Source organism: Terrabacter sp. NPDC000476, from assembly GCF_040300125.1.
In the GTDB taxonomy this organism is placed as follows: Bacteria; Actinomycetota; Actinomycetes; order Actinomycetales; family Dermatophilaceae; genus Terrabacter.
On sequence record NZ_JBEPDF010000001.1, the window covers coordinates 661292 to 718239 of the forward strand.

Below are 56948 nucleotides of genomic sequence, written 5' to 3' on the forward strand. Positions count from 1 at the left end.
GACGAACTCCGCGAGAACTGGGAGGGTCGGGCGCCCGGGTCAGGGCATGGCGCAAGTTTAGGAAGTGCCGCCCCGCGTCGCGCCGCCTTGAGGCAGGGTGCTTGATACTGGCCCCCATGAGTAGGAGGCGGCCTTACGTCGGACCGACCTTGGTGAGCAGGTCGGCCGCGAGCCACTGCTGCGCCAGCACGCCCTCGCTCTCGAGGTAGTAGCTGACGAGGGCGTACCAGGCGCCGCCGCGCTTATCCCACGCGAGCAAGATGCCGGGGTGCGGCCCGGGAGCTTCGCGGGGACCGCGGACCCAGACGTGTCGGCGGCTCGGAGGCACGGGCGGGATCGGGTGCGCGTGCCCTCGACCTGATCCGCCTGCCATTGCTTAAGTATCGAACATTAGTTCCAATGGCGCGGCAACTCCCCTGAAGGGAGTCCCGGCTCATCGAGCCGGATCAGCAACGTTGGTCCACGTCCGCGACGGGTCGCGTCGAGGGGCATTCGGCGTCAAGCCACGGACATCCTCAACGCCGGCGTGGTCCACGTGTGGTCCACGCCGGACAAAATTGAAGGACCCCTGACCGGCGTTTCCGCTGGTCAGGGGTCCTTTTTCAATGGTGGGCGATACTGGGTTTGAACCAGTGACCTCTTCCGTGTCAAGGAAGCGCGCTACCGCTGCGCCAATCGCCCGTGGGTCCTGCTGTCGTGCTGGGTCATGCCGTGGTGCTGATGGTGCTACCGAGGTGGAGACGGGATTTGAACCCGTGTACGCGGCTTTGCAGGCCGCTGCCTCGCCTCTCGGCCACTCCACCGTGGAAGGCAAGTGGATCTTTTGCCTCCGAGCGGACGACCGGGCTCGAACCGGCGACCTCAACCTTGGCAAGGTTGCGCTCTACCAACTGAGCTACGTCCGCGGAACACCAGCGGTGTAACTTCCCCGCTGCGTGCTTGGTAGACATTAGCCGATCGATCCACGAGATACAAAACCGGCTCCCGCGGCCTCCTCAGCCCTTCCTGGCGGCCCCTCGCGAGGCCTCCCGGGAGGCCTCCGCAGCCCCCTTCGCGCCCTCCTCGACCCCGCGCCGGACGGCCGCGGCGATGGGTCCCTGCTCGACGTGCTCGTACTGCTGGTCGCGCGCCTGGGCCGCGATTCCCGCCGCCGGCTCCGCGTCGTCGACCGTCCGCGGCGCGGTCGAGGCATCGGCGCGGGACGGGTCGTTCCGGCTCAACAGCCCGCCGGCGCCCTCCATGGCCCAGTTGACGAGGCGCACGTCCGCACCGGGGTGCAGCGGGGCGGGCCAGAGGGTGCGGACGGCCGCGTTGAGCCCCGCGCCGATGAGGATGGCGACCGCCAGGGCGTAGAGCCAGACGAGCAGCACGATGGGCGTGCTGAGCGGCCCGTAGATCGAGGAGCCGCCCATCGACGCCTCGAGCGAGATGCGCACGACGTAGGAGGCCCCCACCCAGATCGCCATGGCGAGCACCGCGCCCGGGATGTTGCGCCGCCACGGGCTGCGCTGCGGCGTGGACACGTGGTACATGGCGGCGAGCAGCACGACGCTGAAGACCACGAGCGTCGGCCAGTAGAGGGCCTTGGTCACCGTGGCCGCGCCGTCGGGCAGCCACGAGGCCAGGATGCCGGGCCCCAGGAGCATGAGCGGCAGCACGACGATGGCCGCCAGGATGCCGACGGTGTAGAGCAGCAGGCTGAAGGCCCGCATGTGCACGATGCCGCGGGCATCCTTCTGGCCGTACATGATCGAGACGGTGTCGATGAAGACGTTGAGCGCACGCGAGCCCGACCACAGCGACAGCAGGAAGCCGACCGAGATGATGTCGGCACGCCCACCGCGCAGGACGTCCGTGATCGTCGGCAGCAGCAGCTCGTTGATGCTCGACTCGGTGAGGAAGCGCGAGGCGTACACCTGGATCGTCGAGACGATGCGCGCAACCGTGTCCTCACCGATCCAGCCCCCGACGAAGCCGAGCCCACCGAAGAGCCCGAGCACGAGCGGCGGCAGGCTGAGCAGCATGAAGAACGCCCCCTCGGCCGCGAGCCCGGTCACCCGGTAGCGCAGGCACACCCGGATCGTCTCCAGCGTCAGTCGCGCCAGCGGCACGCCCCACGGCACCCGCTCCAGCCCAGCTCGCACCCGCTCACGCACGTTCATCGCTCCCGAGGCTAGTCGCTCGCGCTCCCCCGCCTACCCTCGAGCCGTGAGCACCCACGACGTGACGAACCAGGTGCCGCCCTTCGTCGGCGGCGACCTCCTCGCGGACGACCCTGCGCTCCTCGAGGGCGTGCGCCGCTGGGCCGGCCCCGCCGCCGTCGAGGACCTCGCTCCCCTGGCCCGTCTCGCGGGCTCCGAGGAGGCGCAGGAGCACGGCCGGCTCGCCGACACCCACCGCCCGGTCCTGCGCACCCACGACGCGCGCGGCAACCGCGTCGACGAGGTGGAGTTCCACCCCTCGTGGCACTGGCTCCTGACGCAGGCGACCGGGGCAGGCCTCACCGCCGAGCCGTGGACCCGCCCGCCCCGCAGTGGCGCCCACGTGCGCCGCGCCGCCGGCTTCGTGCTGTGGTCACGTGTCGAGGCGGGCCACGGCTGCCCCGTGTCGATGACGTACGCCGCCGGCTCGGCCCTGCGCCACGACGTGACCCTGGGCGACCGCTGGCTCCCCGCCCTGGCCAGCCGCTCCTACGACCCCGCGCTCCGTCCCGTCACGACCAAGACGAATGCCCTCGCGGGCATGGGCATGACCGAGAAGCAGGGCGGCTCCGACGTGCGCGCCAACACCACCCGCGCCGTGCCGTCGCCCGGTGGTCCACTGCCCGGTGACACCTACCGGCTGACGGGTCACAAGTGGTTCTGCTCCGCCCCGATGAGCGACGTCTTCCTCGTGCTGGCCCAGGCGCCAGGCGGGCTCACCTGCTTCGTCGTGCCGCGCGTGCTCGCCGACGGCACCCGCAACGCCTTCGCCCTCCAGCGGCTCAAGGACAAGCTCGGCAACCACTCCAACGCCTCGAGCGAGGTCGAGCTCGACGGCACGTGGGGCAGCCGGCTCGGCGACGAGGGCCGGGGCGTGCGCACCATCCTCGACATGGTCGCGGCCACGCGCCTCGACTGCGTGCTCGGGTCGACCTCGACGATGCGCGACGCCGTGTCGCGGGCCGTGCACCACGCCCGGCACCGCCGGGCGTTCGGGGCGCTGCTCGTCGACCAGCCGCTCATGCGCAACGTGCTGGCCGACCTCGCGCTCGAGGCCGAGGCGGCCACGGTGCTCGGCCTGCGCCTGGCGCACGCCGTCGACGCGGGCGAGACCGAGCTCGCGCGGCTCGGCGTGGCGCTCGGCAAGTTCTGGGTGTGCAAGCGCACCGCACCGATGGTGGCCGAGGCGCTCGAGTGCCTCGGCGGCAACGGCTACGTCGAGGAGAACGGCCTCGCCCGCCTCTACCGCGAGGCGCCGCTCAACTCGATCTGGGAGGGCTCCGGCAACGTCAACGCCCTCGACGTGGTGCGCGCCCTGACCCGCGAACCCGCGACGCTGCAGGCGCTGACGAAGGAGCTGCACACGGTGCGCGGCCAGAGCAGCGAGCTCGACGCATACGTGGACTCGGCTGTCGCGCAAGCGGACTCGCTCGACGCCGACACGGCTGCGGCAGCCTTCGGCGCCCGCGCGGTCGTCGAGCGGCTGGCTGTCGCGCTCCAGGCCGCGCTCGTGCTCCAGCACTCCCCCGGCCCGGTCGCCGACGCCTTCGTCGCGAGCCGGGTCGGCGGACGCCGCGGGCACACCTTCGGGTCGCTCGACGTCGACCTCGCCGGGGCGACCGACGCCGTGCTGGCCCGGGTCAGCTGAGCTCGAGCCGCTTCTTCTCGGCCTCGACGTCGAAGTCGGCGGGCGGCCACTGGAGGTTCATGCCTCGCAGCGCGTCGAGCAGCAGCTGCTGGACGGCGAGACGGGCGTACCACTTGCGGTCCGCCGGCACGACGTGCCACGGCGCACCCACGGTGGACGTCTTGTCGAGCACGGCCTGGTAGGCCTCCATGTACTCACCCCAGTGACCCCGCTCGTCGACGTCACCGGGGTTGTACTTGTAGTACTTGTCGGGACGGTCGAGGCGCTCGCCGAGCCGCTCCTTCTGCTCGTTCTTGGAGATGTGGGTCATCACCTTGATCACCGTCGTGCCGGACGCCGCGAGCTTGCGCTCGAAGGCGTTGATCTGCGCGTAGCGCTTCGACCACACCTCGCGCGGCACGAGGTCGTGCACGCGCACGACGAGGACGTCCTCGTAGTGCGACCGGTCGAACGCCCCCAGCTGGCCGGGCTCCGGCAGCGCCCGCTCGATGCGCCAGAGGAAGTCGTGCGCGCGTTCCTCCTCGGTGGGCGCCTTGAACGCCGTCGCGTGCACGCCCTCCGGGTTGACCGAGATGACGTGCCGCATGATCCCGCCCTTGCCGGAGGTGTCCATGCCCTGCACGACGAGCAGCACCGACCGCGTCGACCCGCTCCGCGACTCGGCCCAGAGCCGCTCGAGCAGGTCGGAGAGCTCCGCCTCGCACGCCCTGAGCGCCGCCTTCCCGGCGAGCTTGTCGCCGGTGAACCCCGGGGTGGCCCGGGTGTCGACCTCGGCGAGCACGAAGCCCTTGCCGACGCGCAGCTCGTTGGTCAGGTCGGTGATCTGCTCGACCGACTCGGCCTCGTGCGCAGCCACGGCCTCGTCGAGCTCGGCCTGCTCCTTCAGCGCCCGCTCGGCGGCCGCACTGACGGGCGACCCGCCCTTGCCGCCCTTGTTGCCCTCGTTGCCCTTGCCGTGCTTGCTCTTCGCGCCCTTGGCTCCCTTGCCCATGGCGCCATCCTGCCCGACCGGAGCGGGCTCTGCCGGAGTTGTCACCGGGTGACCCGTGCGCAACCCGACCGATGCCTGTCCGATACTGCTCGCATGCGCCTGCTCCTGCCCGGCTCCAGCGGTCTGCCCGCCCTCACCGCCCTCGACGACGCCGGTCTCTTCGCGGCGTACGCCCCTCCGGCCCGGGCCTGGCTGCGCTGCAACATGGTCAGCTCCCTGGACGGCGCCGCGACCGGCGCCGACGGCCGCTCGGGCTCGATCAACAACGAGGCCGACCACGCCGTCTTCGAGGTGCTGCGGGCCCTGTGCGACGCCGTCGTCGTCGGGGCCGGCACGATCCGCGCCGAGGGCTACCCGCCGCTGTCGGTCGCCGAGCCGCTGCGGGCCCTGCGGCGCGAGCACGGGCTCGCCGACGCGCTGCCCCTCGTCGCCGTGAGCAACCGCGGCATCGTGCCCGAGACGCTCCGCGGCTGCCGTGACGGCCGCGCCCTGCTCGCCGCCCCCGCCGGCGCCGAGCACCTCGACGAGGCGCGGCAGGCCCTCGGCGACGAGCACGTGCTCGTCTGCGGTGACGAGACGGTCGATCTCCCGGAGCTCGTCACGGCGCTGGGGGCGCGCGGCTGGCGGCACCTGCTCACCGAGGGTGGCCCCGGTCTGCTCGGCTCGTTCCTCGCCGCCGGGCTCGTCGACGAGCTGTGCTTCACCATCGCACCCCAGGTCGTCGGCGGCGAGCACCCACGGCCCGTCTCGGCCGACGGAACCCCCAGCGACCTCGACCTCGAGACGCTCGTCGAGCAGGACGGCACCCTCATGGGCCGCTGGTTCGTCCGCCGTCCCACGGCGGGGTCGGACGGGTGAGATCTCCTCAGGCTCAGCGACTCTCGACGAACTCGCGGAGCGAGCGCTCCCAGCGCTCGCTGTCGTAGTTCCACTCGCGGCAGTGCCGCGCCGTCTGCCACCGGTCGAAGCGCACGAGGTCGGGCCGTCTCCCGGCCAGCGCCACGGCGGGACCGATCGGCACGAAGTCGTCGCCGTCCGAGTGGATGACGAGCATCGGGTGGCGCAGCTCGTCGGCCCGCCCGACCCAGTCGGTGCGGGCCACGTCGATGGGCTCGTGCACGCCGACGAGCCGGCGGCTGCGTGACGATCCCATCAGGTCGGTCGCCATCCGCACGAGCGGGCCCGGCACCTGGTGGAGGCGGCCGTGGTGGCGCAGCACGACCCCCCAGTCGAGCACGGCGGAGTCGAGCACGACGCCGACGACGAGGTCCGAGAGCGGGGAACGGTCGAGGGTCTGCAGGACGATGGCGCCGCCCATCGACCAGCCGAGCAGGAGGATGCGGCGCGCTCCCTGCGACACGGCATACGCCATCGCCGCCTCGACGTCGCTCCACTCGGAGAGGCCGAGGTTGTAGCGCCCGTCGGGGCCACCGGGTGAGTCACGGTCGTTGCGGTAGGCGGCGACGAGGCTCGTCCACCCGGCCGCGCGCAGCACGGGGACGGCGCGCAGCGTCTCCTCCTTGCGCGCGCCGCGCCCGTGCACGAGCACGGCCCAGTCGCCGGGCCTGCCGTCCCGCCCCGGCTCCGGGCGCACCACCCAGCCGGGCAACGGGCCGACGTCGGAGTCGATCGCGACGTCCTCGTCGGGCAGACCGAGGCTGACGGAGGGGCGGTCCCAGTAGTAGTACTGGTTCCAGCGCGCCGGGCCGTCGGCGAGCGTGCCGCGGTCGACGGCCAGCAGCCTCCGCGTCACGCTCGTGGCGTCCTGCCCGACGATGTCGCCCACGCGGGCGTGACCGGCTCCACCCTCGAGCCACACGCCGTAGCGTCCCGGCACGAGCGGGTCGGGCCCGGCCGCGAAGGTCACGGTGTCGGCGTCGTGGCGCAGGATCGTCACGTCGTCGGGCTGCAGCTCGTCGGGGGTGACGACGCGGCGGGCGAACCAGGCGGCCGCGGCCACCGAGCCGGCGGCGGCCCCGACGACGGAACCGGTGCCGGCCGCAGCAGCGACGAGCACCGGGCGCGAGACGAGCTGACGCACCTGCACGTCGTCATCCTCGCAAACACGGCACTCCGGGCGCCGCGCGCCCCGCCGTCGGCGCGGAGCCGGGCACAAACCACGCCGTCGTGGCGTTGGTCAGGACATGAGCGACCAGAGCACCTCCCAGCAGCCGTATGCCGTCCAGCGCACCGAGGACGAGTGGCGCGCCGCCCTCTCGCCCGCCGAGTACAAGGTGCTGCGCCAGGCCGGCACCGAGCCGGCCTTCCGCGGGGAGTACACCGACACCAAGACCCAGGGCGTCTACTCGTGCCGCGCGTGCGGCGCCGAGCTCTTCCGCAGCGACACGAAGTTCGAGTCGCACTGCGGGTGGCCGTCCTTCTACTCACCCCTCGCCGGTGACTCGGTGCAGTACATCGAGGACCGCACCTTCGGGATGAAGCGCGTCGAGGTGCGGTGCGCCACGTGTGGTTCGCACCTCGGTCACGTCTTCGAGGGCGAGGGCTACGACACCCCGACCGACCAGCGCTACTGCATCAACTCCATCTCGCTGCGCCTCCAGCCCGACGAGACCTCCGAGCCGGGCAGCGCGCCGGCCTGAGCGTCGGGCCCGCCTCGGTCGTGAGCGACCGGGCGAACGGGCGACCGTGCGGCCGCCTCGCGGGGACACCCCTGCTGGGCGGCCGCACCCGGATCGCCTAGGGTTTTCTCCCATGGCTGACGACGGGGACCTGCGCATCGGCACGCGCGAGCGCGAGGAGGCGCTCGCCGCCCTCGCGCAGCACCACGACGCCGGCCGGCTCGACGCCGACGACTACGAGGACCGGCGCGGCCGGGCCGGCGACGCCGTGACCCGGCGCGAGCTCGCCGAGCTCTTCGACGACCTCCCCGAGCCCCGGCCGCGCCTCGACCCACCCACCGACGTCGCCCACCCCGCGACCGGCGCGCCGGCGGCGCAGACCCGGCCCAGGGGACCCGTGAGCGGCCCGGTCCGGGCCGCGCGGCTGCTCACCGCGCTGTCGCCCTTCATCGCCGTCGGGCTCTTCATCGCCACGGGCAGGTGGTGGTGGTTCCTGCTCATCCCCGCGCTCGCCGTCATCGCGCGCAACCTCGAGGAGTGAGCGGCCTCAGCGCAGGTTGGCGACCAGCTGGGCCGGCTCGACCTTGGGGCCGGTGAAGAACGGGATCTCCTCCCGCACGTGCATGCGGGCCCGGGAGGCACGCAGCTCGCGCATGAGGTCGACGATCCGGTGCAGCTCGTCGGCCTCGAAGGCGAGCAGCCACTCGTAGTCGCCGAGGGCGAACGAGGCGATGGTGTTGGCCCGCACGTCGGGGTAGTCGCGCGCCATCTGGCCGTGCTCGCGCAGGAGGTCGCGCCGCTCGCCGTCGTCGAGGAGGTACCACTCGTACGACCGCACGAAGGGGTAGACGCAGACGTACTTGCGCGACACCTCGTCGGCCATGAAGGCCGGGATGTGGCTCTTGTTGAACTCCGCCGGCCGGTGCAGCGCTGCTGCGCTCCACACCGGCTCGAGGTGCGAGCCGAGCTCGGTGCGCAGCAGGCGGTGGTAGGCCGACTGGAGGGCCTCGATCGTCTCGGCGTGCCACCACACCATGAAGTCGGCGTCACCGCGCAGACCGGCCACGTCGTAGAGGCCGCGCACGACCACACCCTCGCCCGCCACCTCCTCGAGGAAGGCCTCGAGCTCGGCGACGTGCTTGTCGCGGTCGTCACCGAGCGGGGTGACCGCGCTGAAGACCGACCACATGCAGTAGCGGATCGTGTCGTTGATCTCCCGCATCCGGGCTGGTGTCAGGCGCTCGCTCATGGGGCCATCATCCCAAGGCGTCGGAGCGCTCGTCCCAGTGGGTCTGCACGACGCGGGCGGCCGCCCGGCCCGACGCGACGCAGGCCGGGATGCCGACGCCGTCGTAGGCCGCCCCGCACCGGGCCAGCCCCGGCGGCAGGTCGCGCGTGGGCGCCAGCCGCGACCGGTGCCCCACGGCATACTGCGGCAGGCCGCCGCCCCACCGCTGCACGTGCGTCGCGACCGGCGCGGGCAGGTCGCCGCCCAGAACCGTGTGCAGGTCGGTGAGCGCTGCGGCCACGAGCTCGTCGTCGGAGCGCTGGAGGGCGGCCTCCTCGCCGTGCCGACCGACCGACGCGCGCAGGTAGGTGCGGCCCGGGTGCGCGCGGGCGAGCCACGGCCACTTGACGGTGCTGAAGGTGGACGCCTTGATCGTCAGGGGCTCGGCGGGCGGCACGAGGAAGCCGCTGCTGCCCTCGAGCGCCTCGGGCGGAGGCCCGTCGAGCGCGAGCGTGACGATCGCCATCGAGGCGTACTCGACCCCGGCGAGCGCCGCCGCGGCCACGGGCGCCACCTCGCGCAGCAACCGGGCCGTCGGCGCCGCCGGCGTCGCGAGCACCACGGCGTCGAAGCGCTCCTCGAGCACCTGGGTCGTCGGCCCCGAGGAGACGACCCAGCCGGCGCCGTCGCGCCGCAGGCCGCGCACGACGGTGCCGGTGCGCACGCGCACGCCGGCCTCCGCGAGCCGCGCCCCGAGCACCTCGGGCAGCCTCCCTAGCCCGCCGACGAGGGAGGCGAAGACCGGGGTCCCGGCGAGTGGACCGTCCGCCGCGGCGGCCGCAGCGGCCCGCGCGACGTCGAGCAGCGGGCGACCCTCGTGGGCCGCGGCGGCCAGCACCGGCACGGCCTGGTCGACGGATATCTGGCGCGCGTGGCCGGCGTAGACGCCGGCGAGCAGGGGCTCGACGAGGCGGTCGGTCACCGCCGGGCCGAGCCGCGCGTCGACGAGGTCCCCCACGGACAGGTCGCCCGGCACCGGTCCCGTCGCCCGCTCGTGCGCGAGGCGGTCGACCTCGGCGTCGGTGAGCAGACCCCGCACCGACTCCGGGTCGGAGGGCACCCCCATGACCGTGCCACGCGGCATCGGCCAGCGCACGCCCCGCGAGACGATGGCGGCCCCGGCCGGGCCGGGGTGCGTCACCTCACCGGTGAGACCGAGCTCGTCGAGCAGACCCACCGCCTCGGGCCGGCGGGCGAGCACCGACTCGGCCCCGACGTCGATGCGCGCGCCGCCGACGTCCTCGAGCCGGAGCTTGCCGCCGAGGCGGTCGGTGGCCTCGAGGAGCACCACCGAGGTGTCCGCCCCGGCACGACTCAGCTCCCACGCCGCCGCGAGCCCGCTGATGCCCCCACCGATGACCGCGACCGACCTGCCCATGCCGCCACTCTCCCACCCGGCGCCGACGGCCCGAGCAGCGGTTCGGTCGAGGGTTCGGTCGAGTCGTTCGGTCGAGTCGTTCGGTAGAGGCGTTTGGTCGAGGCGTTTGGTCGAGGCGGTGTCCATGAGGGACCGTTGACCCATGGGTACCCTCGCGCTGCTCGCCGCCGCGCCCGCCATGACCCCCGTCCACGCCGGCGTCGCCCCGGCCCTGCAGCCCTCGGCCGACCTCTCCGGCCTGGTGGGCGTCGCCTACCGCGTCATCGCCGCCCTCGGCGAGTGGGGCGTCGGCGCCCTCACCTTCCTCGAGACGGTGCTGCCGCCGATCCCGAGCGAGGTCGTGCTGCCGCTCGCCGGGTTCATCGCCCGCCAGGGCCAGCTCGGCCTCGTGCTGCTGCTCGTGACGAGCACCGTGGGCTCCTACCTCGGCGCGCTCGTGCTCTACCTGCTCGCCGCGCGGCTCGGCCAGGAACGCGCCATCCGGGTCATGGCGCGTCTCCCCCTCGTCGACCGCCACGACTTCGAGCGCGCGACCGCCTGGTTCGCCGACCACGGGCGCCGCTCGGTCTTCCTCGGCCGTCTCGTGCCGGGCGTCCGCAGCCTCGTGTCGCTGCCCGCCGGCGCCGTCCGGATGCCGTGGACGAGCTTCACGGTCTTGACGATCGCCGGGAGCGCCGTCTGGAACGGGCTGCTCATCGGGCTGGGCTACGTGCTCGGCTCCCGCTACGAGCTCGTCGACCGCTACTCCGGCGTGCTCGACAAGGTCGTCATCGGCGTCGTCGTCGTGCTGCTCGTCGCGCTCGTCGTGCGCCGGGTCCGCCGGGGGCGGGCCGTCCGCTCCACCCCGTCGGCCCCGGAGGTGGGTCCCGGCGCCGGCACCAGCGAGGAGGAGACCGCGACCCCGCGTCGCTGACGGCGGCGCTCGGCCCGGCAACGATCGGGCTGCGCCGCGTGTCCTAGGGGCAGGACGTCGCCACGCAGGCCGCGGCACGACGCGGTGGGCGACCTGTCGAAAGGCACGCCATGACCGCCTCACCCCACCTGCGTCCCCTCCGCCGAGGGCCGGTCGTGCCGGCCTCGCGGCGCCGACCGGTCGTCGCGCTCGCCGTGGTGGCGCTGCTCCTGCTCTCGGTCCCCCTGGGCCTGGGCGCGCTCCGATCCGGCTCGGCCCCGTCCATGTCGACGGGGAGCGCGGACCCGGTCGGGCGCGAGGCGAGCGGGGGCACGTCGCCCGGGGCCGCCTTCGACGGCAGCTCGGCGGCCAAGGCGCCTGCGACGGACAGCAGCCCCTCCTCGGCCGGGGGCGCGGCGGCCGCGGTCGTCGGGGCGAAGATCGCGCGCACCGCGTGGCTCGGCCTCCAGGTGGGCGACCTCGCGGCCTCGGCGGCCAGGGTGCGCCTCCTCGCCTCGGGGGCGGGCGGGTCCGTGACGTCCGAGAACGTCGTGACCGCGGCCGGTCCGGCGGACGGCCAGGTCGACGGCCAGGTCGGCGATCAGGTCGGCCGTCAGGGCGGGGACCAGACGGTGGGAACCGGGTCGGCGCCGTCCGTGCCGGGCGTCGGGGTCGACGAGGCCCGGCTCACCCTCAGCGTGCCCGCGGCGGCCCTCGACGACGTGCTCACCCAGCTCTCGAAGCTGGGGTCGGTCTCGTACCGGTCGTCGACGTCGGAGGACGTGACCGACGGCTACGTCGACACCAAGGCGCGGATCGGCCCGATGCAGGACGGAATCGACCGCGTGCGGGCCCTGCTCGCCAAGGCCACCGGCCTGCCGCAGGTCATCACCCTCGAGAGCGAGCTGACCCGGCGGCAGGCCGACCTCGACTCGCTGCGGCAACGGCTGGCCGAGCTCGACCGCATCACCGCCACGAGCACGGTGACGGTCGCCCTCTGGACCGGCTCCACCCCGGCGTCGACGACCGACGACGGCGGCTTCGTCGCCACCGTGCGCGCGGCGTGGGAGGCCCTGCTCGGCTCGCTCACCGTGATCCTCACCGGCCTGGCCGTGCTGCTGCCCTGGCTCGTCGTCGGCATCCCGATCGTCGTCGTGCTCGGGCGGCTCTGGCGCCGGCGTGCGACGACGCCGGCTCCCAGCTCGACGACCACCTCCCCGAGCGCCGCAAGCACCCCGGGCGCCCCGGCGTCGGTCCCGTCGCCGACCGGCAGCCCGGGCGCCGACCCGTCGGCATAGCCGTCAGCGGCCGAGCTTGCCCCGGACGAGCCCCGCGACCTGGCGCATCTCGCGCACCCCGAAGGCGTGGGCGAGACCGACGTAGACGACCCCGAGGACGAGCCCGACGAGCCCGATCTCCACGGCGCTGGCGAACATCCGGCGCAGGGCCGAGCCACCCTCGGCGATGGCCGCCCCCGTGATGGGGTCGAGCACCGTCGTGGCGCCCCAGGCGACGAGTCCGGCCAGCGCCGCGGCGGCGCCGACCCGCGACGCGGTGACGAGACCGCTCGTCAGGCCGAGCGGGCCGATGCGACGGCGGAGCAGGTGCAGGCCGACGGCCGAGCTCACGACGTTGCCGACGGTCTGCCCCACCGCCATGACGCCGATCGCCCACACCGGGTTGATGAAGAGCGTCACGACGCCGGCAACGGCACTGATGCCGGTGAGCAGCACCTGCATCACCACCGTCGGCCGGCCGTCCTCGAGGGCGAAGAACATCCGGTAGCAGAGCAGGTCGAGGCCGAACGGCACGAGACCGAGGATCATGATGACGAGCACGCTCGACGCCACCTCGACCGAGCGCTGGTCGATACCGGGGTTGAGCAGGGCCACGACCGGCTGGGCGAGGACGATGACCGCCACCATGATCGGCACGTTGACCACGAGCGGCATCGTGAGGCCCGTGCGGAAGTCGCGCCGCAGCGTCGCCCGGTCGTCGGCCGCCGCGGCCTTCGAGAAGCGGGGGAAGAGCGCGGTCATGATCGAGACGGTGACGAAGGCGTGCGGCAGCATGAAGAGCGTGAAGGCAATGCCGTACGCGGCAGGACCACGCGCGTCGAGCGAGAGCCCGAGGGTCTTCGCCGACGCCGTCGCGTTGTTGAGCGCGCCCTGGCTGATGAAGAAGCCGACCTGCGAGACGGCCAGACCCACGAAGGCCCACACGGCGAGCCGCCTGACCCCGCCGAGCCCGACCCCGCGCAGGCCCCAGCGCGGCCGGTAGCGGAAGCCGGTGCGCCGCAGGGCGGGCACCAGCGAGAGCGCCTGCACGACCACCGACAGGGTGGCCGACCCGGCGAAGAGCCAGATCATCGGCCCGGTCCACTGCGCGGGGTCGCCCGGCTGCGGCTGGCCCTCGACCGGTTGCCCGAGGGGGCGCCCGAAGGCCACCAGGAAGACGAGCAGCCCGGCCACGGCGACGACGTTGGCGAAGAACGGCGCCCACGCGAACGCCCCGAACTGGCCGCGGGCGTTGAGGATCTGCCCGAGCAGGGCGAAGAGGCCGTAGAAGAAGATCTGCGGCAGGCAGATGAGCGAGAAGGCGAGCGCGAGGCTCTTGAAGTCGTCGGAGTTGTTGCTCGCGAGCAGCCACACGAACCCGGCGGCGCCCGCCATGACGGCGGCCGTGATGACGGCCATGCCGGCCAGCGCGACGGTGATGACGCGGTCGGTGAACTCCTGCCCGCCGTCCGCGAGCTTCATGGCCCGCGCGAGCGACGGGATGAGCACGGCGTTGAGGATGCCGCCGGCCGCGAGCACGTAGAGGACGTTGGGCAGCGTGTTGGCGAGCGAGAAGGCGTCACCGGCCAGCTTCGCGCCGATGATGAAGGTGATGAGGCCGTTGCGCACGACGCCGAGCACGCGCGATGCCACCGACCCGCCGAGCATCGTCAGGCTCGAGCGGGCGACGGAGGGAGCCGCGGTCGCGGTGGTCGTCGTCATGGGCGGCTCGAGCACTCGTGGACGAGGGCGGTGACGCGCGTCAGGACGTCCGGGTCGACGGCCGGCAGCACCCCGTGGCCGAGGTTGAAGATGTGCCCCGGCGCCCGGCGCCCCTCCTCGACGATCTCGCGGACCCGTCGCTCGAGGGCCTCCCACGGCGCGAAGAGCAGCGCCGGGTCGAGGTTGCCCTGGACGGCGTACGTCGGCCCGAGGCGCTCGACGGCGTCGGTCAGCGAGACGCGGTAGTCGACGCCGACGACCTCGGCGCCCGCCTCGCCCATGAGCGCGAGCAGCTCGCCGGTGCCGACGCCGAAGTGGATGCGGGGCACGTCGAGGTCGGCGACCATCCCGAGGGCGACCGCGGAGTGCGGCATCGCGCGGGCGGCGTAGTCGGCCCTGGACAGGGCACCGGCCCACGAGTCGAAGAGCTGCACCACGCTCGCCCCGGCCTCGGCCTGCACGCGCAGGAACTCCCCGGAGATCTGGGCGAGCTTGGCGCACAAGGCGTCCCACAGCTGCGGGTCGCCGTGCATGAGGGCCTTGGTCTTCTCGTGGTTCTTCGACGGACCACCCTCGACGAGGTAGCTGGCGAGGGTGAACGGCGCGCCGGCGAAGCCGATGAGCGGGGTCTCGCCGAGCTCGGCCACGAGCTGGTGCACGGCCTCGGTGATGAAGGGCACGTGCTCGGGCGTCAGCGGCACGAGCTGGTCGAGGTCTGCCGCGGTGCGGATCGGCCGGGCCACGACGGGGCCGACGCCGGGCACGATGTCGAGGTCGACGCCGATGGCCTTGAGCGGCACGACGATGTCGCTGAAGAAGATGGCGGCGTCGACGCCGTGGCGGCGCACCGGCTGGAGGGTGATCTCCGTGACGAGCTCGGGGCGCATGCACGACTCGAGCATCGGCACGCCCTCGCGGATCGCGCGGTACTCCGGCAGCGAGCGACCGGCCTGGCGCATGAACCACACCGGCGTCCGGGTGGTCGACTCGCGGCGCGCAGCGCGGACGATGTCGCTCTGGCGGGTGTCTGGCGGGGCTGTGGTCGGCACCGGTCAATCCTGCCACGGTGCGCCGAGCGCCTCGCGCCACGCGCACGGCGCGCCCTGAGGACAGAACGCCCGGACCCGGCATACGCTCGGGTGGTGCACACGAGAACGCTGCCGGGCAGCAGCGGCGCCGTCTTCGCGAGGACGCTGAGCGACCTCCGGGACGTCCGTCTGCGCTCCGAGGTGCGCCTGACGGAGGTTCCGGCACCGACGCGCATCGCGCCCTTCGCGGCCGCGCTGACCGCCGACGTCATCGACGTCAGCGACCCCGAGGAGGACCTCGCGACGGGCCGCTTCGTCGTGCTCCACGACCCGGCCGCCCCCGACACGTGGAACGGCCAGTGGCGCATCGTCACGTTCGCGCGCGCCGAGCTCGAGCCCGAGCTCTCGGGCGACCCGATGCTCGGTGCCGTCGGCTGGTCGTGGCTCACCGACTCCCTCGCCGAGCGCGGGCTCACGTGGACGGCCGAGGCCGGCACCGTGACGCGCGTCGTCAGCGAGAGCTTCGCCGGACTCGCCGAGCGCGAGGCGAGCGTCGAGATGGAGCTCCGCGCGTCGTGGACCCCCGTCGCCGGCGACGTGACCGACCACCTGCGGGCCTGGGCCGACATGCTGTGCACGGTCGCCGGCATCCCACCCCTGCCCGACGGCGTCGTTCCCCTGCCGGGACAGCGCCGGTGACGGCTGAGCCGCACGACCCCGCGCCCGACGTGACGGCGCCGGAGGTCCTCGAGTCCCAGGCCGTCGAGCCCCAGGCGGTCGAACCCCAGGCCCCGGAGCCGGAGGCGCGCGTCCTCGTCCCGTTGACGCACCCGCGCGACGGCGTGCCGGACGTCGTCACCGACGAGCGCACGCTGATGCGCGCGGCCGAGGCCATCGCGAACGGCACCGGCCCGGTGGGCGTGGACGCCGAGCGGGCGTCGGGCTACCGCTACGGCCAGCGCGCCTACCTCGTGCAGCTGCGCCGCGAGGGCTCGGGCAGCTGGCTCATCGACCCCATCGCCTGCCCCGACCTCTCCCCCGTCGGCGAGGCCATCGGCGACGCCGAGTGGATCCTGCACGCCGCCACGCAGGACCTCCCGTGCCTGGCCGAGGTCGGCATGCGGCCCACCGCGCTCTTCGACACCGAGCTGGGCGGGCGGCTCGCCGGCCTGCCGCGCGTCGGGCTCGGCGCCATGGTCGAGCACTACCTCGGGCTCCAGCTGGCCAAGGAGCACTCGGCCGTCGACTGGTCCGACCGCCCCCTTCCCGAGCCGTGGCTGCGGTATGCCGCCCTCGACGTCGAGGTGCTCGGTGACCTCCGCGACGCGGTGGCCGCCGAGCTCACCGCACAGGGCAAGGCGGGCTGGGCCGCCGAGGAGTTCACCCACCTGCTCGGCTTCACCGGTCCCGAGCCCCGCACCGACCCGTGGCGGCGCACGTCCGGCATGCACAAGGTGCGCGGGCGCCGCGGCCTCGCCATCGTGCGCGAGCTGTGGCTCTGGCGCGACGGCGTGGCCCAGGAACGCGACACCTCGCCCGGCCGGGTGCTGCCCGACGCCGCGATCAGCGAGATCGCCATCGCCAACCAGCGGGCCGCGCGCCCGCCGCGCACCGTCACCGTCAGCGAGCCCCGCCTCGCCCGGTCGGTGCGCCGGCACCAGAGCGCCATCCTCGAGGTCGTCGCGCACGCGCTCGACCTGCCCGAGAGCGACCTGCCCGTGCTGGCCCTGCCGCCGAGCGGCCCGCCGCCGCCCAAGGCCTGGGCCGACCGCGACCCCGTCGCCGCGGCCCGCCTCGCCCGCGCCCGTGAGCTGCTCGGCGCGGTCTCCGACGAGCTGGCCGTGCCGGTCGAGAACCTGCTGACGCCCGACCTGCTGCGCCGCTACCTCTGGGAGGGGCCGGCCGCACCGACCACCGCCGAGGTGGCCGAGGGCCTGTCGGCCATGGGCGCACGCCGGTGGCAGACGACGATCACCGCCCCCCTCGTCTCGCTCGCCTGCAGCGAGAACCCACCCGCCTGACGCGCGGTCGCGCGCGGTCGCACGCGGTCGACGTGCCGTCGACGTCCGAGTGCGCCGACGGCCCTCGGCCGTGAGGATGGTCACCCGCAGGGTTCGTCGCCGCGGAAGTTACCGAGAAGTAGGATCAAGGAGGCCGCGCTCCTCGCGACCCGTTGCCGGCCGCGTCCGGCACTCCGATTCTCGATCCACTGGGAGGCACCCGTGCCCCGCGCACTTTCCGAGGTCGTCTTCGTCGACGGCGTCCGCACGCCGTTCGGCAAGGCCGGCGAGAAGGGCATGTACGCCCAGACCCGGGCGGACGACCTCGTCGTCCGGTGCATCCGCGAGCTGCTGCACCGCAACCCGACCCTGCCCAAGGACAAGGTCGAGGAGGTCGCCATCGCCGCGACCACCCAGATCGGCGACCAGGGCCTGACGCTCGGCCGCACGGCCGCGCTGCTCTCCGGACTGCCGAACACGACCCCCGGCTACTCGGTCGACCGCATGTGCGCCGGCGCCATGACGGCCGTCACGAACACGGCGAGCTCGATCGCCTTCGGCGCCTACGACATCGCCATCGCCGGCGGCGTCGAGCACATGGGGCGCCACCCGATGGGCGAGGGCGTCGACCCCAACCCGCGGATCGTCAGCGAGAAGATCGTCGACCCCGACGCGCTCGTCATGGGCAAGACCGCCGAGAACCTGCACGACCGCTTCCCGGCCCTCACCAAGGCCCGCTCCGACGCCTTCGCCGTCGGCAGCCAGGACAAGCTCGCGCAGGCGTATGCCGACGGCAAGATCCAGCGCGACCTCGTCACCGTCGCCACCCGCCACGCCGAGCTCGGCTGGGGCCTCGCGACCGCCGACGAGCCCCCGCGGCCCGGCACGACCGTCGAGGACCTCGGCCAGCTCAAGACCCCGTTCCGCGCGCACGGCAACGTCACCGCCGGCAACGCGGCGGGACTCAACGACGGCGCGACCGCGTGCCTGCTCGCCTCCGAGCAGGCGGCGACCGACCTCGGCCTGCCCATCCGCATGCGCCTCGTCTCCTACTCCTTCGTCGGCGTCGAGCCCGAGGTCATGGGCGTCGGGCCGGTGCCCGCCACCGAGAAGGCCCTCGCCAAGGCGGGCCTGTCGATCGAGGACATCGGCCTCTTCGAGCTCAACGAGGCGTTCGCCGTGCAGGTGCTCGCCTTCCTCGACCACTTCGGCATCGCCGACGACGACCCGCGCGTCAACGAGTACGGCGGCGCCATCGCCACCGGCCACCCGCTCGCGAGCTCGGGCGTGCGCCTCATGACGCAGCTCGCGCGCCAGTTCGAGGAGCACCCGGAGGTCCGCTACGGCCTCACCGCGATGTGCATCGGCATCGGCATGGGCGGCGCCGTCGTCTGGGAGAACCCGCACCACGAGGACTACGTCGCCTCGATCGAGAAGGAGGACGTCGCGTGACCGCCACGACCGAGAAGCCCACGGCTGCAGCAGACTTCGCGACCGAGGTCGTGACGCGCACGCCCGTGCGGGACGTCGCGCTGCCCGGTGGCGCCGGCACCCTCGCGCTCATCACCCTCGACAACGGCTTCGACCACACCAAGCCGAACACCTTCGGCCCGCAGTCGATCGCCGGCCTCGCCGCCACGGTCGCCGAGCTGCGCGTCCGCGCCGAGGCGGGCGAGGTCGCGGCCGTCGCCGTGACGGGAAAGCCGTTCGTCTTCGCCGTCGGCGCCGACCTCACCGGTGTGCCGTTCCTCGGCTCCCGCGACCAAGCGCTCGAGATCGCGCGTTCCGGCCACGCCGCCTACGCGGCCTTCGCCGACCTGCCGGTGCCGACGTTCGCCTTCGTCAACGGCGCCGCGATGGGCGGCGGCGTGGAGCTGGCGCTGTCGGCGACCTACCGCACCATGAGCGCCGGCGTCCCGGCCGTCGCGCTGCCCGAGGTCTTCCTCGGCCTCGTGCCCGGCTGGGGCGGCTGCTGGATGCTGCCCAACCTCGTCGGCATCGAGAGGGCGATCACCGTCGTCGTCGAGAACCCGCTGAGCCAGAACCGCATGCTCAAGGGTCCGCAGGCCCACGCGCTCGGCATGTCCGACGTGCTGCTCGAGCCCGCCGACTTCCTCGAGGAGTCGGTGGCGTGGGCCGCCCGCGTGCTCACCGGCGAGGTCACCGTCGAGCGACCCGAGGTGGACCGCGACGCGATGGCGTGGGACGCGGCGATCGCCAAGGCCCGCAAGCTCGCCGACGTCAAGACGGGCCGCCAGGCCAGGAGCCCGTACGCCGCCCTCGACCTGCTCGCCGCCGCGCGCACCGCGACCCGCGAGGAGGGCTTCGCGGCCGAGGACGAGGTGCTCGCCGACCTGCTCATGAGCGACGAGCTGCGCGCCGGGCTCTACGCGTTCGAGCTCGTGCAGAAGCGCGCCAAGCGCCCGGCGGGAGCGCCCGACCAGGCGCTCGCGCGGAAGGTGACCAAGGTCGGCATCGTCGGCGCCGGCCTCATGGCGAGCCAGCTCGCGCTGCTGTTCATCCAGCGCCTTCAGGTGCCCGTCGTGCTCACCGACATCGACGACGAGCGCGTCGCCAAGGGCGTCGGCTACGTGCACGCCGAGCTCGACAAGCTGGCCGGCAAGGGGCGGCTGAACCCCGACCGGCTCAACCGCTACAAGGCGCTCGTCACGGGGTCGACGAGCAAGGACGGCTTCGCCGACGCCGACTTCGTCATCGAGGCCGTCTTCGAGGAGATGTCGGTCAAGCAGCAGGTCTTCGCCGAGGTCGAGGCCGTCGTGTCGCCCGAGTGCGTGCTCGCGACGAACACCTCGAGCCTGTCGATCGCCGAGATGGCGTCGCAGCTCGAGCACCCCGAGCGCGTCGTGGGCTTCCACTTCTTCAACCCCGTGGCCGTCATGCCGCTGCTCGAGATCATCCCCGGTGAGCGCACCGACGACCCCACGCTCGCAACGGCCTTCGCGGTCGGCAAGGCCCTGCGGAAGACGTGCATCCGCGCGGCCGACCGCCCCTCCTTCATCGTCAACCGCCTCCTCGGCCGGTTCATGGGCGAGGCCGCGAAGATCCTCGACGAGGGCACGCCGATCGAGGTCGTCGACCGCGCCTTCGCGGGGCTCGCGCCGATGCCGCCCTTCGTGCTCATCGGGCTCGTCGGTCCGGCCATCGCCCTGCACAACGGCGAGACGCTGGTCCGCGCCTTCCCGGACCGCTTCTACGCGTCGCCGACGCTCCAGCGCCTCGTCGCGGCCGGCAAGCGCGGCTTCTACGACATGAGCACGGGGCGCCCGGTCCTCGACCCCGAGGTCGCCGAGCTCGTCGAGAAGCCGGCCGAGCCCGTCGTGCTCGACCTCGCTCAGGTGCGCCAGCGCGTGCTGACCGTGCTCGCCGACGAGGCCCGCCGGATGCTCGACGAGGGCGTCGCGCAGGCCCCGATGGACATCGACCTCGCGATGATCACGGGCGCGGGCTTCCAGTTCTGGAACGGCGGCATCACGCCGCTGCTCGACCGCACCGGCGTCGCCGAGGCGGTCACCGGCGCCCGGTTCCTGCCCGCGGGCGTCGCGAACGCGCGCGCCTGACCGGGCCCACCACACGGCATACGGCCGCCGGCCCACGACGGGGCCGCTCCGGGACCACCCGGGGCGGCCCCGTCCGGCGTGGCGGTTTGCCATAACTCATATATGAGTTAGCCTCGAACGCGTGCCTCAGACCTACCTGACCCGGATCGGCGGACTCATCCGCGACGCGCGACGCCACAAGGGGATGACCCAGTCGGACCTCGCCGAGCTGCTCGGAACGTCGCAGGGCGCGGTGACCCGCATCGAGCAGGGCAAGCAGAACCTCAGCCTCGACATGCTCGCCAAGATCGGTGACGCCCTCGACTCCGAGTTCGTCTCGCTCGGCCACTCCGGCCCGCAGCACCTGCGCATCGTCGGCGGCCAGAAGCTGACCGGCTCGATCGACGTCAAGACCTCCAAGAACGCCGCCGTCGCGCTCCTCTGCGCCGCGCTGCTCAACCGCGGCCGCACGACGCTGCGCAGCCTGGCCCGCATCGAGGAGGTCAACCGCATCCTCGAGGTGCTCGCCTCGATCGGCGTGCGCACGCGCTGGCTGCCCGACAGCAACGACCTCGAGATCGTGCCGCCGGCGGTGCTCAACCTCGACGACATCGACGTGGCCGCCGCCCGCCGCACCCGCACCGTCATCATGTTCCTCGGCCCGCTGCTGCACGAGCACGAGGACTTCCAGCTGCCGTATGCCGGTGGCTGCGACCTCGGCACCCGCACCGTCGAGCCGCACCTCAGCGCCCTGCGCGCCTTCGGCCTCGAGGTGACCGCCACGCACGGGTTCTACGAGGCCCACTCGGACCGCTCGGTCAACCCCCAGCGCGCCATCGTGCTCACCGAGCGCGGCGACACCGTCACCGAGAACGTGCTGATGGCCGCCGCGCGCCACGCGGGCACGACGGTCATCCGCAACGCGAGCCCCAACTACATGGTGCAGGACCTCTGCTTCTTCCTCGAGAAGCTCGGCGTGCGCATCGACGGCATCGGCACGACGACGCTGACGGTGCACGGTGTGGCCGAGATCGACGTCGACGTGGAGTACTCCCCCAGCGAGGACCCGATCGAGGCGATGAGCCTCATCGCCGCCGCAGTCGTCACCGACAGCGCGATCACGATCCGGCGCGTGCCGATCGAGTTCATCGAGATCGAGCTCGCGACCCTCGACGGCATGGGGATGAAGTACGACCTGTCGCCGGAGTACGCCTCGGCCAACGGCAAGACCCGCCTCGTCGACCTGACGACGATCCCCGGGCCGCTGCACGCCCCCATCGACAAGATCCACCCGATGCCGTTCCCCGGCCTCAACATCGACAACCTGCCCTTCTTCGCCCTCATCGGTGCCGTCGCCGAGGGCAGCACGATGATCCACGACTGGGTCTACGAGAACCGCGCCATCTACCTCACCGAGCTGACGAAGGTCGGCGCGCGCGTGCAGCTGCTCGACCCGCACCGCGTCATCGTCGAGGGCCCGACCCGCTGGCGCGCTGCCGAGGTCGTCTGCCCGCCGGCCCTGCGCCCGGGCGTCGTCGTCCTCCTCGCGATGCTCGCCGCGCCCGGCACGTCGGTGCTGCGCAACGTCTACGTCATCAACCGCGGCTACGAGGACCTCGCCGAGCGCCTCAACGCCCTCGGGGCCACCATCGAGGTCTTCCGCGACATCTGACCCCGCCCCCGCCTGCGCAACACACCGAACAAGTCGCAACCCACCGGCATCCGATCCCGGTGGGTTGTGACTTGTTCGGTGTGTTGCTGCGGGGTCAGGCTCGGGGCTGCAGCGGGCCGCCCGCGGCGAGGGCGAGGTCGGCGAACCGCGTGCCGATGAGCGCGTGCGCCGCCGTGTCCGGGTGGAGCCCGTCGGGCAGCGGCAGCTCGGCCGCGTCGGCCTCGCCGTAGAGCTCGAGCCCGTCGAGCAGGTGCAGGTTCGGGTCGTCGGACCGCGCGGCCACGACCTCCGCGAGCGCCTGCCGGATGACCCGCAGCGTCAGGCGACCCGCCGCCGTGTCGTGCTCCGTGCCGGTGGCGACGAACCGCACGGCACCCTCTGCGAGCGCGGACGGGTCGACGGCGCCAGGCCCCGGGGTGTCCTCGTGGATGCCGCAGAAGATCGGGGTGACGAGCAGCAACGGCGTGTCCGGGTGGCCGTCGCGGATCGTGTCGAGGAAGCCGTGGACGGCTGGCACGAAGCTGCGCAGCCGCATCGCGTCGAGGTTGACGACGTTGATGCCGAGCTTGGCGCTGATGAGGTCGGCCGGGGTGTCGCGCATGAGCCGCGCCATGAACGGGTCGACCAGCGCGCTGCCGCCGAAGCCGAGGTTGTGCAGCCGCACGCCGGCCCGGCGCGCCGCGACGGCCGGCCAGGTGCTCGCCGGGCCGGTCGCGTTGGAGCCGTGGCTGATCGAGCTGCCGTGGTGCAGCCACAGCGGCCCGCTGGGCGGCGTAGGGCGGAGCGGCGCGTCCGAGCGCAGCGCGACGAGGTCGACCTGCTCGTTGTGCGGCAGCCAGATCTCGACCGACTTCTCCCCGGCCGGGAGCTCGTCGACGACCACGACGTCGGGCCCACCGGGCGCCAGGGTGCTCGCGCCCGTGGCCATGTCGAGCTCGAGCGCGTCTCCGCCGGTCAACGCGTGGGACGCGAGCCGGGCGCCGTCGACGACGACGTCGACGGCCCCGCGGGGGCGCGGCATGCCGCGGTAGGCCACCCGGGTGGCGTGCAGCTCGAGCTCGAGGTGACGAGCCGTCGTGGTGACGGCGATGCGCACGCCGGCGGGCTGCGCCTCCATGAGCCGCAGCTGCGGGTCGGCGAAGCGCTCGCGCACGGCGTGCGGCAGCCGGTGCGGCCGGAGCCCGCGCTCGGTGCGCTCGAGCTCGGCGGCGCCGACGACGAGGTCGGCAGCGAGGTCGGCAGCGAGGTCGGCAGCGAGGTCGGCATCGAGGTCGGCATCGAGGTCGGCAGTGAGGTCTTTCAGGTCCGGGTCAGTCACGGGTCTCCTCCCGTCGGAGTGGCTCACGCTCGCGCCAGTGCACGAGCAGGAAGTGGAGCGAGTCGAGCAGCTCGTCCCAGGACAGGTCCGACCCGGGGTCGCTGTGCGCGAAGCTCCCGATGCGCTCGAGCTCGAGGAAGCCGCGCACGGCAGCGCCCATCACCCGCGTCGCGTGCGTGCGGCCGTCGTCAGGTATGCCGTAGCCGTGCAGCACCGCGTCGATGACGCGGACCATCCGGCGCGCGGCGTCGGAGCCCACCGCAGCCGCACCGGCGCGCCGCTGCAGCGACTCCCACCGCCCCGGGTGCTCCCGCGCGTAGGTGCGGTGCGCGTCGCAGTAGCCGAGCAGGGCCTCGCCCCGCGACCGGCCGAGCACGGCGTCGCCGATGAGCTGCGCGAGCTCGTCGAGGGCGAGGACCGTCACCCCGTCGCGCAGCGCGGCGAGGTCGCGGACGTGCTCGTAGAGGCTGGGCGGCCGCACCCCGAGCGACCGCGCCACGGCGGCCAGGCTCAGGGAGGCGAAACCGTCGGCGTCGGCGAGCTCGGCCGCGCGGTCGACGACCACGGAGGCGTTGAGCTGGACCCTTTCCATGCGCACACCCTAACACCCATAGGGAATTACCTATGGATGGAAGGTCGACGAGACTCGTGGGGCGCACCGGCGACGTGCGGAACGGCGACGCGTCAGCCCGTGGACGGCTCACGCGGGAGCGGGAGGGACAGCACAAGCGGGGTGAGCCGGATCCACATGGATCCGCGGGTTTTGTGGCGGCCGACCACACAGGTGCCGCTCGCGGGCCTCCCTAGTCTTCCCGCATGCCCGCCCCCCGCACCGACGCCAGCACCGAGGTACCGGACGCCGCTCCGGGCCGTTCCCGGGCGGGCTCCCCCGTCGCCAACGACCCCGTCGACCTGACCGGCCGCACCGCCCTCGTCACGGGTGCGGCGAGCGGCATCGGGGCGAGCGTGGCGCGCGCCCTGGCCGCGGCCGGCGCCAAGGTGCACGCCGTCGACCGCGACGCGGCCGGTCTCGCGGCCCTCGCCGACGGCGCCGACCTCGCGACGATCACCGCCGACCTCGCCGACCTCGATGCCCTGGCCGACCTGCCGACCGAGGTCGACATCCTCGTCAACAACGCCGGCATCCAGCACGTCAGCCCCGTGGAGGACTTCCCGCTCGAGCGCTTCGACCTCATCCTCGACCTGATGCTCGCCTCGCCCTTCCGGCTGATCCGGCAGAGCCTGCCGCACATGTACGACCGGGGCTGGGGCCGCATCGTCAACGTCTCGAGCGTGCACGGTCTGCGCGCGAGCGCCTACAAGGCGGCGTACGTCACGGCGAAGCACGGGCTCGAGGGCCTCTCCAAGGTCGTCGCGCTCGAGGGCGGCCCCCGCGGCGTCACCTCGACGTGCGTCAACCCGGCCTACGTGCGCACCCCCCTCGTCGAGCGGCAGATCGCCGACCAGGCCCAGTCGCACGGCATCCCGGAGTCGGAGGTCGTCGAGAAGGTCATGCTCGCGCCGGTCGCGGTCAAGCGGCTCGTCGAGCCCGACGAGGTGGCCGCCCTCGTCCTCTTCCTCTGCGGACCGGCGTCGGCGTCGGTCAACGGCACGTCGTTCTCGATGGACGGCGGGTGGACGGCGCACTGAGCCGCGGCCGTCGCACCTAGGATCTGCCCGTGGCCCACCCCGAGACGCAGCCGCCCACCGACGAGACCGGACAGGTCGTCCGCCTGCTCGAGCTGCTCGCCGCGGACGCGCCCCTCAGCGAGGTCGCGGCCGTGGACGCGCCGTCGCCCGCACGAGAGCTCGCGCTGCGCATCGCCGGGGCGCGAGAGGTCCACCAGCACCGCGAGGCCGGGCTCGCAGCCCTGCTCGACACCGCGCGCGAGCTGGCGGCCGCCAGCGACCCCGGATCGGTGCTCGAGGCCATCACCCGCCGCGCCCGGCGCCTCGTCGGCACCGACCTCGCCTACCTCACGCTCTACGACCCCGAGGCCGGCGACACCTTCATGCGGGCCACCGACGGGTCGGTCAGCGCCGCGTTCCAGTCGGTGCGGCTCGCGCTCGGAGCGGGGCTGGGCGGGCTCGTCGCCTCGACCCACAAGCCCTACTGGACCGCCGACTACTGGTCCGACGAGCGCTTCCGCCACACCTCGGCCATCGACGGCGCGGTCGGCGAGGAGGGCATCATCGCGATCTGCGGCACGCCGCTGCTCGTCGAGTCGCACTTCGTGGGCGTGCTCTTCGCCGCCAACCGCTCCTCCCGCCCCTTCACCCGCGAGGAGGTCGCGCTCCTCGGCAACCTCGCCACGCTGGCCGCCGTGACGCTCGTGCAGACCCGGGCGCTCGCCGACGCCGAGCACGCGCACGAGACGGTGCGCCAGTATGCCGACGGGGTCGAGAAGGCGGCCGCGGCGCACGACCGGTTCGCCTCGCTCGTGCTCGGCGGCGGCGGGGTCGACGACCTCACGGCCGGCCTCGCCGAGCTCCTCGGCGGCTGGGCCGTGCTGACCGACGAGACGGGCGCCCGGCAGAGCGCAGCCGGCCCGGCGCCGGAGCCCCGGCCCGAGCGACGGTCGCGCGGCGCCGACCCCGTCGAGGCGTTCGACAGCCTCCCGGAGCTGGCCACGGGCCGCCTCGTCGAGCACAACGGTGTGTATGCCGTCGCGGTCACCGCCGCGCGGGAACGCCTCGGCACGCTCTACGTGGGCGGTGTCGGGGCCCTCAGCGACTCGGAGCAGCGCACCGTCGAGCGCGCGGGGCTCGTCACCGCCCTCGTGCTGCTCTTCGAGCGCCAGGCCGCCGACGCGCGTCAGTCGGCGCGCAACCGCCTCGTCAGCGACCTCGTGACCGGCCGCGGCTCGCGCGAGGAGCGGCTCTCGCTCGCCCGGACCACCGGCTTCGACCTCCAGCGGCCGTTCAGCCTGCTCGTGCTCCGCGGCGACGACGCGGCCGGCCACCGGGCGCTGCTCATCTCGGCGAGCGCCGCGACGGGCGAGAACGCCCTCGTCGGCTCCCACGACGGCGACGTCGTGGCGCTCGTGCCCGCTGCGCACCCCGGCCCCGAGCCGCGGGCCATCTCCTCCACGACCGCGGCCGCTGCCGGCGCTCCGTCGGGCCCGGCGGCGACCGACCTCGCGAGCGACCCCGACGCGCTCGCACGCTCGGTGGCCGCCCGCATCGGCAAGCGCACGTGCGTCACCGTCGCCGGGGTCGGGCCGATCAGCGACGTCGACGCCGTCGGGGTGGCGCACGACGAGGCCGCTCGCACCGTCGGGGCGCTCATCGCGCTCGGGCACCGCGGCCAGGGCGCCGCCGCGACGCAGCTCGGCTTCGCCGGGCTCATCGTCGGTTCGGACCCGGACGTCGACGACTACGTGCGCAAGCTGCTCGGCCCGCTCGCCGACTACGACGAGCGGCGCGGCACCGACCTGCTCGGCACGCTGTCGGCGTACTTCGCCGCCGGGGGCAGCCCCCGGCACGCCGCCGGCACCCTGCACGTGCACGTCAACACGGTCTCGCAGCGGCTCGAGCGCATCGGTGCCCTGCTCGGGGAGTCGTGGCAGTCGCCCGACCACGCGCTCGAGCTCCAGATCGCCCTGCGCCTGCGAGCCCTGCAGGCCCCCGCCTGAGGCTCGCTGCGCCGCCGGCCGACCGGGCCGCGCTCAGGCCCCGAGCTGCCGGTCGACGGCGTCGGCGACGGCGCGCACCCCGGCGTCGCCGAGCACGACGTCGTAGTGGTTGGCGTCGACCTTCGTCACGTGCACCCCGTCGGGCACCCCGAGCGCGGCGAGACGCTGCTCGTCGTAGAGGCCCTGCGGCTCGTCGAGCAGCCCGCGCTGGGCCCACACGAGCTCGCCGGCGACGCCCTGCCCGACCGCGGTGCGCAGCGCGGCGTGGGTCTCGGCGTCGGCGAGCACGTCGGCGCCGTCGGCGCGCACCGCGTCGAGCACGCAGGTGCTCCGCCACCGGTCGCCGCGGCCGGGCTCGGCCGGGCCCTCGACGAGGTCGTGCTCGATGTAGGCGCGGGCCGCCTCCCCCGCCGGCCCGTCGAGGATCGGCCCGAGAGCAGGGTGCTGGCCCCAGAAGGCGAGGTAGGCCGCCGGGTCGGCGAAGCGCATCGAGAGACGGTCCATGGCCGGCCCGATCACCGACCGGAGCGCCGCGTCGACGTCGAGGCCCGCCGGCACCGGGAAGGCGAGCCCGCCGTCGACGAGCACGGCGGCCGGGAAGCGGTCGGGGTGGCGCGCGGCGGCGAGTGCGGCGACGAACGCCCCCATCGAGTGGCCGACGAGGACGGGCGTCGAGCCGAAGGCCGTGGCCGTCGCCACGAGGTCGTCGACGTGCGCGCCGAGGCCGTAGGGGCCCGGCACCGACCGGCTGTCGCCGCGGCCGCGCAGGTCGGGGGCGAGGAAGCGCACGGCATCGGGGCCGTGCCGGCGGGCCACCTCGTCGGCCACCCGGCACCACGACAGGCCGTTCGCCATGATGCCGTGCACCGCGAGCACGACCGGCGCGGTGGCGGCGGGGTGCCCCGTGCTGAGGTCGTGGATGGCGAGGCTGCCCACCGGCAGCTCGATGACGAACGCGGCCGCAGTGCTCACCGGGAGCCCGCCTTTCGCAGGAGTCGAGCGCCGAGCCCGGTCAGGCCCGCCGGAGCGAAGTAGACCACGACGACGAAGCCGACGCCGAGGATGAAGAGCGGTTGGGAGAGCACCTGGCGCACGACGTCCGGCAGCGAGTCGAGCACCGGCAGGCTGCTCACCTCGACGAGCCGCGCGTCGGCATACGTGTAGATCACCCCGCCGAGCAGGGCACCCCACCGGCTGCCGGCGCCGCCGAGCACCACCATGACGAGGAGCGAGAGGGTGAACTCCGAGGTCGTCAGGTGCGGGTTCGACCCACCGAGCACGAGGGCGTGCACGATGCCGCCGAGGGCCCCGAGCGCGGAGCCGGCGACGAGCGCGAGCAGCCTGACGCGGTAGGTGCCGAAGCCGAGCACGGCGGCCCGGTGCTCGTTCTCGCGCACCGCGGCCATCGCGTGACCGGCGCGCGAGCGGACGAGGGCCGCCACGACGAGCCACGCGACGACCGCGAAGCCCAGCGCGAGCCAGTAGCGGTACGGCGCGTTGGACACCCCGACGAGGGCCGCCGGCAGGGCGTCGCGGTCGAGGGTGCGCCCCTCCTCTCCCCCGGTGACGCCACCGGGGTTGCGCAGCACGAGGATCGAGGCCGCCTGCGCGAACGCGAGGGACACCATGGCGAAGGCGATGCCGCCGACGCGCAGGGCGATCGAGCCGACGACCGCCGCGAGCAGGGTCGACAGGCCGAGGGCACAGAGCACGGCGAGCGGCAGGGGCAGCGACCAGCTCGAGAGCGACACCGTGAGCAGGTAGCTCCCCGCCGCGACGAAGAGCGCGTGCCCGAAGCTCAGCAGCCCGGTGCGGCCGAAGAGCACGTCGTAGCTGAGGGCGATGCCGCCGACGACGAGGCAGGTGGCGAGCAGCTGCATGCTGCCCGGGCCGTTGACGCGCCCGGGCAGGAGGCCGGGCAGCTCCACGGGCACGTAGGGCAGCCAGGCGAGCACCGCCAGCGCGACGAGGGGAAGGACCACGGACCGAACGCGTCGCGGCAGCGGCCGGCGCCCGCGGTCGGGGGCCGGCCCGTCGGGCGCCGGCCCGCCGGGCGTCCGCCCGTCGGGGGCCGGCCCGAGGGGGGTCTGTGCGTCGGCGGCCGCCTCGACGGGCGCCGGGTGGGCTGCGGTCAGGTCGTCGGTGTGCGACGTCATCGCGTCGCTCTCTTCAGGGACGTCGGGCGGAGCAGGAGGACCGCCGCGAGCAGCAGCACGACCGAGAGGTCGCCGACCCCGCTCGCGGCGTAGTAGTTCGCGAGCTGCTGCACGAGGCCGACCGCCACGGCGGCGACGGCCGTTCCCGGCACGGAGCCCATGCCGCCGATGACGACGACGATGAACGCGAAGATGAGCAGCGAGCCGCCCTGGGCGGGCGACACGGCTCCGGCGTACTGGGCGTAGAGGGCCCCGGCCAGGCCGGCGGCCGCCCCACCGATGGCGAAGACGACGGTGAAGGTGCGGTGCACGTCGATGCCGAGCGCCTCGACCATGGTCCGGTTCTCGACGCCGGCCCGGATGACGAGCCCGAGGCGGGTCAGGTGGAGCACCGCCATGAGTCCGCCGAAGAGCGCGAGGGCGGCGAGGAGGTAGACGAGCCGGTCGTTGGGCAGTCGCGCGCCGAGCACCTCGCTCGTCGCCGACATCCACGGGGGCTTCTCGACGGCTCTCGGGTCGGCACCCCAGATCGCCTGCGCCGCAGCGACGCCGGCGAGCGACAGGCCGACGGTGACCAGCACCTGCTGGATGTGGTGACGGTAGAGCGGCCGGATGAGCACGACCTCGACGACGAGGCCGACCAGGGCGCCCACGAGCACCGCCACCCCGAGGGAGACGACGAGCCTGGCCACCACGGGCCACGAGGACGGCAGGGCGCCCATCGACGACCACGCGGCGTAGGCACCGGCCGTCATGAAGGCGCCGTGGGCGAAGTTGAGCACGCCCATGAGGCCGTAGACGAGGCTGAGGCCGCTCGCCGCGATGAAGTAGAGCGCCCCGAGCCCGAGGCCGGTGACGAGGAGCAGCAGGAGGTCGCTCACGACGCAGCCTCCCGTCGCATCGAGACGCCGAGCAGCTCGCGCGTGAGGTCGGCATCGGCGACGAGGTCGGCCGCGGTGCCACGGTGCACGACCGCGCCGGCGTCGAGCACCACGACCCGGTCGGCGATCCGTCGCACGAGCGGGAGGTTCTGCTCGACGAGCAGGATCGGCGTCGTGCGGGCCACCTCGGCGAGCACGTCGGCGACCTCGGTGACGAGCTTGGGCGCGAGCCCCTTCGTCGGCTCGTCGACGAGCAGGAGGGCGTTGTCGCGCAGCAGGACCCGGGCGAGCGAGACCATCTGCTGCTGCCCGCCCGACAGCGTGCCGGCCCGCTGGCCGCGCCGGGTCACGAGGTCGGGGAAGAGCGCGCCGACGACGGGTGCGTCGGCGCCGCGCTCGGGGTCGACGAGGCGCAGGTTCTCGTCGACGGTCAGCCCGCCGAAGACCTCTCGGTCCTCGGGCACGTAGCCGATGCCGTCGCGCACGATCCGTGAGGTGGAGCGGGTCTGGATCTCGCTGTCGTGCAGTCGGATCCGGCCGGTGCGGGGGGCCAGGCCGAGGATCGCCTTGAGCGTCGTCGTCTTGCCGACGCCGTTGCGGCCCAGCAGGGCGGTGACGCCCGTCGACGGCACGTCGAAGCCGACGCCCTGGAGGATGTGCGACCCGCCGTAGCGCACGTGCAGGTCCTCCACCGTGAGGACGGCATCGGTGGCGGTGTGTGCGGTGGCGGCGTGTGTGGTGGACGCCTCGCGCCCGGTCACAGCGCCTCCCCCACGTAGGCCTGCTGCACGCGTTCGTCGGCCACCACGTCAGTGGGCGCGCCCACCGCGAGCAGCTGGCCGTGGTGGAGCACCGCCACGCGGTCGGCGAGGCCGAGCACGACGTGCATGTGGTGCTCGACCATCGCCACGGCCACCCCGGAGTCGCGCACCTCACCGATGATCTCGCCCAGGCCGTCGACGTCCTCGGCCGAGACCCCGGCCATCGGCTCGTCGAGGAGCAGCACGGCGGGGTCCGAGGCCAGTGCCATCGCCAGCTCGAGCTTGCGACGGTCGCCGTGCGAGAGGTCACGGGCGAGCGTGGCCGCCCGACCCGGCATACGGACCCGGGAGAGGAGCGTGTCGACGACCTCGAGGGCGGCGGACCCCACCCGGCGGAAGGGCGAGAAGGCCGCGGGGCCGGCGGCCTGCACGGCGAGGCGCACGTTCTCGCCGGCGCTCAGCCCGTCGAAGAGCGCCGAGGTCTGGAACGAGCGGGCGAGCCCCATCCGTGCGCGGCGGGTCGAGCTGAGCCGGGTCACGTCGGCGTCGCGGATGCGGATGCGTCCGCTCGTGGGGCGCACGACGCCGCTCAGCACGTCGACGAACGACGACTTGCCGGCACCGTTGGGCCCGATGATGCCGAGCAGCTCGCCCGGCGCCACCGCCAGCGACACGTCGTCGAGGATCTGGGCGCCGCCGACCTTCCAGCCGACCGCCTCTGCGGTGATCACGTCAGGGGTGTCCGCTCACGAGAAGGGCGTGACCGGCGGCGCCACGGCGGCCGGGTCGAGGGTGTCGACGAGCTTCGGCACGACGTTCGTGCCGTCCTTGGTCAGCGTGGCCGTGAACATCGGCTGGAGCAGGGCGTGGTCCTCGGCGCGCACCTGGAGCGCACCCTTGGGTCCCTCGAAGCTCCAGCCCTCCAGCGAGCCGACCATCTTCTCCACGTCGGCGCCGCCCTCCTCGAGGGCGTGCACGATCATCTGCCCCGCGACGAACCCGTCGTTGGTGAAGAGGTCGACGGTGCTCCCCTGCTTCTCGAGCCCGGCCTCCAGCGCCTGGTACGCCGCGTTGTCGGCCGCGCCGGCGAAGAAGTGCGACAGGAAGTCGATCTTCGTCGCGACGGCGCCGAAGAGCGTGTGGGTGGCCTTGATGTCGAGGCCGGTGACGACCTTGGTCTGCTCGAACACGCCCTGCTGGCCGAGGGTCGTCCACATCGCCGTCGCGTTCGCACCGGCCCACGCGACGAAGAGCAGGTCAGGGGCGGCGCCCTTGACCTTGGTCGCGAAGGGCGTGAGATCCGTTGCCGCAGAGGGCACCTCGACGGCATCGACCGTCGCGCCCTTCGCTCCGAGCACGGCGGTCACGGCAGCGACGTTGGCCTTGCCGAACGCGCTGTCCTGCGCGAGGACGGTGACCTTCTTGCCCTTGACGTCGCCGAGCATCGAGCCGGCCGTGGCGACGTCCTGGTAGGTCTGGCGCCCGGAGCGGAACGTGTATCGGTTCGCGCCCGTCACGCCGTCGGCCGCGGCCGGACCGGAGATGAAGAGGACCTTGTTGTCCTGGGCCAGCGGCGCCACCTGCAGCGCCACACCGCTCGAGGTCGAGCCGGCGATAATCGTGTTGCCCTGCCCGATGAGGTCGGTCGCCGACGCGACGGCCTTCGCGGGGTCACCGGCGTCGTCCTGCTCGGTGATCTGGATCCGGTGGCCGCCGACCGCGCCGGAGCCCTTCGTGGCGTAGTCGATGCCGGCCGTCAGCCCCTGGCGGTACTGGGCGCCGTAGCTGGCGAGCGGCCCGGACTTCGAGTAGACGAGGCCGACCTTGTAGGGGGCTGCGGACCCGCCTCCCGACGCCGCGCCGGCGTCACCCGCGGCCGGCGCCCCCGGCTGGCCCGGCGAGCCGCAGGCCGCGACCGACACCGTCATGAACACGCTCGCGAGCGCGACGCTCCACCGCTTGGACACCGATGTCCTCCACCTCTGGCGGGCGCTCGCGCCATTGCCGCAACGAGATCCGTCGACGCCCAACCGTTCGGGCGAAGGTATTGGAGGCCCCGCAGCGCGACGGTGGGACCGGGGCCCACAAACACGCCGGCCGCATGTGCGTCGCCGCCACCCGGATCGGGCCTTCCGCGTCAGCCGTTCCGGGACGGATGCCGGCCGGGGTGTCACAGGCGCGACGGCTGTCTCGTCTGAGATGGCGTGGGTGGACGACCCTGAGCGAGAGAGAAGGAGCGGGACATGAGGATCCTGGTGGCGGGAGCGACGGGCGCGATCGGTCGGCAGCTGGTGCCGCGCCTGGTGCGGGCCGGGCACGAGGTGCACGGGACCACGCGCACCGACACGAAGCAGGCGTTGCTGCGCGGTCTCGGGGCGACACCGCTGGTGGTCGACGCGCTGGACCCCGAGCAGGTGGCGCGGGCCGTCGCGCAGGCCCGCCCCGAGGTGGTCGTGCACCAGCTGACCGCCATCGGGGCGATGGACCTCAGGCACTTCGACCGGGGTTTCGCCGCGACGAACCGGCTCCGCACCGAGGGCACCGACCACCTGCTCTCGGCCGCGCGCGCCGCCGGGGTGGAGCGGTTCGTCGCGCAGAGCTTCTTCGCGGGCTACGACCGCGTCGGCGGGCCCGTCAAGACCGAGCTGGACCCCTTCGGCACCGTGCCGCCGAGCGGGATGGAGCAGACCGTGCGCGCGATCCGGCACGTCGAGGACAGCGTGCTCGGGGCGTCGTGGACCCAGGGACTCGTGCTGCGCTACGGCGGCTTCTACGGTCCGCACACCTCGCTCGGCCCGGACGGCGAGCAGAACGAGGCGGTGCGCCGTCGCCGGTTCCCCGTCGTCGGCGACGGTGGCGGCGTGTGGTCGTTCGTGCACGTCGCCGACGCGGCCGAGGCGACGGTCGCCGCCGTCGAGGGCGGGGCGCCCGGCGTCTACAACGTCGTCGACGACGAGCCGGCCACCGTCGCGACGTGGCTGCCGGTGCTCGCGGAGTCTCTGGGGGCCCGCCCGCCGATGCGCGTGCCACGGCTGGTCGGCCGGCTCCTCGCGGGCGAGACTGGCACCGTGATGATGACCGAGCTGCGCGGCGCGTCGAACGCCAGGGCAAGGCAGGCGCTGGGGTGGGCACCGCGGCACGCCTCGTGGCGCGACGGCTTCCGCGAGCTGGGCGACCCGGCCCGGACCGAGAGCGGCACGCCGACGTGAGCGACGCGGACCGTCCCGCGCCCACGGCCCGGGACCGTGAGCAGCTGCTGGCCGACGTGCGGCCCGTGGCCTTCGGCATCGCCTACCGGATGCTCGGCAGCGTCACCGAGGCCGAGGACGTCGTGCAGGAGGCGCTGCTGCGGGTGCACCGCTCGCTCGAGGCCGGCGAGCCGATCGCCTCGCCCCGGGCCTACACCGCCACGGTGGCGACCCGCCTCGCGATGGACGAGCTGCGGTCGGCCCGGGTGCGGCGCGAACGCTACGTCGGTGACTGGCTGCCGGAGCCGATCCTCACGGACGGCCGAGGTGACCACGTCGACCCCGCCCGGGCGACGGAGACCGCCGACTCGCTGTCGATGGCGCTGCTCGTGGTGCTCGAGAGCCTGTCGCCGGAGCAGCGGGCGGTGCTGCTGCTGCACGACGTCTTCGGCTACGGCTACGGCGAGGTCGCGACGATCGTCGGCAAGGGCGAAGCCAACGTGCGCCAGCTCGCGGTGCGGGCGCGCCGCCACGTCGAGGACCGCCGCCCGCGCTTCACGACGACGCCTCAGGCGCAGAGCGAGCTGGCGAGCCGCTTCTTCGCCGCGGCCCGCTCGGGCGACCTCGCCGGGCTCGAGTCGCTCCTCACCCACGACGTGGAGCTCGTCGGCGACGGCGGCGGCAAGGCGCCCTCCCTTGCGCGCTCGCAGCGCGGCCGCAGGCGCGTCGCGCACACGCTCACGAACTGGCTGCGCGCCCTGCGGCGCCTGCCCGACACGGAGGTGCGGCTCGCCGAGGTCAACGGCGGACCGGGCGCGACCTTCCTCGTCGAGGGCCGGCTGCTCGCCGTCTGGGCCCTGGAGGTCCGCGACGGCCAGGTGGCCGGCATCCGAGCGATCGTCAACCCCGACAAGCTCGCCCACCTCGGACCGGTGGGCGACGCCAACGCCCTCGTCCGTCGCGTCAGCGGCGCCGGTCCACCACGGCCCACGACGCCGCCGCACTGACGGCCGCGACCGCGAGGACGGAGGGCCACGGGCCGATCCGCCTGGCCAGCACGTGCGACGCACCGAAGCCGCCGAGGTAGACCGCGGCCAGCCCGGCCGTCGCCGGGGCGCCGGCCCTGGCCAGCCAGGTGCGGCCGGCGTAGAGCCCGGCGGCGCCGAGCACGACCCCTCCGAGCGGACGGATGCCGGACTCGCGGGCGGCGACGTAGCCGCCGACGAGCCCGAGGGCGGCGATGGGTGCCGTCGTCACGTCGGTCGCGTCGCGCAGCCCCACGTCAGAGCCTCGGCTCGAGGTCGGCGACGACCTGGTCGGCCGTGAGGCCGAGGTCCTCGAGGATCTGGCCGCGCGAGGCGTGGTCGAGGAAGCGCTTCGGGATGCCGTAGGTGTGCACCGGCACGTCGAGCCCGGCCTCGCGCAGCGCCAGCGTGACGGCCGCCCCGATGCCGCCGCTCACGAGGTTGTCCTCGACGACGGCGACCGCACCCGACCGGCGGGCCAGCTCGACCACGCCGTCGCCGACCGGGAGCACCCAGCGCGGGTCGACGACACGGACCGTGCGCCCGTGGGCCGCGATCTTCTCGCCGGCCTCGGTGGCCAGCGCGGCGAAGGCCCCGACCCCGACGACGAGCAGGTCGACGTCGTCGCCGGCGTTCTCGAAGAGCACGTCGACGCCGTCGACCGTGCGCACCGCGGTGAGCGGGTCGGCCACGTCGCCCTTGGGGAAGCGGATGACGGTCGGCCCGTCCGAGACGTCGACCGCCTCGCGCAGCTGGCGGCGCACCTGGTCGCCGTCCCGGGGCGCCGCGAGCCGCAGCCCGGGCACGATGCCGGCCAGGGTCATGTCCCACATCCCGTTGTGCGAGGCACCGTCGCTGCCGGTGACACCTGCCCGGTCGAGCACGAAGGTGATGCCCGCGCGGTGCAGGGCGCAGTCCATGAGGAGCTGGTCGAAGGCGCGGTTGAGAAAGGTCGCGTAGACGGCGACGACGGGGTGGAGGCCGGCATACGCGAGGCCGGAGGCCATCGTGACCGCGTGCTGCTCGGCGATGCCGACGTCGAAGACACGCTCGGGGTAGGCGGCGGCGAAGCCGTCGAGGCCGACGGGGATGAGCATGGCGGCGGTCAGGGCGACGACGTCCTCGCGGTCGCGCCCGAGCGCGACCATCTCGTCGTTGAACTCGTCGGTCCAGATGCGCCCGCCGACCTCGAAGGGCAGGCCCGTCTCCGGGTTGATCTTGCCGACGCTGTGGAACTGGTCGGCGGTGTCGTCGATCGCGGGCTGGTAGCCGCGGCCCTTCTGGGTGATGACGTGGACGATGACGGGGCCGCCGAACTCCTTGGCCTGGCGCAGCGCCTTCTCGACGGCGGGCTCGTCGTGGCCGTCGACGGGGCCGAGGTACTTCAGGCCGAGGTCCTCGAACATGCCCTGCGGCGCAACGATGTCCTTGATGCCCTTCTTGACGCCGTGCAGCGTCTCGAACATCGCGCCGCCGACGACCGGCGTGCGGGCGAGCGACCGCTTGCCCCAGTCGAGGAAGCGCTCGTAGCCGCGGGTCGTCCGCAGGGTCGCGAGGTGGTCGGCGAGCCCGCCGATCGTCGGGGCGTAGGAGCGCTCGTTGTCGTTGACGACGATGACGAGCGGGAGCGTCTTGTCGACGGCGATGTTGTTGATCGCCTCCCACGCCATGCCGCCGGTCAGCGCCCCGTCACCGATGACGGCCACCGTGTGGCGGCCCTGGTCGCCGCGCAGCCGTCGGCCCTTGGCGATGCCGTCGGCCCACGACAGCGACGTCGAGGCGTGCGAGTTCTCGACCACGTCGTGCTCGGACTCGGCGCGGCTCGGGTAGCCCGAGAGCCCGCCGCGCTTCTTCAGCTGGCTGAAGTCGTGGCGGCCGGTGAGCAGCTTGTGCACGTAGGACTGGTGGCCGGTGTCGAAGACGATCGCGTCGCGCGGCGAGTCGAGGACACGGTGCAGCGCGATGGTCAGCTCGACGACGCCGAGGTTGGGCCCGAGGTGCCCACCGGTCTTGGACACCTCGCCGACGAGGAAGGTGCGGATCTCCTCGGCGAGAGCCGGCAGCTGGGTCGCGGGCAGCGCCTTGAGCGCCGCCGGGCTCGTGATGGTCTCCAGCAGGGCCACGCTGCCTCGTCCTCTCGGTGGTGGGTCGTGCGCCCACGCGTGCGTGGGTCGATCGAGTCTACGGGTCAACGTCCGGCGCCTCGCAATGGTGCGCGCCGGGGCGCTCGACCGCGTCACACGATCCTCACCGGGGCTCCCGCACCGCGTCACAGACGGGGCGCGAAGACCTTGCCCTGGAGCGCCTCGTGGAGCAGGCGGGTGGAGCGCGAGGCGGCGAGGAGCCGGATGCCCTCGGCCTCGATCTGCCCGAGGATCTCGGTCAGGGCGTCGGCGGGCACGTGCGGCCCGATCGCCACGCGCGCCTCGCGCCACGCGTCGCGCATGGCGACGACCTGGCCGTCGAGGTGCCGGCCGGTCAGCCAGGCGAGCGCGATCGGGTGTCGCCGCCACCCGGCATACGCCCGGTAGTCGGGCGGGCACTGGTCGAGCAGCCACAGGACGGCCCGCTCCTCCCAGCCGGGGGTGTGCGCGGGCGGGACGCCCGGCGGCCACCCGGGCGGGGTGTGCCCTCGTGACCCGGACGGCGTCGGACTCGGCATGCCCCCAGTCTGCCTCGCCTACGCTCGGGTCATGACGACGGTCGGCTGGGTCACGGCGTTCGTCGACCTGCCGCCCGGGGTCCACGAGGCGGGCACCCGCTTCTGGTCCGCAGTGACGGCGTATGCGGTGTCGCCGGCCCGCGGCGACGAGGGCGAGTTCACGACGCTCGTGCCCCCGGTCGGCGACCCCTACCTCAAGCTCCAGCGCACCCGTGGCGGGGGCGGTAGCCGTGGCGCCGGCGGCTCCGGGCCCGGCACCCACCTCGACCTGCACGTCGCGTCGCCGATCGAGTCGGCCGCTCACGCGGAGGGGCTCGGGGCCGAGGTCGTGCACCGGTCGGAGCACGGCTACGTCGTGCTGCGTTCCCCCGGCGGCTTCGTCCTCTGCCTCGTCCACGAGCCGCTGGGCTCGCGGCCGTCGCCCACCCGGTGGCCGCAGCAGCACGAGAGCATCGTCGACCAGGTGTGCCTCGACATCCCGCCGGACGCCTACGAGGTCGAGTGCGCGTTCTGGTCGGAGCTGACGCGGTGGCCGGTCCGCCGGTCGGTGAGCCGGCCCGAGTTCCGGCACCTCGTGCGCCCGGACGGCATCCCGCTGCGGCTGCTGCTCCAGCGACTCGACGAGGCGTCGTCCGGGCCGGTCACGGGACACCTGGACCTCGCGAGCGACGACCGGGCCACCGAGGTCGCCCGGCACCGCGCGCTCGGCGCCACGGTCGTCGGCGACCACGGCGGCGGCTGGACCGTGCTCCGCGACCCCGCGGGCGGGCTCTACTGCGTCACCGACCGAGACCCGCGAACGGGCCTCGGCCGCTGACGCGTCCGATCAGGTCACCAGTTGCGCTCGTGGCGCGGGGCGTGCGGTAACCGGTGGCGCTCGGGGTGGATGACGTAGACGATCCCGCCGCTGTGCGGCACCCACACGTTCTCGAACTGCTCCCGGTCGTAGACGACGCGGACCTCGCGGTTGTCGCGGATGAGGTGCGAGGCCGGGTCGTTGCACACGACGTCGCCGTCCCGGGTGAAGCCGACGACGACCATGAGGTGGCCGTTCGTGCCGTAGCCCGCGCCGTCGAGCTCCCCCTTCTCGAAGGACACCGACGTCACGAGCGGGATGCCGGCGGCGATGAAGTCCTCGGCCTCGGTGAGCGACCGCAGTCGGGTCACGAAGCCGCGCATGCGGGGTCGGGTCGCGGCGTACGCGGCGTTGAACGGCCAGTTGCCGGCGCCGTCGTAGGTGTAGTCGAAGACGTTGCGCGCCGCGAAGTCGACCTGCGGGTCGGCCTCGTCGGGGCGGGCCTGCGTCACCCACGCCGTCTCGTCGCGGCGGGGGCCGGCGCCCCAGTACGCGAGCACCATCGACGTCGACGTCGGCGAGCACCACGCCTCACCGCCGTTGTCCCACTCCGGGAAGTGCCCGATGTGGGTCTCCTGAGAGAAGGTCGGCACGTCGAGCACCCGGCCGCGGGCGCGGCCCTGCGGGCTGCGCGGCACGCGCTCGGTGTCGGGCAGCGCCGAGGCCATGGCGCCGACCGCCCGCAGGCGCGGCGTCTCGTGGGTGCCGGCGGGACGCATCAGCCGCACGACGAGCTGCCACTCGTCGAGAACGTGGCCGCTGCGGGTCGCGAGGGTGTCGGTGTAGACGGTCGCGACCGTGTCGCCCTGCCCGTTCACCGACGTGCGGTGGATGCCGCCGCCCTGCTCGGGGTCGTAGCGGCACCAGCGCCCCAGCACGTACTCCTTGGTGGCCGTGCCGCCGCTGCGGCCACGCACCCCGACCTCGATCCACGAGCGGCCGGGGGTGTCGGCGTTCCACGACGACACGAGCTCGGTGAGGCCGAAGCCGGGACGCACGACGGGCGAGACCCACGTCGCGACCTCGTATGAGCGCACGCTCGCCGAGGCGTCGTGCGGGTCGACGTAGTCGCGCTTCTCGCCGAAGCGGCCGACGCGCAGCTCGCGCCCGCTCCACTCGCGGTAGGCGATGTGCCGGTCGCTCGGGTGGGCACCCTCGTCGGGACGGGACGGGTGGCGCGTGTCGGGAGCCGTCGGGGCGGCCGGTGCACCGGTGGCGTGGGCGGAGCCGGCCGTCACCAGGCCGACGAGCGCGGCGCCGGCGGTGGAGCCGAGGACCGTCCGACGGCTCGGCGGGACGAGGGCTGGGGTGGGTTGACGCGACATGACGCACCTTCCGGGCAGGGCTGCGGGGCTGTGGAGCGCCGTCAGTCAACACCCACCGCACGGCCTCGCGGGAGGTTTGTGTGGAAAATTCTCGCGATGCGAGCAGCAGACGCAGGAAATTTACGTCCTCTTGACCGGACGCGCCGGACTCACGCCCAGTTGGCCTCGGCCGGGGCGGTTGGCAGCGCCACGTCGTGCGGGTGCACGACGTACGCGAGGCCGCCCGTGTCGCCGAGCCAGACCCGCTCGAACTGGTCGCGGCGGAAGACCGAGCGCACCTGCTCGTTGCTCGCGGTCCGGTGCGAGTTGGGGTCGTTGGAGATGACGTCGCCGTCGGCCGTGAAGCCGACGATCGTCAGCAGGTGCCCCTCGGTCTCGTACCCGGCGCCGTCGAGCTCGTCCTGCGTGAAGCTCACCGAGACCACGAGCGGCACGCCGGCCGCGACGAACGCCTCCGCCTCGGTGAGGTCGCGCAGGCGGGTGACGTAGGCACGCAACCCGCGCGCGCCGGCATACGCGGTGTTGAAGGCCCAGTTGCCGGCGCCCTCGTAGCGGTGGTCGAAGACGCGGCGGACGCCGTGCACGACCTGTGGGTCGGTGTCGTGCCCCACCCAGGCGTGCTCCTCGGGGCACGGGCCACGGTCCCAGTGCTCGAGGATCATCGTCATCGACGTCGGTGAGCACCAGGACTGGCCGCCGCCGTTCCACTGCGGGAACGTGTCGATGTGCAGTCGCTGCGAGTACGGCGGCACGGCGATCTCGGTGCCGTACGCCGCCGCCGCCTCGCCGCTCGACAGCGGGCTCGTGGGCTCGGCCGGGTCGATCTCGAAGCGGGACGCCGACCCCGCGACCAGTGAGAGCTCGGGCTGCTCGGTGGCACCGGCCGCCGTGAGGGCGGTGACCCGCACCTGCCACCGGTCGAAGGTGCGACCGTCGGCGGCGCGCCACGTGTCCGTCGACACCCGACCGGCGTCGAAGCGCTGGTCGTCGACGGTGGTCCGCGTGATGGGGGCCCCTCCCTCGGGGTCGTCCTCCGCCCAGTGCGCGAGCACGAACCACGGGGTCCACCCGGAGTCGTCGGCGACCCGACCCTCGACGCACAGCCACGTTCCAGCGGGCGTGCGGGCGTTCCACGACGGGATGAGCTCCGTTGCGGCGAAAGGCACTTCGGCGACGGGTGAGGTCCACGACCGCGCTGCGTAGGTGCGCTCGGGCGCACCGTCGACGTGGGCGTCTGCATGGCGGACGTCCTGGCCAGGTGCCCACTCGAATCCGGACTCCCACACGGACAGGCTCGCGCGTCGTTCACTCACGCGTCGAGCATGCCACTGATGCCCGGATGCCGTCCGGCCGGGTCCCACCTCTTCGTGGACGCCCGCGGACGCCGACGGGCCCCGCACACCGCGCGAGGCGGCATACGGGACCCGTGGGGTGCTGGCTGCGTCAGCCGGCGACGAGCGAGCGCAGGACGTACTGCAGGATGCCGCCGTTGCGGTAGTAGTCCGCCTCGCCGGGGGTGTCGATGCGCACGACGGCGTCGAACTCGACCGTCTCGCCCGACTCCTGGGTGGCGACGACCTTGACGGTCTTCGGCGTCGAGCCCTCGTTGAGCGCGGTGATGCCGGTGATGGAGAAGGTCTCGGTGCCGTCGAGGCCGAGCGAGTCGGCGTTCTCGCCCGCGGGGTACTGCAGCGGGATGACGCCCATGCCGATGAGGTTGGAGCGGTGGATGCGCTCGTAGCTCTCGGCGACGACCGCCTTGACGCCGAGCAGGCTGGTGCCCTTGGCCGCCCAGTCGCGCGAGGAGCCGGAGCCGTACTCCTTGCCCGACAGGATGACGAGCGGGGTGCCGGCGGCGGCGTAGCTCTGGGCCGCGTCGTAGATCGTCGTCTGCTCGCCGCCCTGGGTGAAGTCCCGGGTGAAGCCGCCCTCGACGCCGTCGAGGAGCAGGTTCTTCAGGCGGATGTTGGCGAACGTGCCGCGGATCATGACCTCGTGGTTGCCGCGGCGCGAGCCGTAGGAGTTGAAGTCCTTGCGCTCGACGCCGTGCTCGGCGAGGTAGCGACCCGCGGGGCTGTCGTTCTTGATGGCACCGGCCGGGCTGATGTGGTCGGTCGTCACCGAGTCGCCCAGCTTGGCGAGGACGCGGGCGCCCTCGATGTCGGCGACGGGAGTCGTCTCCATCGACATGCCGTCGAAGTACGGGGGCTTGCGCACGTAGGTCGACTCGCCGTCCCACGCGAAGGTGTCACCCTCGGGGGTCGGCAGCGACTGCCAGCGCTCGTCACCGGCGAAGACGTCGGCGTAGTCCTCGGTGAACATCTCCTGGTTGATCGACGCCGCGATGGTGCGCTCGACGTCGGCGGGCGCCGGCCAGATGTCCTTGAGGAAGACGTCGTTGCCGTCGGTGTCCTGGCCGAGCGGCTCGGACTCGAAGTCGAAGTCCATGGTGCCGGCGAGGGCGTAGGCGATGACGAGGGGCGGGCTCGCGAGGTAGTTCATCTTCACGTCGGGGTTGATGCGACCCTCGAAGTTGCGGTTGCCCGAGAGGACCGAGGTGACAGCGAGGTCGTTGTCGTTGATCGCCTGGGAGATCTCCTCGTTGAGCGGGCCCGAGTTGCCGATGCACGTCGTGCAGCCGTAGCCGACGAGGTGGAAGCCGAGCTTCTCGAGGTAGGGCCACATGCCGGCCTTGTCGTAGTAGCCCGTCACGACCTTGGAGCCCGGCGCCATCGACGTCTTGACCCAGGGGGCGACCGACAGGCCCTTCTCCACCGCGTTCTTCGCGAGCATGGCCGCGGCCATCATGACCGACGGGTTCGAGGTGTTGGTGCAGCTCGTGATCGAGGCGATCGAGACGATGCCGTGGTCGATCTCGAACTCGCGGCCCTCGGCGTCGGTCACGCGGACCTTCTTGGTCGGGCGGCCGTTCGTGGCGCCCTCGGCGGGCTTGTCACCGCCGTCGTCGACGCCGGGGTCGCTCGCCGGGAAGGACTCGGCCTCGCCGGAGTCGCCCTCGTCGTGCGCGACGTACGTGGGCAGCACCTTGCGGAAGGCGTCCTTGGCGTCGCTCAGGGCGATGCGGTCCTGGGGGCGCTTCGGGCCGGCGATCGAGGGCACGACCGTGGAGAGGTCGAGCTCGAGGTACTCGCTGTAGCGGGCCTCGGGGGTCTCGGCCGAGAGCCACATGCCCTGCTCCTTGGCGTAGGCCTCGACGAGGGCGACGCTCTCGTCGGACCGGCCGGTGAGGCGCAGGTAGTCGAGGGTGACGTCGTCGATCGGGAAGATCGCGCAGGTGGAGCCGAACTCGGGGCTCATGTTGCCGATCGTGGCGCGGTTCGCGAGCGGCACCTGGGCCACGCCCTCGCCGTAGAACTCGACGAACTTGCCGACGACGCCGTGCTTGCGCAGCATCTCGGTGATGGTGAGCACGACGTCGGTGGCCGTGGCGCCCGAGGGAATCGAGCCCTTGAGCTTGAAGCCGACGACGCGCGGGATGAGCATCGAGACGGGCTGACCGAGCATGGCGGCCTCGGCCTCGATGCCGCCGACGCCCCAGCCGAGCACGCCGAGGCCGTTGACCATCGTCGTGTGCGAGTCGGTGCCGACGCAGGTGTCGGGGTAGGCCACGCGCTCGCCGTCGATCTCGCGGACCATGACGGTGCGGGCGAGGTGCTCGATGTTGACCTGGTGGACGATGCCGGTGCCCGGCGGCACGACCTTGAAGTCGTCGAAGGCCGTCTGGCCCCAGCGCAGGAACTGGTAGCGCTCCTTGTTGCGCTCATACTCGATCTCGACGTTGCGCTCGAAGGCGTCGGCGCGGCCGAAGACGTCGATGATGACCGAGTGGTCGATGACGAGCTCGGCCGGCGCGAGCGGGTTGATCTTCGCGGCGTCGCCGCCGAGGTCGGCGACGGCCTCACGCATCGTGGCGAGGTCGACGACGCAGGGCACACCGGTGAAGTCCTGCATGATGACGCGGGCGGGCGTGAACTGGATCTCGGTGTCGGGCTCGGCGGTCTCGTCCCACGAGCCGATGGCCCGGATGTGGTCGGCCGTGATGTTGGCGCCGTCCTCGGTGCGCAGCAGGTTCTCGAGGAGGACCTTGAGGCTGTAGGGCAGCGTCTGCTGCCCCTCGACCTGGGCGAGGCGGTAGATCTCGTAGGACTGGCCTCCGACCTCGAGGGTCCCCTTGGCCTTGAAGCTGTCAACACTGCCCACGACGGGCTCCTTCCAGCAGCGAATGATGGATCGCGGTGCTCAATTTATCTTGACGTCAAGATATATCTAACCACACGGACCGCCTCTTGTCAGTCCACCCCTACCCGCCCATCCTCGCGGGCTCCCAGGCCCGTGTCTGCCCCGGCGGTGCACGGATCCGTCGACTCGGGACGCCGCGCCGACCACACCAGCCCGGCCACCGGCTCCCCCGCCTCGAGCCGCAGGTGGACCGGCCGCAGGGTTACGTCGTGCAGGCCGGCGGCGCCCGAGGTCAGCTCGAGCTCGCGCGCCCGGTGGGCATACCGCCCCGAGGGGGTCAGCCGCCACCCGTCGGCGCCCTCCCCCGCCAGCTCCTCGACGGTGGCGACGAGCACGCCGCCCGGGCGCAGGGCGCCCCGGACGGCCTCGGCCACCTCGCCCAGGTCGCCGAGGTAGCAGAGGGTGTCGACGCACACCACGAGGTCGTATGCGTCCGGCTGGTGACGCAGGAAGGTGACGAGCTCAGCCCGGTGCAGCATGTCGTAGCAGCCGCGCCGCTGCGCCCGGCGCAGCATGCCGAGCGAGAGGTCGCAGCCGACGAGGGTGCGCGCCCACGGACGGACGAGCCGCCCGGCGAGACCGGTGCCGCAGCCGAGGTCGGCGACGACGAGCACCCCCGCCGGCGCGCCCAGCAGCTCGGCGACCCGCTCGGCCGCGAGCTCCGGAGCGCGGTATCCCAGCCCGGCGAGGTGCGGGTCGAACTGGTCTGCGACGGCGTCGAAGAGCGCCGTGACGTAGTCGTCGGGCGCGCGGCGCGGCACCGGGAGCCCGCCGAGCCCACCGAGCGCGGCGAGGCGGTGCCGGGCGGCGGGATGGTCCGGCTCGAGCGCGCACCACCGGCGCACGAGGTCGAGCGCGTCCTCGTGCCGGCGCTCCGCGGTGAGCGCGTGGAGCGCCGCCGAGAGGGCCGACCGGCCGCGGGTTGCGTCCGGGTCGAGCTCGATCGAACGCAGCGCTGCCGTCCCGGCGCCGACGGCGTCACCGCCCACGCGTAGGGCGGTCGCGAGGTTGGCCCACGTGGGCGGGTCCTCCTCGTGCGCGTCGAGGCTGGTCCGGTAGGCCTCGATCGCCTCGGCCGTCCGCCCCGACTCGAGCCGCAGGTTGCCGAGGTCGTTCCACAGGGCTGCCACCACGCGGGCCGCCCCGGCCGCGACCGGGCCCGCCGATGCCGACCCCAGCACCTCCTCCGCCGTCGGCGCTCGGGCCGCAGCCAGTGCTGCGGCGATCAGGGCCTCGGCAGTCGCGTCGTCCTGCTGGAGGTGCGCCGCGACGGCGCGCAGCTGGAGCACCGCGACGTCGTCCGGCGCGCCGGCCAGGACGCGATCCGCTCCCACTCCGTCGCGCGCCCGCAGCCGGTCCCGGGCAGCCTCGAGGCGAGCGCCGAGACCGCTCTGGGCACCGCCCATCAGCCCATCTTGTTCGACCGGACGTCCCAGGCGAACCGTGAGGTGCGGCCCGTGGGTCCGCCCCCGTGGCCCGGCTCGGCGTAGTCGATGCTGATCCACGACGGCTGCAGGCTGACCTGTTCGTTGAGCTCGTCCTCGTCGCCCGACACGAGCACCTCGGTGACGACGAGATCCTTCATCGTCACGGTGACGAAGTCCTCGTCGGCACCCGGCCGGGCGACGGTGAGGATGGCCTCCTTGAGGTGCTTGCCGGTCGCGGCGCTGGCCGCGAGCAGGGGCGAGGCGAGGTCGTAGCGGTGGATGATCTGGAACTCGTGGGCCCGCGCCTTGCCGGCGCCCGCTCCCCCGCCCGTCGGCGCGCTCGTGGTCGCGCTGATGCCCCAGTCCCACGAGAGGACCTCGACGGCGCCCTGGTGGTCCTTGCTCTGGCTGCCGCCCTCGATGCCGTCGAACTTCATGAACGCATCCATGTCGCCTCCACCTCGTGCTGGCCTCTCCTGACGCTAGCACCGGGTGGGTGGGGCCACCCGGCTTTCGAGCGGTGGCTCCCAGCCGCCCACGGACCCGCAGACCCACGGGCTCGCCCACTGCTCGACTGCCCTTACCTCGACTCCCGCACATCGACTCCCGGCACATCGACTCAACTGGCTCAGGCCGCGTCCAGCCTGACGTCGGCCGGGTGCGTGACGTAGGTGCGTCCCGTGGGCGAGGTCCAGGTGCAGTCGCCGTTGGGCGACAGGACGAGCGTCCAGCCGGCGTGGTGCTTGAAGCCGTGGTGCGTGCGACAGAGGCTCAACAGGTTGTGCTCTGTGGTCGGGCCCTCGGGGAACGGCACCACGTGGTCGAGGTCGCAGCGCCGTGCGGCGACGCCACACCCCGGGAACCGGCAGGTCCGGTCACGGTCCCGCACCGCCCTGGCCAGCGCCGCGTTGGGTCGGTATCGGCCCGGGTCACAAGCCGACGTCACGCCGGTCGTGGCGTCGGCGCGCGACAGTCGCAGCACCACGTCGGGGTCGGTGAGCACGGCGACGAGGGCATCGGTGAGGATCCAGCCGGCCCGTGGATCTCGCACCCCGAGCTCGGGCGGTCGCCACCGGCCGAGGTGCAGGCCGTGTCGTGCCAGCATCTGGGCCGCCAGCTGCTCCCAGCCACGACGACGCGACTCGTGCTCATGGAGCATCAGGACGTGCGCGAGCGTGTCTGCCGGCAGGGGTGGCGATGGCTGGCCGTCGACGAGGCCGGCCGGCCCGAACAGCTCCGACGCGACAGCCTGCTCACTCGCGAGGGTATGGCCTGCCACATGCTCGAGACCGTGCGCGGCCAACCACGACGACGCGCTCTCGGCGATCCTCGATGCGGTCCTCTCCGAGCGCCGGAGGCTCCACGCGAACGCCGCCACGCCAGTGGGATCCGGGGCGGCGCCGGTGCTGGGGTCGGTGCCGGACTCGAAGACGACAGAGCCTGATGCAGCGTCTGGCTCGAGGCCCACGCCACTCGCCGGACCGGCAGTCGCACCGTCTGGCCCGTCCGCACCCGCGCGCTGACGTACGACGGCACCCGGGGTCGCTGCGTCGTCGGCAGCCGAGCCCGGCACGGACGCGTCGCCGGCGTCTCCGACGAAGGCCGGAAGGATCAGCTCCACGGTCGTCGTGACAGTGGCCTGGCCCAGGAGCAGGTCGACGAGCGCGTCGGCCCGCGCCTGGTCGATCGTGAGACCCGGATCGGCCCGGACGTACTCGTGTGCGAGCTCGTCGATGGCCGCCCACGCCTGCGCCGACCGCATCGACGGCAGGGACGCCCTCCACCAGGCCATGCCGGGGTCGGTGCCGGGCTCCACCCGGACGAACCGGTCGCGCAGGCCGAGCTGCGCCCGCCGCTCCATGGCCGCGGGATCGACGGCCAGAGCCGCGCGCTCGCAGACCCGCCGCAGCCGTTGCGGTGTCAGCGAGGTCACGTCGGGATCGCAAGTGACCGCGGCGTCGAAGATCGTGCGGGCCGGGACCGCAACGAGCTGTGCGTGGTCGACGATGACGTCGGTCTGGCGTCGGTCGAGCTGCCCGCCGAGCGCCAGGGCCAGCGTGCGGGGCAGGTCGTCGACGAGGCAGAGCGCACGCGCCACGTGCGCCTCACACGCGCGTGGGGTGGCTCGAAGGAGCGGGGCGACGCTCGAGGCCACCTGCTTGACCGACGAGGGACGGTACTCGCTGCCGTCTCCCCCGTCGTCGGCGAGGTCGGCGTAGTCGATCTCCTCTCCCCGGACGAGGGCCGCCAGTGCGAGCTCCTGCAGCGCGTCGAGCGCGTTGACCGCGCGCTGCGTCACGACCAGGACGGCTTCGGCGCAGGACTGGTCGAGCGTGCGGACGCCCTCCGGCACGATCCGCGCCACGACCGCGGCCTGCGCGGTGAGCGGCAGGGCGTCGAACACGGCAGCCGGGATCCGCGTGAGCACCTCGAGCGCAACGCCCGGCGAGACCTCGCGGGTCTGCTCCGATGCTGACGTCTTTGCCATGTTCGAACACTAGTACGAACCACCGACAGCCCACGACCGTCGTCCACAGGCCCCGGCCGGGACGTCGGATCAGGCGCGTGCGGCTTCGAGCGCCTCGCGGAAGTCCGCGTCCAGAGGCGCCTTCGCCGTCGCCACCGTGTCGAACCACACATAGGTGATGACGCAGGTGGCGGCCAGCAGCGGCACCTCGCCCCGCCGCCAGATCTCGTGACGCAGCGTGAACGACGAGGAGCCGATGCGCTCGACGACGACCCGGATGTCCGCGTGGTCGAGCGGCTTGAGGCTCGCCGTCCAGTCGATCTCGGCGTGCCGCACCAGCGCCAGCCGGTCGGACTCCGCGAACCGGTAGGGGCCGTAGCCCAGGTCGTCGAGGAAGGCCATCTTCGCGTCCTCGCACCATGTCAGGTAGTGCGAGTTGAAGACGACACCGGCGAGGTCGATCTCGGAGAACTTCACGGCGACCGGGTAGCTGAACGTCACGCCCCCATCGTCCCGTGCCTCGGTGCGGCGCCCGCAGGCGGGCCCCCGCCGACCACCCGCCGACCCCTGCGGCCCCGTACCGACCCCCTTCCAAACCCCCGGCAAGGGAGGGACCGTCCGCCCCGGTCGGGTCCGCTCAGCTCGAGCGCTCGAGCACGGCGATGCACTCGACGTGGTGGGTCATCGGGAAGGCGTCCCAGGCCTCGAGGGAGGCGAGCGCGTAGCCCTGCTCCCCCGCCGCCCGCACGTCGCGCGCGAGCGCCGCCGGGTCGCAGGCGACGTAGACGACGCGGCGCGGACCGAGCTCGCCGACCAGGGCCATGACTCCCTTGCCGGCTCCGGTGCGGGGCGGGTCGAGCACCACGAGGTCGGCCGTGACGCCCTGCGAGACGAGCGAGCGCAGCTCGCGGTCGACCCGGTTCGCGCGCCACTCGACGTTCTCGAGGTGCTCGGTGTTGCGCTCGCCGTTCTCGACGGCGCGGCGGTCGCCCTCGACGCCCAGCACGAATCCGTCGGGCGCCACGAGCTCGCCGAGGCGCATCGTGAAGAGGCCTGCGCCGGCGAAGAGGTCGACGACGCGGTCACCCGGCTCGGCGCCGAGCAGCGCCACGACACGCGTGAGGAACGTCGTGGCCGCACCCGGGTGCACCTGCCAGAAACCCCGGGCTCCGACGACGTACTCACCCTCCCAGTCGCCGTCGCGCGCGAGCTCGCCGACCAGCCCGCCGCTCCCGTCCGACCCCTCGGCCGGCGGCAGCGGCACGAGCACCGGCTCGTCCGGGTGCGCCGCGTCGACGACGTCGACCGACTCGACGTCGGGCCACTCGGTGTCGAGCACGCCGCTGTCGATGACGCCGGGCGTCGCGATGAGGCAGTCGTCGACGGGCACGACCTCGCGCGACCGGTGTCGGCGCAGGCCGGCCCGGCCGGCCTCGTCCACCGCGAACTCGACGCGGGTGCGCCACCGCAGACCCTCGGCGTCGCCGGGCACGGGCTGCACTTCGACGTCGACGTCGAGGCCGGCCACCCGGGCGAACTGCTCGCGCACGACCGCGCCCTTGAGGGCGCGCTGCGTGCCGACCGAGGCGTGCTGGAAGTCGCACCCTCCACAGAGGCCGGGGCCGGCATACGGGCACGGCGCGGGCACCCGACCGGGAGCGGCCTCGAGCACCTCGACGGCGTCGGCCCGGACGAAGGAGTCACCCACACGGCCCTCGGTGACCCGGGCTACGACGCGCTCACCGGGCAGGGTGTGGCGCACGAAGACGACCTGGCCCTCGTGGCGCGCCACGCAGTGCCCGCCGTGGGCGACCGGTCCCACCTCGACGGTCCACTCCCGGCCGACGAGCGACTCGCCGCCCGCGGCCCGCTCACGCGGGCGTCGCTCGCTGCCCGCCGCCCGCTCACGGGGGCGTCGCTCGCCGCCGGTCCGCTCGTTCGGGCGTCCCTCGCTCACAGCGCACCGCCGCGCACGGAGCCCGGGATCGGCGGCTCGTCGATCCAGTCGCGCTCGGCGCCCTCGGACGACTGCAGCTGCCACGGCACGCTGACGACCATGACGCCCGGCGTGAAGAGCAGCCGCGCCTTGAGGCGCAGGGCACTCTGGTTGTGCAGGATCTGCTCCCACCACTTGCCGAGCACGTACTCCGGCAGGTAGACGGTGACGATGTCGCGCGGGTTGCCGCTGCGGATCGAACGGACGTAGTCGAGGATCGGCTTCGTGATCTGGCGGTAGGGCGAGCTCAGCACCTTGAGCGGCACCGGGATGTCGCGGCGGTCCCACTCGTCGAGCAGGCCCTGGGTCTCCTCCGGGTCGACGTCGACGGTGACGGCCTCGAGGTAGGTGGGGCGGCTCGCCCGCGCGTACGACAGCGCGCGCATCGTCGGCTTGTGCACCTTGGAGATGCAGACGATGGCGTGCACGTGGCTCGGCAGCATCGGCCGCTCGACGTCCCAGTCGATGGCGAGCTCGTCGCGCACCCGCGAGTAGTGCTTGCGGATGGCGAGCATGAGGAAGAAGAGGACGGCCATCGCGAGGATCGCGTAGCGCGCGCCCTGCTGGAACTTCGTGACCAGCACGACGAGCAGCACGGTCGCCGACATCGCGGCGCCGACGGCGTTGATGACCCGCGAGCGCTGCATGCGGGCGCGTTCCTTGGGGTTGCGCTCGAGGCGCAGGTGGCGCGTCCAGTGCCGCACCATGCCGGTCTGGCTCGTCGTGAACGAGACGAACACGCCCACGATGTAGAGCTGCAGCAGCGCGTTGACGTTGGCGCGGAAGACGACGACGAGCAGGATCGCGGCGGCCGCGAGGATGAGGATGCCGTTCGAGAAGGCGAGCCGGTCGCCGCGGGTGTGCAGCTGGCGCGGGAGGTAGCCGTCGCGCGCGAGGATCGAGCCGAGCACCGGGAAGCCGTTGAAGGCCGTGTTGGCCGCGAGGAAGAGGATGAGGCCGGTGACGATCGAGACGAAGACGACGCCGACGTGGAAGTTCGAGAAGACCGCCTCGGAGAGCTGGCCGATCGCGGTGTGCTGCACGTAGGCGTCGCCGACGGGCTGCCCGTCGCGCAGCAGCTGGGTCGACGGGTCCTCCGCGATCTTGATGCCGGTCCACTGGCTGAGCGTGATGATCGAGGCGAGCATCGCGATCGACAGCCCGCCCATGAGCAGCAGGGTCGTGGCGGCGTTGTCGCTCTTCGGCTTCTTGAACGCGGGCACGCCGTTGCTGATCGCCTCGACGCCCGTCAGGGCCGCGCAGCCCGACGAGAACGCCCGCAGCAGCAGGAAGCCGGCCGCGATCCCGGTCAGCTCCTCGCCGCCCTCGGGCACGAGCGTGAGCCCCGCGCTCTCGGCCGGGGCGAGCCCACCGGTGGCCTTCTGGATGAAGCCGTAGACGCCCATCCCGATGATGGCGATCATGAAGAGGTAGACGGGGACCGCGAACGCCTTGCCCGACTCGCGCACGCCGCGCAGGTTCATGGCGGTGAGGAACGCGATGATGACGACGCCGACGACGACCTCGTGTCCGCGCACGAAGCCGAGCACCGTCGAGGCGTTCTGCACGCCCGAGCTGACCGACACCGCGACGGTGAGGACGTAGTCGACGAGCAGCGCGCTCGCCACCGTCAGGCCCGCCTTGGGCCCGAGGTTGACGGTCGCCACCTCGTAGTCGCCGCCGCCCGAGGGGTAGGCGTGCACGTTCTGCCGGTACGACGCGACGACGACCACCATGACGAGCACGACGGCGATGGTGATCTGCCAGCTGTGCGTCATGGCGAACGCGCCGCCGGCGAGACCCAGCATGAGCATGATCTCGTCGGGGGCGTAGGCCACCGACGAGAGCGCGTCGCTCGCGAAGATCGGCAGCGCGAGCCGCTTGGGCAGCAGCGTCTCGCCGAGCTTGTCGCTGCGCATCGCGCGACCGAGGAGGAGGCGCTTGAACAGCGAACCGGTACCTGGCACGACGACACTGTAGAACGTTTCGGGGACGCGCACCGACCGCCTCCCGCGCGTGCGGCCACCCGCGCTCCCCCGTGCGCGCCGCCCGCCGAGCAGGTATGCCGTCCCGACCGTTTCGTGGTCCGGCGCGCTGGCGCGACCCGCACCGTCGGGGGCTGCGCCACGGTGTAGCGTCGCGTCCGTGCACTTCGTCATCATGGGTTGCGGCCGCGTCGGCTCCACGCTCGCGCGCACGCTCGGGCGCGGGGGCCACGACGTCGCCATCATCGACGCCGACGCCTCCGCCTTCCGTCGCCTCGGCACGTCGTTCGACGGCCAGACGGTGACCGGCATCGGCTTCGACCGCGAGACGCTCATCGCCGCGGGCATCCGCGAGGCGTACGCGTTCGCCGCCGTGAGCAGCGGCGACAACTCGAACATCCTGGCCGCGCGCGTGGCCCGCGAGACCTTCGGCGTCGAGCACGTCGCGGCCCGCATCTACGACCCGCAGCGCGCCATGGTCTACCAGCGGCTCGGCATCCCCACCGTCGCGACGGTGCGGTGGACGGCCGACCAGATGATCCAGCGGCTCCTGCCCCAGGGCGCCGTGCCCGAGCTGACCGACCCGAGCGGCAAGATCGTCATCGCCGAGGTGCCGATGGCCGAGGCGTGGGTGGGCCACCCGTTCACCGTCGTCGAGGAGCAGACCGGCGCCCGCGTCGCCTACGTCACCCGACTCGGCGAGGGCACGCTGCCCCGGCCCGACATGGTCGTGCAGCAGGGCGACCTCGTGCACCTCACCGTGCCGCGCGACGACCTCGCGCGCGTCGAGCGCCTCTGCGACCAGCCGCCCGCGGCCCACTGACCCGGTACGAGGAAGAAGAACACCGCATGCGCGTCGTCATCGCCGGAGCCGGGAGCGTCGGACGCTCCATCGCCCGTGAGCTGCTCGGCAACGGTCACCAGGTGCTGCTCATCGACAAGGACGCCGACGACGTGCAGGCCTCGCGCGTGCCCGAGGCGTCGTGGCTGCTCGCCGACGCCTGCGAGCTGGCCGCGCTCGAGGAGGCCCGGCTCGAGGAGTCGGACGTCTGCGTGGCCGCCACCGGCGACGACAAGGCCAACCTCGTGCTCTCGCTCCTCGCCAAGACGGAGTTCGGCGTGCCCCGCACGGTCGCGCGCGTCAACAACCCGAAGAACGAGTGGATGTTCGACGAGTCGTGGGGCGTCGACGTCGCGGTGTCGACCCCGCGCCTCATGACGGCCCTCATCGAGGAGGCCGTCAGCATCGGCGACCTCGTGCGGATCTTCGAGTTCCAGCAGGGCCGCGCCTCGATGGTCGAGATCACGCTGCCCGAGGGCAGCCCGTTCGCGGGCCGCCGCGTCGGCGACGTCGACTGGCCGGTCGACACGGTGCTCGTGGCGATCATCCGCGAGGAGCGCCCGCTCGCCCCGACGCCCGACGACGCGATCGAGGCCGGCGACGAGCTGCTCTTCATCACGACGACGGAGCAGGAGGACCGCCTCCAGGACCTCGTCGCCCCGGGCGAGCGGCACCGCGCCGACGCGAACTGACACGGACCGGGGCCGGCTGGCACCGACTCGTGCCGATCAGGCGCGACGGCGTCAGGCCACCCGGCCGGGGTCGATCGGGGTGCGACCGCGCACGAGGATCGCGCCCATCGCGGTGACCGCGAGCAGGTAGGCCGGCCAGCCGAGCACGATCTTGGCGACGCCGAGGGCGGCCACCTGCTCGGCGAGGTAGAGCGGCACCATGATCGCCAGGCGCACGACGTTGAGGGCGACGAGCACCCAGGCGAGCCGGGCCGCGACGGTGACGATCCCCGGGTGGCGCCGCCACCAGGTGGGGTCGGCCGCGAAGGCCTCGGGCTCGGCCACGCCGACGATGAAGCCGAAGAGCGGCCACCGCGTGAGGTTCGTGACGACGAGCAGCACGAGCAGGCCGGCGTTCTGGAGCATGCCGGGCAGGAAGGCGTCCTCCGCCTTGCCCGACCGCAGCGCGAAGAAGGCCGAGATGCCGACGCCGACGGCGGCATACACGATGAACCGGGGGTCCTGGCGCTGCAGGAGCCGCAGCACGAGGAGGAGGACGACGCAGGCACCGGCGACGACGAGCGCGGTGCGGAGGTCCTGCGTGCGCGCCCACGCGACGGTGAAGGCGACGACGGGCACGGCCGACTCGGCGGCGCCGCGCCAGCCGCCGATGGCCTCGGACAGCTTGTCGCGCAGCAGCTCCTCGACGGTGTCGTAGCGGCGCAGGTCGGCCTCGGATCGCGCGACGCCGTCGCCCGGCTCGCGCGACTCGGCCGCCCCGGGCACCGTGGCCCCGCCGTCCGCCTCAGCCATGCGGCTGCCCCGCGCGGCCGACGATCTCGTAGGCCGGGTTGAACATCGTGGCGACCTTCCGTCGGGTCGTGATGCGGCCGGTCGCCTGCACCTTGATGCCGGGCACGATGCCGGCGATGCGCCGGCGGCCCAGCCAGACGAGGTGGAGCGACTCGGTGCCGTCCCACACCTCGACGTCGAGCGCCGGGGTCTCCTCGCGCGGGCGCAGCGTCACCGAACGCACCTCGCCGCAGATCGTGACGCGGGTGCGCAGGGGCGCCGCCGCGATGTGGACGACGCCGAGGTCGCTCGACTCGCGGGCCAGCTGCGCCGCCTCGATGTCGTGCGAGGTGCGCGTCAGGCGCTCGCTCAGCCGGCGCAGCGCGCCCGGCATGCCCGTGCTCACGAGGACGACCCGTGGTCGCCCGGCGCGCGGCGGCCGGCGCCACGCATCAGCGGACCTCGGTGATCTCGGGTCCGCGTTCGAAGGGGTTGAGGTCGCCCTCGGTCGGAGCGCCCGGGTCCTCGCCCTGGGCCTGCTCGGCGCCCTCGGCGTCGGGCAGGCGCAGCGGCAGCAGCTCGCGCGGCGGCATGGCGTCGCCACCCCGGTCGACGACCGCGGTGCGGATGAGGTCGTGCACGGCCGCCGCGGCCTCCGGCTCGATGGCGGCGCGGCCCGAGACGACCGCGCGGAGGAACCAGCGCGGTCCGTCGACGCCGACGAACCGGGCCGGCATGAAGACGGTGCGGCCGTCGGGACCGGTCTGCGGCATCCGGGTGAGCAGCTCCTCACCGAAGTCGCCGGTCAGCACCTCGGCGGTGCCCCCGGCGCCGACGATGCTGTCGGCGATCTCGTTGCGGATGTCGACCCAGACGCCCTCGGTGCGCGGCGCGGCGAACGCCTGCAGCTGCACGGCGGACTCGCCGATCACGGCGGTGACCCCCGTGATCTGCTGCTCCTGCTCGTTGATCTCCAGCCGCAGCTCCATGCCCTGCTGGCCGCGCAGCCAGATGGAGCCGAGGTTGAGGTACTCGCTGTCGTCGTCGACGGCGGCGCGGTCGTAGGGACCGTCGGTGCCGTCACCGGGCACGGAGGCCGGGCGGTCCGCGTCGTCCGCCTCGTCGACGCCGGTCGCGTCGGGGTCGAGCTCGTCACGGTCGAGGTCGTCGTTCACGTCCACGCCGTCGGCGTCCGGGCGGTCCTTCGACTTGCCCCGGCTGAAGAGTCCCACGTCATTCCGTCCTTTGAGTCCTGCGTCCCGGGTGGCGCGATGCCGCCCGCGGTCGTCGCGGCGCTGACGCAGCGCCCGGCGAACCGTATCCGATGATCAGGCCCCGGCGGGTGAGTCCCCCGCGATCGGCGAGGCGGCGCCCTCGGGTCCGGGCCCACCGAACCCTCCGGTGGATCCGTGTCCAGTGTCCCCCCGACTGGTCGCGTCGAGCGAATCCACCTCGACGAAGGACGCCTGCTCGACGCGCTGCACGACGAGCTGGGCGATGCGGTCGCCCCGGTGCACGGTGAACGGCTCACGGGGGTCGAGGTTGACGAGGTTGACGAGGATCTCGCCCCGGTAGCCCTCGTCGACGGTGCCGGGGGCGTTGACGATCGAGATGCCGTGACGCGCGGCCAGGCCCGAGCGGGGGTGCACGAAGCCGGCGTGCCCCGGCGGCAGGGCGATGGCCAGGCCGGTCGGCACGAGGGCCCGCTCCCCCGGGGCGATCGTGACCTCGGTGCTCGAGCACAGGTCGGCACCGGCGTCGCCCGGGTGCGCGTAGGCCGGCAGCGGCAGGTCCGGGTCGAGCCGGCGCACCCGCACGACGGCATCGCCCGCGAGACGGTCCGGGACAGCACAAGGGTCGGTCACGAGGACCGACCCTACTTGCTCCTGCTCTGCTGCCTGCGGGTGCCGCCCGGGCTCCGGACGGCGTGGGGATGCGCTCAGGCGGCGCACTCCGTGCAGATCATCATGCCGTTGCTCTCCTTGGCGAGCTGGCTGCGGTGGTGGACGAGGAAGCAACGCCCACAAGTGAACTCGTCGGCCTGCTTGGGCAGGACCCGGACCGAGAGCTCCTCGCCGGAGAGGTCGGCGCCCGGGAGCTCGAACCCTTCGGCCTGCTCCGTCTCGTCAACGTCCACGCTGGACGACGTCTTGTCGACGCGCCGGGACTTGAGCTCCTCGATGGAGTCTTCGCTCAGCTCGTCGTCCGTCTTGCGTGGCGCGTCGTAATCGGTTGCCATCTGTTGTCTCACTTCTACTCGAACTGCGCCTTGCGGTCTGTGACGCGAAGAACGCTCGTGGGGCCGTGCTTGTTCCCGTGGAACCCGCGTGGTCGACGGCGCTGTCATCCCCCACGAAACTGCCGCGTGCGCGCATGATGCCCGATCGCCGCCGCGTTGTCACCTTGCGCCCGCCACCCCCTGAGACGTGCCCGGGCCCCGGTGGCACCTTCCTGTCGTTTCCGGACCAA

Annotated in this window: 51 protein-coding genes and 3 tRNA genes; 18 read left to right on the forward strand and 36 right to left on the reverse strand. The window is 73.3% G+C overall.

Features of this window, described 5'->3' with window-relative positions; all coding sequences use genetic code 11:
* Nucleotides 1-133: 133 nt before the first annotated feature.
* The 5 genes from ABT295_RS03085 to ABT295_RS03105 all read right to left on the reverse strand — a co-directional run bounded on the left by ABT295_RS03085 (nt 134) and on the right by ABT295_RS03105 (nt 2162).
* Complete coding sequence (locus ABT295_RS03085; RefSeq protein WP_352392948.1) at nt 134-259, reverse strand: hypothetical protein; 126 nt, start codon at nt 257-259, stop codon at nt 134-136.
* A gap of 347 nt (nt 260-606) precedes the next feature.
* A tRNA-Val gene (locus ABT295_RS03090) sits at nt 607-681 on the reverse strand.
* A 51-nt stretch (nt 682-732) separates the two neighbouring features.
* A tRNA-Cys gene (locus tag ABT295_RS03095) sits at nt 733-803 on the reverse strand.
* A 29-nt stretch (nt 804-832) separates the two neighbouring features.
* A tRNA-Gly gene (locus tag ABT295_RS03100) sits at nt 833-905 on the reverse strand.
* Between the two features lie 90 nt (nt 906-995).
* Entirely contained in the window at nt 996-2162 is a 1167-nt protein-coding gene (locus ABT295_RS03105; protein WP_352392949.1) for a YihY/virulence factor BrkB family protein, read from the reverse strand.
* Between the two features lie 46 nt (nt 2163-2208).
* On the opposite strand from ABT295_RS03105, the gene ABT295_RS03110 reads away from it, so the two are divergent.
* Nucleotides 2209-3849 (forward strand): acyl-CoA dehydrogenase family protein, encoded by a 1641-nt coding sequence (locus ABT295_RS03110; protein WP_352392950.1) that lies wholly within the window; start codon nt 2209-2211, stop codon nt 3847-3849.
* Here ABT295_RS03110 and ABT295_RS03115 read toward each other — a convergent pair.
* Entirely contained in the window at nt 3842-4840 is a 999-nt protein-coding gene (locus ABT295_RS03115; protein ID WP_352392951.1) for a polyphosphate kinase 2 family protein, read from the reverse strand. The genes ABT295_RS03110 and ABT295_RS03115 overlap by 8 nt on opposite strands.
* 93 nt (nt 4841-4933) lie before the next feature.
* Between ABT295_RS03115 and ABT295_RS03120 the strand changes: the two genes are divergently transcribed.
* On the forward strand, nt 4934-5698 hold the full coding sequence (locus ABT295_RS03120) for a dihydrofolate reductase family protein (RefSeq protein ID WP_352392952.1): 765 nt from the start codon (nt 4934-4936) through the stop codon (nt 5696-5698).
* A 13-nt stretch (nt 5699-5711) separates the two neighbouring features.
* On the opposite strand, the gene ABT295_RS03125 is transcribed toward ABT295_RS03120, so the two are convergent.
* Nucleotides 5712-6887, reverse strand: coding sequence for an alpha/beta hydrolase family protein (locus ABT295_RS03125; protein ID WP_352392953.1), 1176 nt, complete (start codon nt 6885-6887; stop codon nt 5712-5714).
* Nucleotides 6888-6984: 97 nt separating this feature from the next.
* Here ABT295_RS03125 and msrB point away from each other — a divergent pair, with 97 nt between their 5' ends.
* A complete protein-coding gene (msrB, locus tag ABT295_RS03130) occupies nt 6985-7440 on the forward strand; it encodes a peptide-methionine (R)-S-oxide reductase MsrB (protein WP_352392954.1) in 456 nt (151 codons plus the stop codon).
* Nucleotides 7441-7552: 112 nt separating this feature from the next.
* On the forward strand, nt 7553-7960 hold the full coding sequence (locus tag ABT295_RS03135; protein ID WP_352392955.1) for a DUF1707 SHOCT-like domain-containing protein: 408 nt from the start codon (nt 7553-7555) through the stop codon (nt 7958-7960).
* A gap of 6 nt (nt 7961-7966) precedes the next feature.
* Here the strand turns inward: ABT295_RS03135 and hemQ are convergent, their stop codons facing one another.
* Both hemQ and hemG read right to left on the reverse strand, forming a co-directional pair.
* Complete coding sequence (gene hemQ, locus ABT295_RS03140) at nt 7967-8668, reverse strand: hydrogen peroxide-dependent heme synthase (RefSeq protein WP_352392956.1); 702 nt, start codon at nt 8666-8668, stop codon at nt 7967-7969.
* A 7-nt stretch (nt 8669-8675) separates the two neighbouring features.
* Nucleotides 8676-10085, reverse strand: coding sequence for a protoporphyrinogen oxidase (gene hemG / locus ABT295_RS03145; RefSeq protein ID WP_352392957.1), 1410 nt, complete (start codon nt 10083-10085; stop codon nt 8676-8678).
* 142 nt (nt 10086-10227) lie between these two features.
* Between hemG and ABT295_RS03150 the strand changes: the two genes are divergently transcribed.
* Together ABT295_RS03150 and ABT295_RS03155 are read left to right on the forward strand one after the other, a co-directional pair.
* Nucleotides 10228-10998, forward strand: a complete 771-nt coding sequence (locus ABT295_RS03150; RefSeq protein ID WP_502991067.1) for a DedA family protein — start codon at nt 10228-10230, stop codon at nt 10996-10998.
* Between the two features lie 110 nt (nt 10999-11108).
* Complete coding sequence (locus ABT295_RS03155; RefSeq protein WP_352392958.1) at nt 11109-12275, forward strand: DUF4349 domain-containing protein; 1167 nt, start codon at nt 11109-11111, stop codon at nt 12273-12275.
* A gap of 3 nt (nt 12276-12278) precedes the next feature.
* Here ABT295_RS03155 and murJ read toward each other — a convergent pair whose 3' ends face one another.
* Both murJ and hemE read right to left on the reverse strand, forming a co-directional pair.
* A complete protein-coding gene (gene murJ, locus ABT295_RS03160; RefSeq protein ID WP_352392959.1) occupies nt 12279-13976 on the reverse strand; it encodes a murein biosynthesis integral membrane protein MurJ in 1698 nt (565 codons plus the stop codon).
* Nucleotides 13973-15025, reverse strand: coding sequence for a uroporphyrinogen decarboxylase (gene hemE, locus ABT295_RS03165; protein WP_352392960.1), 1053 nt, complete (start codon nt 15023-15025; stop codon nt 13973-13975). The genes murJ and hemE overlap by 4 nt, the downstream gene beginning before the upstream one ends.
* Nucleotides 15026-15118: 93 nt before the next feature.
* On the opposite strand from hemE, the gene ABT295_RS03170 reads away from it, so the two are divergent.
* The 5 genes from ABT295_RS03170 to ABT295_RS03190 all read left to right on the forward strand — a co-directional run bounded on the left by ABT295_RS03170 (nt 15119) and on the right by ABT295_RS03190 (nt 22233).
* A complete protein-coding gene (locus ABT295_RS03170) occupies nt 15119-15703 on the forward strand; it encodes a DUF3000 domain-containing protein (protein ID WP_352392961.1) in 585 nt (194 codons plus the stop codon).
* Complete coding sequence (locus ABT295_RS03175; RefSeq protein ID WP_352392962.1) at nt 15700-17025, forward strand: HRDC domain-containing protein; 1326 nt, start codon at nt 15700-15702, stop codon at nt 17023-17025. Before ABT295_RS03170 ends, ABT295_RS03175 begins: the two co-directional genes overlap by 4 nt.
* Nucleotides 17026-17226: 201 nt before the next feature.
* A complete protein-coding gene (locus ABT295_RS03180; protein WP_352392963.1) occupies nt 17227-18456 on the forward strand; it encodes a thiolase family protein in 1230 nt (409 codons plus the stop codon).
* A complete protein-coding gene (locus ABT295_RS03185) occupies nt 18453-20582 on the forward strand; it encodes a 3-hydroxyacyl-CoA dehydrogenase NAD-binding domain-containing protein (protein ID WP_352392964.1) in 2130 nt (709 codons plus the stop codon). Before ABT295_RS03180 ends, ABT295_RS03185 begins: the two co-directional genes overlap by 4 nt.
* Before the next feature lie 121 nt (nt 20583-20703).
* A complete protein-coding gene (locus tag ABT295_RS03190) occupies nt 20704-22233 on the forward strand; it encodes a helix-turn-helix domain-containing protein (RefSeq protein WP_352392965.1) in 1530 nt (509 codons plus the stop codon).
* Nucleotides 22234-22327: 94 nt separating this feature from the next.
* On the opposite strand, the gene ABT295_RS03195 is transcribed toward ABT295_RS03190, so the two are convergent.
* Nucleotides 22328-23551 carry a GDSL-type esterase/lipase family protein gene (locus ABT295_RS03195; RefSeq protein WP_352392966.1) on the reverse strand — a complete coding sequence of 408 codons (1224 nt, stop codon included), beginning with the start codon at nt 23549-23551 and terminating at the stop codon, nt 22328-22330.
* Nucleotides 23544-24143 (reverse strand): TetR/AcrR family transcriptional regulator, encoded by a 600-nt coding sequence (locus ABT295_RS03200; RefSeq protein ID WP_352392967.1) that lies wholly within the window; start codon nt 24141-24143, stop codon nt 23544-23546. Before ABT295_RS03200 ends, ABT295_RS03195 begins: the two co-directional genes overlap by 8 nt.
* 224 nt (nt 24144-24367) lie before the next feature.
* Between ABT295_RS03200 and ABT295_RS03205 the strand changes: the two genes are divergently transcribed.
* The gene (locus tag ABT295_RS03205; RefSeq protein WP_352392968.1) at nt 24368-25201 is read left to right on the forward strand and encodes a 3-hydroxybutyrate dehydrogenase; all 834 of its coding nucleotides are present in this window, start codon (nt 24368-24370) and stop codon (nt 25199-25201) included.
* Between the two features lie 29 nt (nt 25202-25230).
* Nucleotides 25231-27186, forward strand: a complete 1956-nt coding sequence (locus tag ABT295_RS03210; RefSeq protein WP_352392969.1) for a helix-turn-helix domain-containing protein — start codon at nt 25231-25233, stop codon at nt 27184-27186.
* Between the two features lie 33 nt (nt 27187-27219).
* Here the strand turns inward: ABT295_RS03210 and ABT295_RS03215 are convergent, their stop codons facing one another.
* The 6 genes from ABT295_RS03215 to ABT295_RS03240 are packed head-to-tail and all read right to left on the reverse strand — an operon-like array spanning nt 27220 to nt 32951.
* On the reverse strand, nt 27220-28158 hold the full coding sequence (locus ABT295_RS03215; RefSeq protein WP_352392970.1) for an alpha/beta fold hydrolase: 939 nt from the start codon (nt 28156-28158) through the stop codon (nt 27220-27222).
* Nucleotides 28155-29342 carry a branched-chain amino acid ABC transporter permease gene (locus ABT295_RS03220; RefSeq protein WP_352392971.1) on the reverse strand — a complete coding sequence of 396 codons (1188 nt, stop codon included), beginning with the start codon at nt 29340-29342 and terminating at the stop codon, nt 28155-28157. Before ABT295_RS03220 ends, ABT295_RS03215 begins: the two co-directional genes overlap by 4 nt.
* Entirely contained in the window at nt 29339-30223 is an 885-nt protein-coding gene (locus tag ABT295_RS03225; protein ID WP_352392972.1) for a branched-chain amino acid ABC transporter permease, read from the reverse strand. The genes ABT295_RS03220 and ABT295_RS03225 overlap by 4 nt, the downstream gene beginning before the upstream one ends.
* Nucleotides 30220-30984, reverse strand: a complete 765-nt coding sequence (locus ABT295_RS03230) for an ABC transporter ATP-binding protein (RefSeq protein WP_352392973.1) — start codon at nt 30982-30984, stop codon at nt 30220-30222. Before ABT295_RS03230 ends, ABT295_RS03225 begins: the two co-directional genes overlap by 4 nt.
* Nucleotides 30981-31715 (reverse strand): ABC transporter ATP-binding protein, encoded by a 735-nt coding sequence (locus ABT295_RS03235; protein WP_352392974.1) that lies wholly within the window; start codon nt 31713-31715, stop codon nt 30981-30983. The genes ABT295_RS03230 and ABT295_RS03235 overlap by 4 nt, the downstream gene beginning before the upstream one ends.
* Before the next feature lie 15 nt (nt 31716-31730).
* On the reverse strand, nt 31731-32951 hold the full coding sequence (locus ABT295_RS03240; RefSeq protein ID WP_352392975.1) for a substrate-binding domain-containing protein: 1221 nt from the start codon (nt 32949-32951) through the stop codon (nt 31731-31733).
* Nucleotides 32952-33227: 276 nt separating this feature from the next.
* Here ABT295_RS03240 and ABT295_RS03245 point away from each other — a divergent pair, with 276 nt between their 5' ends.
* Together ABT295_RS03245 and sigJ are read left to right on the forward strand one after the other, a co-directional pair.
* Complete coding sequence (locus ABT295_RS03245) at nt 33228-34193, forward strand: NAD-dependent epimerase/dehydratase family protein (RefSeq protein WP_352392976.1); 966 nt, start codon at nt 33228-33230, stop codon at nt 34191-34193.
* Nucleotides 34190-35179, forward strand: coding sequence for an RNA polymerase sigma factor SigJ (gene sigJ / locus ABT295_RS03250; RefSeq protein ID WP_352392977.1), 990 nt, complete (start codon nt 34190-34192; stop codon nt 35177-35179). The genes ABT295_RS03245 and sigJ overlap by 4 nt, the downstream gene beginning before the upstream one ends.
* On the opposite strand, the gene ABT295_RS03255 is transcribed toward sigJ, so the two are convergent.
* From ABT295_RS03255 to ABT295_RS03265, 3 genes are all read right to left on the reverse strand, one after another.
* The gene (locus ABT295_RS03255; RefSeq protein ID WP_352392978.1) at nt 35136-35453 is read right to left on the reverse strand and encodes a hypothetical protein; all 318 of its coding nucleotides are present in this window, start codon (nt 35451-35453) and stop codon (nt 35136-35138) included. The two genes, sigJ and ABT295_RS03255, sit on opposite strands and share 44 nt — an antisense overlap.
* A 1-nt stretch (nt 35454) precedes the next feature.
* On the reverse strand, nt 35455-37320 hold the full coding sequence (gene dxs / locus ABT295_RS03260; protein WP_352392979.1) for a 1-deoxy-D-xylulose-5-phosphate synthase: 1866 nt from the start codon (nt 37318-37320) through the stop codon (nt 35455-35457).
* A gap of 146 nt (nt 37321-37466) precedes the next feature.
* The gene (locus tag ABT295_RS03265) at nt 37467-37859 is read right to left on the reverse strand and encodes a hypothetical protein (RefSeq protein WP_352392980.1); all 393 of its coding nucleotides are present in this window, start codon (nt 37857-37859) and stop codon (nt 37467-37469) included.
* 31 nt (nt 37860-37890) lie between these two features.
* Between ABT295_RS03265 and ABT295_RS03270 the strand changes: the two genes are divergently transcribed.
* A complete protein-coding gene (locus ABT295_RS03270) occupies nt 37891-38676 on the forward strand; it encodes a VOC family protein (RefSeq protein WP_352392981.1) in 786 nt (261 codons plus the stop codon).
* A 14-nt stretch (nt 38677-38690) separates the two neighbouring features.
* Here the strand turns inward: ABT295_RS03270 and ABT295_RS03275 are convergent, their stop codons facing one another.
* The 9 genes from ABT295_RS03275 to ABT295_RS03315 all read right to left on the reverse strand — a co-directional run bounded on the left by ABT295_RS03275 (nt 38691) and on the right by ABT295_RS03315 (nt 52109).
* Nucleotides 38691-40040: a C39 family peptidase gene (locus ABT295_RS03275; protein ID WP_352392982.1), complete on the reverse strand. Its 1350-nt coding sequence runs from the start codon at nt 40038-40040 to the stop codon at nt 38691-38693.
* A 149-nt stretch (nt 40041-40189) separates the two neighbouring features.
* Entirely contained in the window at nt 40190-41353 is a 1164-nt protein-coding gene (locus ABT295_RS03280) for a C39 family peptidase (RefSeq protein ID WP_352392983.1), read from the reverse strand.
* Nucleotides 41354-41483: 130 nt separating this feature from the next.
* Nucleotides 41484-44261, reverse strand: coding sequence for an aconitate hydratase AcnA (acnA, locus tag ABT295_RS03285; protein WP_352392984.1), 2778 nt, complete (start codon nt 44259-44261; stop codon nt 41484-41486).
* Nucleotides 44262-44350: 89 nt separating this feature from the next.
* Nucleotides 44351-45706 (reverse strand): methyltransferase, encoded by a 1356-nt coding sequence (locus ABT295_RS03290; RefSeq protein WP_352392985.1) that lies wholly within the window; start codon nt 45704-45706, stop codon nt 44351-44353.
* Nucleotides 45706-46176 (reverse strand): Hcp family type VI secretion system effector, encoded by a 471-nt coding sequence (locus tag ABT295_RS03295; protein ID WP_352392986.1) that lies wholly within the window; start codon nt 46174-46176, stop codon nt 45706-45708. Before ABT295_RS03295 ends, ABT295_RS03290 begins: the two co-directional genes overlap by 1 nt.
* A 179-nt stretch (nt 46177-46355) precedes the next feature.
* Nucleotides 46356-48215: an HNH endonuclease signature motif containing protein gene (locus ABT295_RS03300; protein ID WP_352392987.1), complete on the reverse strand. Its 1860-nt coding sequence runs from the start codon at nt 48213-48215 to the stop codon at nt 46356-46358.
* Between the two features lie 69 nt (nt 48216-48284).
* Complete coding sequence (locus ABT295_RS03305) at nt 48285-48695, reverse strand: acyl-CoA thioesterase (RefSeq protein ID WP_352392988.1); 411 nt, start codon at nt 48693-48695, stop codon at nt 48285-48287.
* Nucleotides 48696-48831: 136 nt separating this feature from the next.
* Nucleotides 48832-50151 (reverse strand): class I SAM-dependent RNA methyltransferase, encoded by a 1320-nt coding sequence (locus ABT295_RS03310; protein ID WP_352392989.1) that lies wholly within the window; start codon nt 50149-50151, stop codon nt 48832-48834.
* Nucleotides 50148-52109, reverse strand: coding sequence for an APC family permease (locus tag ABT295_RS03315; protein ID WP_352394683.1), 1962 nt, complete (start codon nt 52107-52109; stop codon nt 50148-50150). Before ABT295_RS03315 ends, ABT295_RS03310 begins: the two co-directional genes overlap by 4 nt.
* A gap of 226 nt (nt 52110-52335) precedes the next feature.
* On the opposite strand from ABT295_RS03315, the gene ABT295_RS03320 reads away from it, so the two are divergent.
* Together ABT295_RS03320 and ABT295_RS03325 are read left to right on the forward strand one after the other, a co-directional pair.
* The gene (locus ABT295_RS03320) at nt 52336-52998 is read left to right on the forward strand and encodes a potassium channel family protein (RefSeq protein WP_345507772.1); all 663 of its coding nucleotides are present in this window, start codon (nt 52336-52338) and stop codon (nt 52996-52998) included.
* 26 nt (nt 52999-53024) lie between these two features.
* A complete protein-coding gene (locus ABT295_RS03325; protein ID WP_352392990.1) occupies nt 53025-53708 on the forward strand; it encodes a potassium channel family protein in 684 nt (227 codons plus the stop codon).
* 51 nt (nt 53709-53759) lie between these two features.
* Here ABT295_RS03325 and ABT295_RS03330 read toward each other — a convergent pair whose 3' ends face one another.
* The 5 genes from ABT295_RS03330 to ABT295_RS03350 form a co-directional block, all read right to left on the reverse strand.
* The gene (locus ABT295_RS03330) at nt 53760-54500 is read right to left on the reverse strand and encodes a DUF3159 domain-containing protein (protein WP_352392991.1); all 741 of its coding nucleotides are present in this window, start codon (nt 54498-54500) and stop codon (nt 53760-53762) included.
* Nucleotides 54493-54885, reverse strand: coding sequence for an OB-fold nucleic acid binding domain-containing protein (locus tag ABT295_RS03335; protein ID WP_352392992.1), 393 nt, complete (start codon nt 54883-54885; stop codon nt 54493-54495). Before ABT295_RS03335 ends, ABT295_RS03330 begins: the two co-directional genes overlap by 8 nt.
* Before the next feature lie 46 nt (nt 54886-54931).
* Entirely contained in the window at nt 54932-55711 is a 780-nt protein-coding gene (locus ABT295_RS03340) for a DUF3710 domain-containing protein (RefSeq protein WP_352392993.1), read from the reverse strand.
* 96 nt (nt 55712-55807) lie between these two features.
* Nucleotides 55808-56344 (reverse strand): dUTP diphosphatase, encoded by a 537-nt coding sequence (gene dut / locus ABT295_RS03345; RefSeq protein ID WP_352392994.1) that lies wholly within the window; start codon nt 56342-56344, stop codon nt 55808-55810.
* 74 nt (nt 56345-56418) lie between these two features.
* Nucleotides 56419-56718, reverse strand: a complete 300-nt coding sequence (locus ABT295_RS03350; protein WP_345507778.1) for a DUF4193 domain-containing protein — start codon at nt 56716-56718, stop codon at nt 56419-56421.
* Between the last annotated feature and the right edge of the window lie 230 nt (nt 56719-56948).

Excerpts from the sequence above, each read along its gene's own strand:
- murJ (WP_352392959.1), bottom strand. The coding sequence starts at position 13,976 with ATGACGACGACCACCGCGACCGCGGCTCCCTCCGTCGCCCGCTCGAGC.
- ABT295_RS03275 (WP_352392982.1), bottom strand. The coding sequence starts at position 40,040 with ATGTCGCGTCAACCCACCCCAGCCCTCGTCCCGCCGAGCCGTCGGACG.
- ABT295_RS03300 (WP_352392987.1), bottom strand. The coding sequence starts at position 48,215 with ATGGCAAAGACGTCAGCATCGGAGCAGACCCGCGAGGTCTCGCCGGGC.
- ABT295_RS03200 (WP_352392967.1), bottom strand. The coding sequence starts at position 24,143 with ATGGAAAGGGTCCAGCTCAACGCCTCCGTGGTCGTCGACCGCGCGGCC.
- ABT295_RS03315 (WP_352394683.1), bottom strand. The coding sequence starts at position 52,109 with ATGCGCAGCGACAAGCTCGGCGAGACGCTGCTGCCCAAGCGGCTCGCG.
- ABT295_RS03325 (WP_352392990.1), top strand. The coding sequence starts at position 53,025 with ATGCGCGTCGTCATCGCCGGAGCCGGGAGCGTCGGACGCTCCATCGCC.
- ABT295_RS03135 (WP_352392955.1), top strand. The coding sequence starts at position 7,553 with ATGGCTGACGACGGGGACCTGCGCATCGGCACGCGCGAGCGCGAGGAG.
- ABT295_RS03350 (WP_345507778.1), bottom strand. The coding sequence starts at position 56,718 with ATGGCAACCGATTACGACGCGCCACGCAAGACGGACGACGAGCTGAGC.
- ABT295_RS03295 (WP_352392986.1), bottom strand. The coding sequence starts at position 46,176 with ATGGATGCGTTCATGAAGTTCGACGGCATCGAGGGCGGCAGCCAGAGC.
- ABT295_RS03245 (WP_352392976.1), top strand. The coding sequence starts at position 33,228 with ATGAGGATCCTGGTGGCGGGAGCGACGGGCGCGATCGGTCGGCAGCTG.
- hemQ (WP_352392956.1), bottom strand. The coding sequence starts at position 8,668 with ATGAGCGAGCGCCTGACACCAGCCCGGATGCGGGAGATCAACGACACG.
- msrB (WP_352392954.1), top strand. The coding sequence starts at position 6,985 with ATGAGCGACCAGAGCACCTCCCAGCAGCCGTATGCCGTCCAGCGCACC.
- ABT295_RS03265 (WP_352392980.1), bottom strand. The coding sequence starts at position 37,859 with ATGCCGAGTCCGACGCCGTCCGGGTCACGAGGGCACACCCCGCCCGGG.
- ABT295_RS03330 (WP_352392991.1), bottom strand. The coding sequence starts at position 54,500 with ATGGCTGAGGCGGACGGCGGGGCCACGGTGCCCGGGGCGGCCGAGTCG.
- ABT295_RS03270 (WP_352392981.1), top strand. The coding sequence starts at position 37,891 with ATGACGACGGTCGGCTGGGTCACGGCGTTCGTCGACCTGCCGCCCGGG.
- hemG (WP_352392957.1), bottom strand. The coding sequence starts at position 10,085 with ATGGGCAGGTCGGTCGCGGTCATCGGTGGGGGCATCAGCGGGCTCGCG.
- ABT295_RS03155 (WP_352392958.1), top strand. The coding sequence starts at position 11,109 with ATGACCGCCTCACCCCACCTGCGTCCCCTCCGCCGAGGGCCGGTCGTG.
- ABT295_RS03150 (WP_502991067.1), top strand. The coding sequence starts at position 10,228 with ATGGGTACCCTCGCGCTGCTCGCCGCCGCGCCCGCCATGACCCCCGTC.
- ABT295_RS03120 (WP_352392952.1), top strand. The coding sequence starts at position 4,934 with ATGCGCCTGCTCCTGCCCGGCTCCAGCGGTCTGCCCGCCCTCACCGCC.
- ABT295_RS03290 (WP_352392985.1), bottom strand. The coding sequence starts at position 45,706 with ATGGGCGGTGCCCAGAGCGGTCTCGGCGCTCGCCTCGAGGCTGCCCGG.
- ABT295_RS03220 (WP_352392971.1), bottom strand. The coding sequence starts at position 29,342 with ATGACGTCGCACACCGACGACCTGACCGCAGCCCACCCGGCGCCCGTC.
- ABT295_RS03115 (WP_352392951.1), bottom strand. The coding sequence starts at position 4,840 with ATGGGCAAGGGAGCCAAGGGCGCGAAGAGCAAGCACGGCAAGGGCAAC.
- ABT295_RS03105 (WP_352392949.1), bottom strand. The coding sequence starts at position 2,162 with ATGAACGTGCGTGAGCGGGTGCGAGCTGGGCTGGAGCGGGTGCCGTGG.
- ABT295_RS03205 (WP_352392968.1), top strand. The coding sequence starts at position 24,368 with ATGCCCGCCCCCCGCACCGACGCCAGCACCGAGGTACCGGACGCCGCT.